38 protein-coding genes (2 of these 38 running past the window's edge) are annotated in these 57,671 nt (G+C 68.5%); 13 read left to right on the top strand and 25 right to left on the bottom strand.

Going from position 1 to position 57,671, the window contains the following annotated elements; genetic code table 11:
* The 3 genes in view from ACZ6ZD_RS27020 to ACZ6ZD_RS27010 are tightly spaced (at most 59 nt apart) and all read right to left on the bottom strand, a layout consistent with a single transcriptional unit that may run on beyond the window.
* Nucleotides 1–349 carry the start of a hypothetical protein gene (locus tag ACZ6ZD_RS27020; RefSeq protein ID WP_465676710.1) on the bottom strand. It extends 782 nt beyond the left edge of the window, so 349 of the gene's 1,131 nt are visible here — the first part of the coding sequence; it begins with the start codon at nt 347–349; its stop codon lies off the left edge, out of view.
* Nucleotides 327–2,522: a DUF4135 domain-containing protein gene (locus ACZ6ZD_RS27015; RefSeq protein WP_465676709.1), complete on the bottom strand. Its 2,196-nt coding sequence runs from the start codon at nt 2,520–2,522 to the stop codon at nt 327–329. The genes ACZ6ZD_RS27020 and ACZ6ZD_RS27015 overlap by 23 nt, the downstream gene beginning before the upstream one ends.
* 59 nt (nt 2,523–2,581) lie before the next feature.
* A complete protein-coding gene (locus ACZ6ZD_RS27010; RefSeq protein ID WP_465676708.1) occupies nt 2,582–2,707 on the bottom strand; it encodes a hypothetical protein in 126 nt (41 codons plus the stop codon).
* A 343-nt stretch (nt 2,708–3,050) separates the two neighbouring features.
* Between ACZ6ZD_RS27010 and ACZ6ZD_RS27005 the strand changes: the two genes are divergently transcribed.
* Entirely contained in the window at nt 3,051–3,842 is a 792-nt protein-coding gene (locus ACZ6ZD_RS27005) for a helix-turn-helix domain-containing protein (RefSeq protein WP_465676707.1), read from the top strand.
* Between the two features lie 65 nt (nt 3,843–3,907).
* Here ACZ6ZD_RS27005 and ACZ6ZD_RS27000 read toward each other — a convergent pair whose 3' ends face one another.
* From ACZ6ZD_RS27000 to ACZ6ZD_RS26980, 5 genes are read right to left on the bottom strand one after another with little or no spacing between them, the layout of a single operon-like run.
* Nucleotides 3,908–4,120: a hypothetical protein gene (locus ACZ6ZD_RS27000; protein ID WP_465676706.1), complete on the bottom strand. Its 213-nt coding sequence runs from the start codon at nt 4,118–4,120 to the stop codon at nt 3,908–3,910.
* A 35-nt stretch (nt 4,121–4,155) separates the two neighbouring features.
* Nucleotides 4,156–6,033 carry an ABC transporter ATP-binding protein gene (locus ACZ6ZD_RS26995; protein WP_465676705.1) on the bottom strand — a complete coding sequence of 626 codons (1,878 nt, stop codon included), beginning with the start codon at nt 6,031–6,033 and terminating at the stop codon, nt 4,156–4,158.
* Between the two features lie 49 nt (nt 6,034–6,082).
* On the bottom strand, nt 6,083–6,523 hold the full coding sequence (locus tag ACZ6ZD_RS26990) for a S24/S26 family peptidase (protein WP_465676704.1): 441 nt from the start codon (nt 6,521–6,523) through the stop codon (nt 6,083–6,085).
* A gap of 59 nt (nt 6,524–6,582) precedes the next feature.
* Nucleotides 6,583–7,149 carry a peroxiredoxin family protein gene (locus ACZ6ZD_RS26985; RefSeq protein ID WP_465676703.1) on the bottom strand — a complete coding sequence of 189 codons (567 nt, stop codon included), beginning with the start codon at nt 7,147–7,149 and terminating at the stop codon, nt 6,583–6,585.
* Nucleotides 7,150–7,153: 4 nt separating this feature from the next.
* On the bottom strand, nt 7,154–7,729 hold the full coding sequence (locus ACZ6ZD_RS26980) for a MauE/DoxX family redox-associated membrane protein (RefSeq protein WP_465676702.1): 576 nt from the start codon (nt 7,727–7,729) through the stop codon (nt 7,154–7,156).
* Between the two features lie 392 nt (nt 7,730–8,121).
* Between ACZ6ZD_RS26980 and ACZ6ZD_RS26975 the strand changes: the two genes are divergently transcribed.
* The gene (locus tag ACZ6ZD_RS26975; protein WP_465676701.1) at nt 8,122–8,667 is read left to right on the top strand and encodes a hypothetical protein; all 546 of its coding nucleotides are present in this window, start codon (nt 8,122–8,124) and stop codon (nt 8,665–8,667) included.
* A 31-nt stretch (nt 8,668–8,698) separates the two neighbouring features.
* On the opposite strand, the gene ACZ6ZD_RS26970 is transcribed toward ACZ6ZD_RS26975, so the two are convergent.
* Nucleotides 8,699–9,274: a hypothetical protein gene (locus tag ACZ6ZD_RS26970; protein ID WP_465676700.1), complete on the bottom strand. Its 576-nt coding sequence runs from the start codon at nt 9,272–9,274 to the stop codon at nt 8,699–8,701.
* 23 nt (nt 9,275–9,297) lie between these two features.
* Between ACZ6ZD_RS26970 and ACZ6ZD_RS26965 the strand changes: the two genes are divergently transcribed.
* On the top strand, nt 9,298–12,117 hold the full coding sequence (locus tag ACZ6ZD_RS26965) for an AfsR/SARP family transcriptional regulator (RefSeq protein ID WP_465676699.1): 2,820 nt from the start codon (nt 9,298–9,300) through the stop codon (nt 12,115–12,117).
* Nucleotides 12,118–12,689: 572 nt separating this feature from the next.
* On the opposite strand, the gene ACZ6ZD_RS26960 is transcribed toward ACZ6ZD_RS26965, so the two are convergent.
* Nucleotides 12,690–13,103, bottom strand: a complete 414-nt coding sequence (locus ACZ6ZD_RS26960; protein ID WP_465676698.1) for a hypothetical protein — start codon at nt 13,101–13,103, stop codon at nt 12,690–12,692.
* 351 nt (nt 13,104–13,454) lie between these two features.
* On the opposite strand from ACZ6ZD_RS26960, the gene ACZ6ZD_RS26955 reads away from it, so the two are divergent.
* A complete protein-coding gene (locus ACZ6ZD_RS26955; protein WP_465676697.1) occupies nt 13,455–13,583 on the top strand; it encodes a hypothetical protein in 129 nt (42 codons plus the stop codon).
* Between the two features lie 178 nt (nt 13,584–13,761).
* Here ACZ6ZD_RS26955 and ACZ6ZD_RS26950 read toward each other — a convergent pair whose 3' ends face one another.
* Both ACZ6ZD_RS26950 and ACZ6ZD_RS26945 read right to left on the bottom strand, forming a co-directional pair.
* Nucleotides 13,762–14,163, bottom strand: a complete 402-nt coding sequence (locus tag ACZ6ZD_RS26950) for a hypothetical protein (protein WP_465676696.1) — start codon at nt 14,161–14,163, stop codon at nt 13,762–13,764.
* Between the two features lie 23 nt (nt 14,164–14,186).
* Nucleotides 14,187–15,542: an APC family permease gene (locus ACZ6ZD_RS26945; RefSeq protein WP_465676695.1), complete on the bottom strand. Its 1,356-nt coding sequence runs from the start codon at nt 15,540–15,542 to the stop codon at nt 14,187–14,189.
* Nucleotides 15,543–15,684: 142 nt separating this feature from the next.
* Between ACZ6ZD_RS26945 and ACZ6ZD_RS26940 the strand changes: the two genes are divergently transcribed.
* The 4 genes from ACZ6ZD_RS26940 (at nt 15,685) to ACZ6ZD_RS26925 (ending at nt 29,317) form a co-directional block, all read left to right on the top strand.
* Nucleotides 15,685–15,906, top strand: coding sequence for a hypothetical protein (locus tag ACZ6ZD_RS26940; protein WP_465676694.1), 222 nt, complete (start codon nt 15,685–15,687; stop codon nt 15,904–15,906).
* Nucleotides 15,907–16,438: 532 nt separating this feature from the next.
* Nucleotides 16,439–20,239 carry a LamG-like jellyroll fold domain-containing protein gene (locus ACZ6ZD_RS26935; RefSeq protein ID WP_465676693.1) on the top strand — a complete coding sequence of 1,267 codons (3,801 nt, stop codon included), beginning with the start codon at nt 16,439–16,441 and terminating at the stop codon, nt 20,237–20,239.
* Nucleotides 20,240–20,265: 26 nt separating this feature from the next.
* Complete coding sequence (locus ACZ6ZD_RS26930) at nt 20,266–26,403, top strand: RHS repeat domain-containing protein (RefSeq protein ID WP_465676692.1); 6,138 nt, start codon at nt 20,266–20,268, stop codon at nt 26,401–26,403.
* A 118-nt stretch (nt 26,404–26,521) separates the two neighbouring features.
* Entirely contained in the window at nt 26,522–29,317 is a 2,796-nt protein-coding gene (locus ACZ6ZD_RS26925; protein ID WP_465676691.1) for an AfsR/SARP family transcriptional regulator, read from the top strand.
* Here ACZ6ZD_RS26925 and ACZ6ZD_RS26920 read toward each other — a convergent pair.
* The 5 genes from ACZ6ZD_RS26920 to ACZ6ZD_RS26900 all read right to left on the bottom strand — a co-directional run bounded on the left by ACZ6ZD_RS26920 (nt 29,300) and on the right by ACZ6ZD_RS26900 (nt 44,015).
* Nucleotides 29,300–33,211, bottom strand: coding sequence for an RICIN domain-containing protein (locus tag ACZ6ZD_RS26920; protein ID WP_465676690.1), 3,912 nt, complete (start codon nt 33,209–33,211; stop codon nt 29,300–29,302). The two genes, ACZ6ZD_RS26925 and ACZ6ZD_RS26920, sit on opposite strands and share 18 nt — an antisense overlap.
* The gene (locus tag ACZ6ZD_RS26915; RefSeq protein ID WP_465676689.1) at nt 33,204–39,443 is read right to left on the bottom strand and encodes an RHS repeat domain-containing protein; all 6,240 of its coding nucleotides are present in this window, start codon (nt 39,441–39,443) and stop codon (nt 33,204–33,206) included. The genes ACZ6ZD_RS26920 and ACZ6ZD_RS26915 overlap by 8 nt, the downstream gene beginning before the upstream one ends.
* 101 nt (nt 39,444–39,544) lie before the next feature.
* Complete coding sequence (locus tag ACZ6ZD_RS26910) at nt 39,545–40,537, bottom strand: ArsR/SmtB family transcription factor (protein ID WP_465676688.1); 993 nt, start codon at nt 40,535–40,537, stop codon at nt 39,545–39,547.
* A gap of 50 nt (nt 40,538–40,587) precedes the next feature.
* Nucleotides 40,588–41,424: a glycoside hydrolase family 16 protein gene (locus tag ACZ6ZD_RS26905; protein ID WP_465676687.1), complete on the bottom strand. Its 837-nt coding sequence runs from the start codon at nt 41,422–41,424 to the stop codon at nt 40,588–40,590.
* A gap of 119 nt (nt 41,425–41,543) precedes the next feature.
* The gene (locus ACZ6ZD_RS26900) at nt 41,544–44,015 is read right to left on the bottom strand and encodes a glycoside hydrolase family 20 zincin-like fold domain-containing protein (RefSeq protein WP_465676686.1); all 2,472 of its coding nucleotides are present in this window, start codon (nt 44,013–44,015) and stop codon (nt 41,544–41,546) included.
* A gap of 152 nt (nt 44,016–44,167) precedes the next feature.
* On the opposite strand from ACZ6ZD_RS26900, the gene ACZ6ZD_RS26895 reads away from it, so the two are divergent.
* The gene (locus tag ACZ6ZD_RS26895; protein WP_465676685.1) at nt 44,168–46,492 is read left to right on the top strand and encodes a sialidase family protein; all 2,325 of its coding nucleotides are present in this window, start codon (nt 44,168–44,170) and stop codon (nt 46,490–46,492) included.
* A 95-nt stretch (nt 46,493–46,587) separates the two neighbouring features.
* Here the strand turns inward: ACZ6ZD_RS26895 and ACZ6ZD_RS26890 are convergent, their stop codons facing one another.
* The 3 genes from ACZ6ZD_RS26890 to ACZ6ZD_RS26880 form a co-directional block, all read right to left on the bottom strand.
* Nucleotides 46,588–47,040, bottom strand: a complete 453-nt coding sequence (locus tag ACZ6ZD_RS26890) for a hypothetical protein (protein WP_465676684.1) — start codon at nt 47,038–47,040, stop codon at nt 46,588–46,590.
* An 88-nt stretch (nt 47,041–47,128) separates the two neighbouring features.
* Complete coding sequence (locus ACZ6ZD_RS26885; protein ID WP_465676683.1) at nt 47,129–47,824, bottom strand: anti-sigma factor; 696 nt, start codon at nt 47,822–47,824, stop codon at nt 47,129–47,131.
* A gap of 154 nt (nt 47,825–47,978) precedes the next feature.
* Complete coding sequence (locus ACZ6ZD_RS26880) at nt 47,979–48,641, bottom strand: fasciclin domain-containing protein (protein WP_465676682.1); 663 nt, start codon at nt 48,639–48,641, stop codon at nt 47,979–47,981.
* A 174-nt stretch (nt 48,642–48,815) separates the two neighbouring features.
* Between ACZ6ZD_RS26880 and ACZ6ZD_RS26875 the strand changes: the two genes are divergently transcribed.
* Together ACZ6ZD_RS26875 and trxA are read left to right on the top strand one after the other, a co-directional pair.
* Nucleotides 48,816–50,576, top strand: coding sequence for a cytochrome c biogenesis protein CcdA (locus ACZ6ZD_RS26875; protein WP_465676681.1), 1,761 nt, complete (start codon nt 48,816–48,818; stop codon nt 50,574–50,576).
* Nucleotides 50,577–50,588: 12 nt separating this feature from the next.
* The gene (gene trxA, locus ACZ6ZD_RS26870; RefSeq protein ID WP_465676680.1) at nt 50,589–50,915 is read left to right on the top strand and encodes a thioredoxin; all 327 of its coding nucleotides are present in this window, start codon (nt 50,589–50,591) and stop codon (nt 50,913–50,915) included.
* 10 nt (nt 50,916–50,925) lie between these two features.
* On the opposite strand, the gene ACZ6ZD_RS26865 is transcribed toward trxA, so the two are convergent.
* The 3 genes from ACZ6ZD_RS26865 to ACZ6ZD_RS26855 form a co-directional block, all read right to left on the bottom strand.
* Nucleotides 50,926–52,275, bottom strand: a complete 1,350-nt coding sequence (locus tag ACZ6ZD_RS26865) for a hypothetical protein (protein ID WP_465676679.1) — start codon at nt 52,273–52,275, stop codon at nt 50,926–50,928.
* 2 nt (nt 52,276–52,277) lie between these two features.
* Entirely contained in the window at nt 52,278–53,207 is a 930-nt protein-coding gene (locus ACZ6ZD_RS26860; RefSeq protein WP_465676678.1) for a hypothetical protein, read from the bottom strand.
* Between the two features lie 101 nt (nt 53,208–53,308).
* On the bottom strand, nt 53,309–53,779 hold the full coding sequence (locus tag ACZ6ZD_RS26855; protein ID WP_465676677.1) for an SRPBCC family protein: 471 nt from the start codon (nt 53,777–53,779) through the stop codon (nt 53,309–53,311).
* 55 nt (nt 53,780–53,834) lie between these two features.
* On the opposite strand from ACZ6ZD_RS26855, the gene ACZ6ZD_RS26850 reads away from it, so the two are divergent.
* Together ACZ6ZD_RS26850 and ACZ6ZD_RS26845 are read left to right on the top strand one after the other, a co-directional pair.
* Nucleotides 53,835–54,380 carry an SRPBCC family protein gene (locus ACZ6ZD_RS26850; RefSeq protein ID WP_465676676.1) on the top strand — a complete coding sequence of 182 codons (546 nt, stop codon included), beginning with the start codon at nt 53,835–53,837 and terminating at the stop codon, nt 54,378–54,380.
* Between the two features lie 41 nt (nt 54,381–54,421).
* Nucleotides 54,422–56,437, top strand: a complete 2,016-nt coding sequence (locus tag ACZ6ZD_RS26845; protein ID WP_465676675.1) for a hypothetical protein — start codon at nt 54,422–54,424, stop codon at nt 56,435–56,437.
* On the opposite strand, the gene ACZ6ZD_RS26840 is transcribed toward ACZ6ZD_RS26845, so the two are convergent.
* The gene (locus tag ACZ6ZD_RS26840; protein WP_465676674.1) at nt 56,438–57,454 is read right to left on the bottom strand and encodes a hypothetical protein; all 1,017 of its coding nucleotides are present in this window, start codon (nt 57,452–57,454) and stop codon (nt 56,438–56,440) included.
* Between the two features lie 57 nt (nt 57,455–57,511).
* Nucleotides 57,512–57,671, bottom strand: the end of a protein-coding gene (locus ACZ6ZD_RS26835) for a VOC family protein (protein WP_465676673.1). 299 nt of this gene lie beyond the right edge of the window; the window shows 160 of its 459 coding nt (coding positions 300–459); the start codon falls outside the window, past its right edge; the stop codon is at nt 57,512–57,514.

Below are 57,671 nucleotides of genomic sequence, written 5' to 3'. Positions count from 1 at the left end.
AAAGGCCGGCGAGCAGATCGCGGACCGAGGCCCACAGTGGATAGTCGGTGAAGAGAGGCTCGGTCACGGTGAGCGTCAGTTCGGCAACAGTGTTCGACACCCGCACCGCGTACTCCGCTGGGTCGCGATCCTCGGGGCCGGGCAGCAGCTTCGAAGGCGGCGGACAGTGACATCGGTCCGCTATGAGACTGACGGCAGGTAGCGCCTGGTACCGCGCGCCGCGCGCGTAGGGAAGGCACGCCGCAACGGTCACCTCCCAGGCGCGGTCGGCGTCGATCGACAGCGCTCCGCCCTGAAGGACCGCGGGACAGCCGCTGCGGTAGCGATCAGCGAACTGGGTCAGCTCCAAGGTTCTGTCCTTTCGCTACGGTGGCTCCGAATCTGTCTCGAAGCTCCTGGGCGTACGCGGCGAGCGGAGGCAGGCCCATCGCTGCCCGGTCGCCGTCCACTGTGGCGAGATCAGCGATCGGGCAGGGCACCAAGGCACCACCCACCGCCTGGAACTTGGTCCCGTACCGTTGCGGCAGGCCGCGCACCAGCAAGAGGGAGTCGGTGAGATACGCGACGTCCGGCCAAGGCACGTCCCCTTGCCGGGCGGCATCCGTCATCGCCGCCAGGCAGCGGTCCCGCAGCGGTTGGGGGCCGTCGGCATGCTGAACCAGCCTGGCCGCTCCCCCGGCGGCATCGTGGCCGACCAGCCGCGGTCCCGGCCAGCCGTACACGTCGAGAACTGTCTCCAGCCAGGACATCGCCTGGGCCACCAGGCCCCGCAGCCGGGCCTCGGCGGTTTCGTCCACAAACCCGCCGGCCGCCCACGGAGTGCGGATTGCTGCGTCGACGTCGTCGATCCGGCGCAACCGGGCGGCGACGTCCTCGACAGCCTCCGGCACAATCAGTGGGACCGCCCGCAGCCGCACTGTCGTGTCGTCCCAGTGGTAGATCACCCGGCGCTCGGCGTCCGGCCAGTCCACGGCGAACTCGCTGCCGCCGATTCGTAGGCCCGCTCCGGAGCCGGGAAGATCGAAGTACGTCACCAGATCACGGATCGCGATGCCGAGCTCCGACAAGGTCCAGCGATCTCGGTGCGCCACCGCCGGATCGGGACCGTCGAACGGGACGGGTAGTCCGGTGTCGCCGAGTTCCGGCGTCCGGAGGGTCGCGTCGCCCGGAACGGCCACGAAATAGGGGATGTCGCCTCGTGCGAGAGCGGCTCGTTCGGGTCGGCTGAAGTCGTTGCCAGGGGCAGCTCCGGTGAGCAGCTGCGATCGCCAAGCGACAAAGTACTCAGCGGTGTCCCGGGCCAGGACACGGGCGGGCAGCTTCTCCAGCGCGTCCGTCACGGCGCCGGTGAGCTCGTGGGCGTACCGGCAGATCGCTGCCCAGGCGTGGAAAGCGCCACGCAGAAGCTCCGGCAAGTCGACGTCGTACCGATCGCTGCGCGGTACGTCGACGTAGTACGGCGAGTCGACGACGACCAGCCGCTCCCCGTCGTCCAGGAAGCAGGCGACCGGGCCGCCTGCAGCGCCTCGTGATGACAGTCCGACGTGGTCGGCCTGTCCGCTCCTGTCGGGGATCAGACCCGTGCACCACAAACGCGGCATCGGCCGGGCGAACACCTCGAGGTCGACAGGGTAGAGACGTGCCGAGTCATCGGCAGCGCGGCGTCCAGTCACCAGGTTGTCGGCGGTCAGGTCGCCGATGCCGAAGGCGAACGCTGCCGCGACGAGCGCGCCGGTCTGCCGCCAGTACCGGCCCGGATCGGCCGGCACCTCGGCACCGTCGATCCATTCCTGCCATCCGTACCCGGCACCGGACCAGCACCAGAAGGTGGGAAGGTCGGTCGCCGCCAGGCGGTTCAGTAGTGCGAACACAGATTCCGGGTCTCGACCGGACGACGCGAAGTACGCCTCGCCGGTGAGCGGTCGCGGCTTGTAGGCGAGTACGCCGCCCCCCGCGAAGCCGACCCGCAGTACTCGCCGGCCGTGGTGGTGGGTCTCACCGTCCTGGGCGACCAGCTCTGTCACAGAGCCCGTGCAGCCCGGCAGTTCGCCGTACCGATCGACGTCCTCGACGAGCCGGTCGACGAACTCGCTGAGTGCGTCGAGCCATTGGGTCGTACGCATCCGGCAGTAGCCGGACAATTCCGGTAGCGCGCTCGCGGCGCACGCTGTGAACAGCTCACGCAGCACCGGACCGAACAACTCGCCGTTCTCGACGGCGAGTACACCAGGGCTGAAGAAGGCGGGCTGTCGCCTCGTCGCCGCCGCACACCAGGCGTCGATTCGTTCGAGCCCGTCGATGACCGGTCCGAATCGAGGATCGGAGAACGCATCGCGCACGATCGCCGCGCCCGACGTTCCTGCGAGGTAGCCGGTCTGAAGCCAGTGCCCTTCGCCTGCGCTCGCCAGCGGAGGGAGCAGCGCTCCCCCGGTGCCCGCGGTGACCGCGTCGGCAACGCGCGCAACAATCGGGGCCCGTTCCGGCCGCCCTCGCCGCGTGCGTTGCCACAGAGTCTCGGTCACGCCGCTCCTCCGGGATCGGCGCGGACACCCGAAGCACACCGGGTGTCCGCAGTTCGTGGTCAGCTGCAGTAGATCCACTTGCTGGCGCAGGTGCCCTTGACCGGCTCCTGCCCCGCCGGAACGGTGCGCTCCAGCTCACCGAGCATGGCGTCGAGAGCGGCGGTGGATGTCGAATCGGTGGTCATGGATCCTCCAGGTTTGGTGTCAGGGGCAACGTTTGCCGGAGTTACGCCACGAACAGTAGGAAGCTGTTCTGTCCCAGCACTGTCGGCGATCTGCCGCGCGCACCACGGACATTCGGCCGGACGATCTGATGTGGACTGTCGTCACGCGAAGGGACGACAATCAAGCATGTTCCGGATCCACTTCACCGCTGAGGATCTCGGGAGGGTCACGTTCCCACCCGAGCTTTCGCCCTTGTGGCAAGCGGCTCTCGCCGCCCGGGCCCTGGTCGGGCGGCAACTCTCACCCGAGCTGAGCGGATGGCGGCGGGCCGCGCGGCCACGCCTCCGTCCGCCGGCGCTGCCGTTGCTCACGCTGATCACACCGGACGGCAGGTTCCCCGACTTCTTGACGCCCTTCACGGAGCCGGGCCTCGAGCAATCGATCGAGCAGTTGATCGACACGCCGGACGACGTACTGCGTGCCGAACTCGAGCCGTCGTTGCCGACAACTCCGCATCCGTTCTTGCAGGGCCTGGCGGCCGGCAAGGCCACGGCCCGCCGCGCACTCGGCAGCGCGATCCGTGCCTTTCACCAAGATGTTCTGAGACCGACCGCCGCCGAACTGACCGGCCGCCACAGCGCCGACCTGGCCCTCAGAGCGCAGACCCTGATGAAGTCGGGGACGAGCGAGCTCTTGACCAGCCTGCACCCCACCATCAGCTGGGAGGGCCGGACGCTGACGATCCGCGGGACCAACGACTACGAGCTGCAGCTGGCGGGTCGCGGCCTCGCGCTTCAACCGTCGCCTTTCACCACCAATTGCATGATCCACAACGTGCCCGGCCATCGGCCGATCCTGATCTATCCCGGTGCCCGGTTGTCGAGCGCCGCCGGCAGTCCGAACACCATCGCCGACGCGCTGATCGATCTCGTCGGCCGGACCCGGGCGACCGTGATCCGTGGTCTGACGGTCCCTGCCAGCACGACCCAACTGGCCCGCCGGCTCGAGATCTCGCCGGCGTCGGCATCGGAGCACTGCACCATCCTGCGCGGCGCCGGGCTGATCTCCACCTACCGCCACGGTGGCACCGCCCTCCACACACTGACCCCGTTGGCACACCAGCTACTGAGCCGGCTCACGGGCCGGGAGCGTTGACGGCCAGCACGAACCGCCACGGCACCAGGGGCAGAGCCCTGGGCACGTGGCGGTCCGTCGTCACCTCAGCACTTGCCGCGAATCTCCAGGTGGCAACGGCCGTTGTGGTCCCGGCAGTAGCGCTGCCAGAACATCGCACTGGTGCCGACCAGGCAGCAGGCCCAGTTTCCGCAACTCGGCGTGGCAGGGCAGTTCGGGCACCCGGCGGCGGCCGCCTCGGCTTTCGGTACGAACAGACTGAGTGTCCGGTCCGCGACTCGTTCAAGAAGCTTGATCACAGTTCTCTCCTTCTTCGGTGTCCGGGAACAGTTCGTCACCTGTGCGGTGACAGATCATCGAGCGGCGACGGACCGGTGCCGTCGTATCCGCTGGCTTGTAAGGCGAACAGGCGGGCGTACGCCCGGCCGGATCGCACCAGTTGGTCATGAGTGCCCGCTTCCGCGATCCGGCCGCCGGACAGGACGACGATGCGATCCGCGTCCCGAAGGGTGCCGAGCCGGTGCGAGACGAGCAGGCTGGTCCGGCCGCGGCGAAGGGCCCGCAACCGTTGGTGCAGGCGGTGCTCGGCCTCGGCGTCGAGTCCGGCGCTCGGCTCGTCCAGGACGAGGAGATCGCGGTCCCGCCGCATCAGCGTCCGCGCGACCGCGAGCCGTTGCCACTGTCCGCCGGACAGCGAGGTATTTCCGTCCGGCGAACCGTCGTCCGCCTCCAGGCTGAACACCCGGCTGAGTAGCGTCTCGTAGCCGCGACCGAGGGCTTGGATGGCGGCGTCGGCGCCGGCGTCCCGGGCCGCCGTCTCGATCCTGGAGCGATCGTGGAGCGCATCGAGATCCCCGAGGCCGATGTTCTCGGCGGCTGTCAGGTCGTAGCACATGTAGTCCTGGAAGAGCACGCTCAGCCGGCGCCGCAACTCGGTGACGGGGACCTCGCGGATGTCCACGCCGTCCCAGTGGATCGACCCACGGGTCGGGTCGTAGAAGCGGCAGAGGAGCTTGATGAGAGTGCTCTTTCCCGCCCCGTTGAGACCGACAAGGCCGACGGTCTGGCCGGCCGAAACGGTCAGATCGATGTCCCGCAGCACCCAGGGCAGCGCGTCGTCGTACCGGAACCAGACCCCACGCAGCTCGATCCCCTGGCGAAGCGCCGGCAGCGGTCGTGGATCGGCCGCGCGTTCGAGGTCGTCGGGCAGGCCGACGACCAGACGGTGGTATCCGAACATGAGCAACGCACGGTGAGCGCCCGCAAGACCCGCGACCAGCCCGGCCAGGGCACCTTGCGTACCGGCGACGGAAGCGATGAAGGCCGCCAGGTCACCGAGGCTGAACCGGCCGGCACCGGCCGCGCCGATCATCCAGGCGAGGCCCGCCGCCGAGATGACCGCTCCGAGCAGCGCCAGCCCGCCCTGGACGGTCGCGGCTCGCCGATCCAACCGGCGCTCGCCGTCGTTGATCCGGTCGATGGTGCCGGCCAAGCGCCGGCCCAGGAAGCCCCCGAGGCCGAACAGCCGGACCTCGGTCGCTGCCGGCAGATCCGTCATGAGCGAGCTGTAGAACACCTGCCGCCGGTTCTCCGGGGTGAGGCTGAACAGCGTTGTGGTGGTGCTGGCCGTGAGGCGGATCTCGGCGATGATCGCCGGTACGGCGGCCAGCACGAGGACTCCGGCCATCGCGGGGCTGATCGCCGCGAGAGTCAGCAGCAAGGTCACCGCTGTGATGACGCTCCGGGTGATCTCGAACAGGCCGATGGTGGCGGGAGCGATCGAGTTCCCGGTGGTCCGGCCGGCCATCTTCAACTGATCGAGGAATCGTGGCGCCTCGAAACGAGCCAGGCCGGAGAACCCGTTCACCGCGGTGAAGAGCTCGGTTTCCAGCGCGCGGCTGATGCGGCGCGTCAGCTCACCCCTCAGGTAGCCCGAGCCGTGAGGCTCAACGGCGATCAGCAGACCGACCACGACCAGCCCGGCGGTCGAAGGCAACAGAGCGTCGGCAGACCCGCCGGCCGCGATCGTGTCGACGACCGACTTGGTGAGCACGGCAACGGCCGCAGGCAGGGCGCCAGCAACCACGGTGAGGATCAGGAGACCGCCGCAATGCACTCGGCCGGCTCGTAGGCACAGCTTCAGCGCGGCGAGGAGGTCGGCCGGCCGAATCGGCGGTTGTTCGCCCTGGGATGCCGGCCCGGGAGCATTCATGCTGACCTCCGGAGTTCGGCCGTTCGACGGTGGAATCGAGGAGCAGACGTCACGTTCGTGGTCGGTCGCGGCGGTGCCGACGTCCTGCCACGGGTCGCAGGACGACGCCCAGTACGGAGTCCGACCGGTAGTACCCGCGCTGCCGGGAATCGTGGCTGGCGAGCGGATTGTCCCCGAGCAGGACCAGACAGCCGTGCGGTACGACGGAGCCGGGCAGCAGCGCTGCCACGCCGTCCGGTACCGGCTCGCCCGGTACCGCACGAACGCGCTTGATGATCCATGGCGGATCGTGGAGTCCTTCGGCGGTACTCGGGTTGGCTACCACGACGACTTGGCCCGACCGAACGTCCGTCGGCCTCGTCCGTCGGACCAGCACCACGGCGCCGTCGTGATGAACCGGTTGCATGCTCTGTCCGACCACCGTGATCGCGACGAACCTGCGCCGGACGAGGAGAAGCGCCACAGTGAGGAGCGCCGGAAACAGCAGCACGAAGGAGACAGTTCGATGTGGCCGGACGCCGCGAGCCGGCGGGATGCCGCACGGTCGCATCACCCCATCGCGGCCGGCCGTCGAAGCCACCGCTGTTGCGAGAGCTGAAGGTCGGCGGCACTGTTGCCCTGGCGGACGATTCGGCCCTCCTCGACCACCGCGAAGGCTGGGAATCCCCGAACGCCGAAGACGCTGCCGGTGAGCGGCCCGTCGTCGGTTTCGCGAACGACCTGGGCCACGGCGGTCAACGCGCCGACGTACCCCGTCTCGGTGTCGTCGCCGACCACTACCGCGAGGACAGCTGCCCTGGGGTCGCCGAGACTTCGTAACTCGTCGACGAACAGCGGCAGTTGAGTCGTGCAGGCGGCGCAGCCGGGTGCGAAGAAGCCCACGACATACCGCGAACCGAGCGCGGTGCTTGTGACGTTCGAACCGTCCACCGTCTCGGCAGCGAAGTCGGCGAGACCTTCACCGCCTCCCGGCGTGAACAAGTCGGCGGTCGCGCCGCCCAGCCGGCTCAGCTGCTCGGTGTGTTCGCGCAGTCTGCGAATCACTCCGAAGGTGAACAGCAAATTGACCACAGCGACAAGCCCGACGAGGACCACCATGGCCGTCATCATGATCATGATCTCAGCTCCTCAGCGCTGGTGACGACGGTCCGAACAACTCGGTCACGTCATCGATACGGATCAGCAGAACCGCTGACAGGCAGCCGGTTGACGCGGCCAGCAGCAAGCCGCCCGGCGGCGCCGGTACGGCGGGATGTCGTAGGACGATCAGAGTCCACAGTGCACCGGCCAGCACCAGGATCAGGTTCCGCACCAGGTGCCGGCGCCGCAGCGGTTGCGCCTGCGTGCTGAAACAGGCACAGCTGACCGGACGTCCGCGCCGAAGGTTCACCGCCACTCCCGCGGTGAAGGCGATGAGCACCAGCGTGGCCGCGCCGGCGGCGATCAGCCTGGTCGTAGGGGAAAGTCCACCGGCCACTGATCGAACAGCGACCCACCACAGCAAGAAGGCGAGAACAACCTCGACGCCGCTGAGCAGTGCTGCCGCCGCGACGGTCCATCGCCGCGGCACAACGCCCCAGCCACGCAGAACCGCGGCGAATGCCCGCTGCGCGCGCCGATTGCGCACCTTGGCACCGGCCGAGACAGTCAGTACGACCGCAAGCAGTGCGTTGATTCCGAACTCGACGGATCTCATGACGCCTCCGACGCCTGACCTACCTGTCTCAGCACAAGGCGCACTCGCCTTCTGAGTGAGGCAGCAGTCTCGCCAACGAATCTGCCGCGGCGCTGTCCTCGCACTGCCGCTCCCGCCTCATCCCCCTCGCCAGTTGTCGTTGTACAGCCTCAGTTCTCGACTCATCGACTCACGACTCATACGCACAGCCTGGTAACGCTCAGCTGTTCACGGCGAGCTCTTTCGGCTGTGCCCGAAGAACTCGACAAGAAGTTGAACTGAGTTCGTCGGTGAGGAGTTTGCCGGTCGTTGCCTGGCATCGCGACAGAAATGCGGCAGATTGGCGGCAGAGCGAGGAGCGATGATGCGTAAGGACTCGTTGTCCGAACCGAGATTGACAGAACAGGACGCCAATGACTGCCGACGCGCTTGACGATGCTCCCGTACGGCGCTGGCCGGCGTACGCGATCGCCCTCGGTGTCGGCCTGTTCTGCCTTGTGGTGCTGGGGATCGCAGTCGGTGAGCAGGTGATCACCGACAAGCCGCTGACCAGCGACGGGCTCGTCGCCATCGGCGCGACGATCCTGAGGATCGTCACCATCGCCATCGCCCTGGCGGCAGTGCACAGCTGGGGGCGGATCGTTCCCGCTCGCCTGCTGTCGATGGCGCTGTGGGCCGTCGCCTTGGGACAACTGGCCTATCCGATCGCGGAGACCGTCGTCAAAGCAGCGATTCTGCTCGGCTTGATGGACCCCCTCGACAAGGGCATCAGCAACATGTCGTCCGTCGGCTGGTTCAACTTCGGTGCGGCCTGGCTCGTCTGGGGTGTCCCTGGTTGCCTGTTCACGATTCTCGCCGTCGACCACCGCCGGCGGCTCCAGCTCTCCTGGCTCTGGGCGCCCGCCGGTGCGGCCGGCGGCGTCGCAGGCTTGGCCGCGCTCGGCTTCCTGATCAGCTGATCAGGAGTCGGCCCGATGGGGACCTCCGCCGTCACAGCCGCTCGAAGCGGGCGATCGAGCGGTAGTCGCCGAAGGCCGGGACCGGCTCCCAGTTGGCGGTCATCGGGACGTCGGTGTGGTCGGTGGTTTCCAGGACGCCTTCCGCTTTGTTCTTCACCACTCGGCGTACTGAGCCGTCTTCGCGGTAGGTCACGGTCTCGTGGCACGACGAAGCCGACAGGCGCAATCCCGGCTGATCGCTCGGATAGGTCCACAGGTGAACGCGGGTGAGAAAAAGCTTGTCCGGCGACTGCTTCATGAAGGTGTACTCGGCCACCTTTCGGCCGGGATCATCGAGGAAGCTCACGACGACCACACCGGTCTTCCTCACCGCGGTGACCAGAACCGGCGAGGTGATTCCGGGTCGGGGCGGCATGATCGCGGTGTACTCCTCCCCCGCGGCGTCCCTGGCCCGCGCCTCGTCCTCGGTCAATAACACCCCGGGTACGCCGTCCGCGGAATTCCATTTGAAACAGTATTCGATCATTGACCAATCTTTCTGGGCAGTACCGCCAGGAGCTCCGCCGATAACATTGCTGACGGCAAGTTTATTGCCGGTCAAGGCCATCGAGACGTCGCTATCATGCTGGAATGAGTGGTCTTCGGATACGTCTGCTGGGGGTCTTCGAGATCTCCGTCGACGATCGCGTGGTCGTGGTGCGCGGCGTCACCTTGCGGTCGTGTCTGGCCTTGATGGCGGTGAACCCCGGGCGCGCGGTGCCCGCGGAGACCCTGATCGACACACTCTGGGCGGAGCGGGAGCCGAAGAACGTCAGGGCCGCGCTGCACTCGATGATCGCCAAACTCCGTCAGCTGCTCGGCCCGACCGCGATCGTCCGCGATCACAACGGCTATCGCCTCGACGTCGCTCCTCCGCAGGTCGACGCTGTGCACCTGCTGACGCTGCTGGACGAAGCGGAACGAACCGGCGACCGGGAGCTGCTGGACCAGGCCCTGGCGCTGTGGGGCGAGCCGTTCGTCGGGGGCATCGTCTCGTCGATCCGGCAAACCCATGGCGCGCTGCTGATCGAGCGCTACCTGCGCGCTCTGGAACACCGGATCGACCTCGACCTCGCGGCCGGAAGCACCCGAGGAATCTGCGAGGAGCTCCAAACCCTCACCCGCGTCCACCCGCTGCGGGAGTCGTTGTGGCTGCGCCTCCTGAAGGCGCTGGTTGCCGAGGGGCGACGACCGGAGGCGCTCGACCAGTACGAGCGGATGCGGGTCCAGCTGGCCGACGGCCTCGGCATCGATCCTTCCACCGAGCTGCGAGCCATGCACCTGCAGCTGCTGGAGGACGAGCCTGTCGACTCCGGGCACCCGGTGCGGGTCGCCGATGACCCGTACGCCGGACTCCGGGCGACCACTCGCGATGAGCCGGCGGTGCTGGACCAGCTGTCGGTGCCTCGGCAGCTCCCGTTGGATCTTCGGCGATTCGTCGGCCGTGAAACACAGCTGGAGGCCTTGACCCGGCTGCTCCCCGCCCAGTCCGATTCGGCGCGCCTGGTCGTTCTGCACGGTGAGGCAGGCGTTGGAAAGACCAGCCTGGCCGTTCACTGGGCTCATCAGGCCAAGGAACAGTTTCCCGACGGTCAGATCTTCCTCAGTCTTCGCGGGTACGGGGCGTCCGAACCGCTGGACCCCGGGACCGCGCTCGACACGATCCTGCGCGGTCTCGGGGTGCCCGGTCCGCGGATCCCCCAAGATCTGGAGTCGCGGAGCGCGCTCCTGCGTACCGAGCTCTCCTCCCGCAGGCTGTTGCTGATCCTCGACGACGCGCGCAGCGCGGATCAGCTCAGGCCGCTGCTTCCTGGGTCCTCGGCCTCTGTGCTCGTGACGAGCCGAAGCCGGCTGAGCAGTCTCACTGTCCGGGATGGTGCGGAACAGATCACAGTGCCCGCCCTCGACGGCCCGGAGGGCAAACATCTGCTTCGCCGACTGATCCAGACCCATCCGATGGACGAGCAGACGCTCGACGAACTGGTCCGGCTCTGCAGCGGGCTGCCGCTCGCCCTGGCGATCACGGGCGAACAACTGAATCGGCACCCTGACGAGGCAGATCCGGTCGTGGAACGTCTGCGCAATCAGGTCGAACGAATCGACGCCCTGAGCAGCGGCGACAGCCCGACCACCGACGTCCGGGCAGTGCTGTCGTGGTCGTACCAGACGCTCGACACGGACGCCGCCTCGATGCTTCGCACCCTGGGCGCGACCACGGTGGAGCCCCTGCGGCTGCCGGCGATCGCCGCGTTGACCGGCTTACCGGTCGGCGATGCGCGTCGAACGCTGGGCGTGCTCACCGATCTCCATCTCGTGCACCAGGTCAACTCCCAGCAGGTCAGACTCCACGACGTCATGAGGGCCTACGCGCGGGAACGATCAGAAGCAGAGGACGGGCCAGAGATCCGGCGAGCTGCCGCGAACCGCCTGGTCCACTGGTATCTGGCGACCGCCGAAGTGGCCCGCGGTGTCGAGCTGGGCCCCCGGCTGCTCCCGGCGATGCCGTCGCCGGCATCGATTCCGGAGCCCCTCTCGCTGGTCACCACCGAGGAGGCCCGCGCGTGGTTCGAAGGCGAGCGGCGTACTTTGATCGCCCTGGTCGTCGAGTCCGCCGATCGCGGTGAGCACGAACTCGCGGTGCGGCTCGCGATCACGCTGTGGAACGACCTGGAACGCAGTTACGCGCTGACCGACAGTCGTCTGGTCCAGGCGACCGCTGTCAGTTCGGCCAAGCAGTCCGGTGATTCCCTGCTGCTGGCCGTCGCGCTCAATCAGCACGGTGCGACGCTCGGCATGGCCGGCGAGCTCGATGCCGCTGCCACCACGCTTCAGGAAGCACTCACGCTGTTCTCCGACCACGGTCACCCGTACGGCGAACGCATGACGCGCGGCAACCTCAGCATCGCGCTGCGGCTCCTCGGACGCCCCGACGAGGCCGTCGAGCAGCTGCAACTGGCTCTCGCCGGATCGGTGGACGTGATGCAGGAGGGAACCCTGCGGAACAACCTGGCGATGACGTACCTGTTCACTCATCAGTACGCCGAAGCAGTCGCCTCGGCGACCGAAGCGATCCGGCTGCACCAGCTGGCCGACGACGAGCGAGGGACGGCGTACGCGACGGACACACTGGGGCGCGCGTTCAAGGCCCTCGGCGAGCTGCACCCGGCGGCGGCCTCATTCGCCGAAGCAGCGCGCTTGAACGAGCAGCTGGACAACCACGGCGGCCTGTCCGGCACGCTCGTCCTATTGGGCGAAACCCAGCTCGAGGCGGGTCTGATCGCCGAAGGTCGCGCAACGCTCCTTCGAGCGCTCCGCGCTCTCCAGACCTCGGAACCGTCCGAAGAGTGGCGCCAGGACCGTGAACAGCGCATCCACGAACTGCTGGCCGGTCTCGAAGCGACCGAACACTGAAAGACCGACAGGTCGGGGCCCTGGTGAGGCCTCGACCTGCCGGTCCGGACCGTTCCGAAGCCGCGTCCGGCAGGGAGAGGCGCGCCGGAAGACATCTACGAAGCGGTCAGCTCAACAGATGCTGGTTCCTCGACCGGTCCGGTCCGTGAAACCAGTCGCGGGGCCCCGCCCTTCGATCAGACCGGGGACCCGCTGGGGGGGACTGCAGTCACAACATACTGCTGCGTTCTGTCGCGGAACTGTTGTCGTGAGTGCCATCCCGACAGGTTCTCCGGACGGCACGAAAGAACAACCGCAGGCCGGGTACAGAGCGCCGGTGAATCATGGGAACCGCGGCTGCCGCAATCCTCTTCGGCTGGGTCAGAGCCGGGCCGGCGATTGCCGCCGTGCGACCTCGGTCGGCCCGGTCAACCTGGCGGATGGTGCGGGCCGACCGAGGTCCTCGCTGCCTGTTCGGCGCTGCTTCACGGTGCGCGACACCTCGGCGCGCAGAGCGGCGTTCGCCGTCTCCGCGGCACCCTGGACCGCCGTCCCGCTCGTGGGCACGGCGAGTAGTTCGGACGGTGCCGGTTCTAGTGCTCGATCTTGTCGATGCTGGCGATGTAGCCGCCGGGCGTCCACAAGTGCGCCTTTCCGTCCGACGGGAACCAAGCCGACCGAACCTGCCGGCAGGAACCAGGCCCGCATGTTGTCGCCAGCAGCCTGAATTCTGCCGTCGGGGCGTTGTACGGGCAGTAGCCCCACGCGGTCTTGCCGTCGCCTTTGATCCCTGCGTAGCAGCCGTAGGGGTCAGGTGATGCAGCAGCACGCGCCGAGGACATCAGATCAGCGGATGCCGCAGCGGTCGCAGCACTCGATGCGCCGGCCGGCTGAGCGGACAGAGCCGCCGCAGCCAGTAGAACTGCACCGCCGGTACTCAGCAGCGCGCGTCGGCGTCGGCGACGCATCCCCTTGAGTTGCGTCAGGAATCGCGGTTCGTGAATCATGTCGGCTCCTCTCGGGTCCTCGCTTGGCAGTCGAGGACTCCGTCGAGCAGCGTCCCACCCGCCGCTGTCCTGGGCCTGCGACATCTCTGTCGCGCCTTGCGAGCATCACGTGACAGGACGTCAGCACAGGACGGGCTTTGGCCGTGTAGCGGTTCGCTACCCCTCGAGGAAAGTACGACGACAGCCCCACCACAGGTGAACCTGTTCCCCTGGCACGGGACCGGCCGGACCTGGCAGGCGTTCGTCGCTGAGAAGACCGCACAGTGAAGGCCGGTCGGAAAGGCGCCGTGGATGGTCCGGCCGCACAGCAGTGTCAAACAACCCGACAGGGCAGCGGGAAAGGATCAGAAGATGACCGACGTGAGTGAGTACGTCGTCAACCGCGCGGACGGGCGCGACGACGGCGAGGACTGGACCGAGGACTACGAGGCCGTGCACATCCACGCCAACGCGACGTTCGAGACGGAGTGGCTGGAGTAGTTCGCTGTACACCGCCCTACTACCGGCTGACCATCGACCGGCGCGATGACCTGGAAGCGACCGTCCTGCTGGAGGTGCTGGTTCCTTCGGATCTTCCTGTGTCCTCGACCACGATGACGGGCTTCCGGAGCTTGTCGCGATCGTCGACCACTTGACGGGACGTCGTGGTGTCCGAGGTTCAGCCGCCGGAGCTTCCTTTGCCGGCTTTGCCGAAGCCGCCGCGCGCGATCGTGCCGATATTGCCGCCCTTGGTGGACAGGCCGCCGCGCTGGATGGTTGCCGTGCCGCCGGAGGCGTTGCGCAGGTTGGAAGTGGTGTAGCTGCCGTCCCCGGTGTTGTAGCGGCCGCCGACCGGCGGGACCAGGAGACCGCCGCGGGTGGCCATGTAGAACCAGAAGAAGCCGGCCCCGGAGCCGCGATACTCGCGCTCGTCCTTGCACTCGTCGTCGTCCGTCCGCTGCTGCGTCTGCGGGTCGACGCAGATCGCCGCGTAGTCGGCCGTGTCGCCGTCGTTGCTGCAGCCGGTCAGCGAAGCGGCGACCAGTGCGGTCAGCCCGAGCGTGACACCGGCACTACGCATCCGCCTGATCGGTCCTGATGGCGTCATACCCTGCCTTCCCCCTCGGCAGGCGGCTTCATCGAGTACATGATCAGCGCGCCCACCACCATGGTTGCACCCACCACAACCAGGGGCCCGGTACCCACGTCGGAGACAGCCAGTACCAGCACCGCGGCGAACGACGCCGCCGCGAGCACCGGGACGACTACTCGTTGCAGCACGCGGCCCTTGAGGTGGCCGGTGAAATACACCGGTACGGCGATCGCGGTGGCGAGGTAGTAGAGCGACACCAGCACGGAGACGGCCCCGACGGCGTCGGCCAGTACTGCGTCCGAGACAAGAACCAGGGTGACGTAGATGACCACGCTGGCCGCGGCGAAGACGATGGTGGACACACTGGGCGTCTGGAAGCGAGTGGAGATCCGCGCGAATTGTCCCGGGAACGCGTCGCGCCGGGCCATCGACAGCATCGTCCGGGCGGTCGGCAGGATGGTCGTCTGGGTCGAGGCGAGCGCGGAGACGAGGACCGCGCCGATGAGCAGCTTGCCACCTGCGGTACCCAGCAGGTCGTTGCTGAGGACCGAGAAGAAGTCGTCGTCCGCGATGCCGGCCAGTGCGCCGACACCGGCGTAGGCGAGCGCGGACCAGGCGACCACGGCGTACAGGACGATCAGGAAGCCGTTGGCGACCAGGGCTGCGATGGCCGGAGTGCGGCGCGGGTCGCGGGTCTCCTCGTTGACGCTGAACGACGAGTCCCAGCCCCAGTAGAGGAACACCGCGACCAGTACGCCGACGGCCCACTTGCCGTCGCCGGTGTTCGTCGCGAGGCTGAGGGTATTCGCCTCGCGGAAGGCGTTGACGGCGAACCAGAGCAACGCAACGACCTCGACGGTCAGCAGGACTGCTTGCGTCCAGGCAGCGATCCGGATACCGCGGTAGGCGAGCACCGCCATCACGGTGATGAACACGGCCCCCAGGGCGGCCTGTGCCGGGCGGGAATCGACCACACCGTCCAGGTCGAGCAGCACGAACGTGTAGACCGAGGCGACCTGGGCCAAGTTGCTCATGACGAGTACGCAGGCCATCACCGTGGTCCAGCCGACCATGCGGCCGACTCCGATTCCGAACGCCTTCTCGGTCCAGGGGAACGTCGTTCCGCAGTCCGGCTCGGTCCGGTTCAGCTCGCGGAAGCAGAGCGCGACCAGGACGACCGGCACCGCCGAGAGTGCCAGCACGACCGGAGCGGCAGTACCGACGTACGCGGCGAGCAGTCCGACCGCAACGGCCAGCGAGTACGCCGGTGCGGACGAGGAGATCCCGATCGCGGCGGACGTTCCCAACCCGAGCGCGTCCCGCCGCAGACTGCGCCCCCGGGACCGTGAATCAGCAGTTGTCGTCATCGTGCCCTCAGGGTGCCATCCCAATTGCCATGACGAAGTCTGCCCCGCCGGGCCCGGTCGGCGCTGCACGGATGGCCAGTGATCGACGAGCCGGCGACCTTGCGGACTGTTAGGTTTCGGTCACCGAATGAAAGGATTCAAAATGCGTGGACGGGTAGCAGTTGTAGCGGCGGCCGGGATGGTTTTCGCGTCGCTTGGTGCGGGCACGGCGAGTGCCACTGTGACGGAGAAGTACTACGGCGGGTACCGGGATCAGGGGACCTGTGAGTACTGGCGTGGCGCTGTCGATCCGGGTCTCGCGCACAGCGACCCGTGTATGTACAACCCAGAGGCGGAGCGCTGGGGGTTCTGGCACAACGTGTAGTCCCCTGGTTCTGAGGTAGTTGCCGTGTGGGGGGTTGTCAGGTTGTTGTGAGCGTTTTGAAAGGGGGTGGCTTTAGCTTCGGGGCGGTGGTGGTGGGCGCCATCGATTCTGAGGTGAGTTCCTGGGGAGGGGCGTCATGCTGCGAGGTCTTCATGTACTGGTTGCGCTTTCGGCTGCGTTGGGCTTGACGGGTGGATTGGCGGCTGTGGAGCCGGGTGGTGGGGGCGCGGGTGCGGCTCAGGTGAGTGGCGGGACGGGGTATGGGCCGCAGGATGAGCAGTTCGCGGCGGTTGCTCGGGCTCGGCAGAGTGGGCAGCGGGTTGAGGTGGTTGGCCAGCGGGGCGAGTCGCGGCAGGTGTTTGCGCAGCCGAACGGGATGTTCGCGATGGAGCTCAGTGCGGAGCCTGAGCGCGTCAAGCGGGGTGGACGTTGGGTTGCGATCGACACCAGCTTGCGGAGACAGGCTGACGGTTCGGTCGCGCCCGGTGCGAGCGCAACACCGGTTGTCTTTTCGGGTGGTGGAGGCGGGGCGATGGTCCGCCTCGGCGACGGGGATCGGCGGCTCGAGCTGACGTGGCCTGGGCGGTTGCCGGTGCCGAGCCTGGACAAGAACGTCGCCACGTACCGCGAGGTTCTGCCGGGCGTTGATCTTGAGCTGACTGCCGTGGCCCAGGGCTTTCTGCAGGTTCTCGTGGTGAAGACACCGGCTGCGGCGCGGAGCGAGCGGTTGGCGCGGCTCGGCTTCGGACTACGGACGGCGGGTCTGGCCGTCTCCAGCGACAAGTTCGGGTTGTCGGTCAAGGACGCCGCCGGCAAGACCGTGTTCGCGGCGTCGAAGCCGAACATGTGGGATTCGCCCGATCCGGCGAGCATGCAGAGCGAGCAGGCTTCGGCGTCCGGCGCCCGCCGGGCGGTCGGCCGGGTCGAACTCGGCGACTCCCAGCTGACTGTCGTACCGGACCGGAGCCTCCTCACCGATCCGGAGGCGAGGTTTCCGATCCGGATCGACCCCAACTTCTTCCCGCCGGGCGCCGGCTGGACCAAGGTGTTCTCCGGACATCCGGGGATGTCGTACTGGAACGGCTCGAACGACGATCCGCTCGGCAAGGTCGGTTACTGCGGCTGGGACGGCTGCGCCGGGATCGGAACGGCCCGGTCGTTCTGGCAGTTCGACATCACCGCGCTCCGCGGAGCTCAGATCCACGGCGCCGAGCTGAACCTGCACCTGGCCTACTCCCCCAGCTGTACGCCGAGGCCGTTCGAGGTCTGGCAGACGAACTCGATCGGGCCGGGTACTACGTGGAACAGTCAGCCGGCCGGCTGGGTGGGGCCGCTGGCGGTCCCCAACGTCGCGCACGGGTACAGCGCGTCGTGCCCGCCGAACAATGTCGGTATCCCGGCCCGGCAGTCGATCGTCGACAAGCTGGCGGCAGGTTCGGCGCACGCGACCTTTATGGCGAAGGCGGTCAACGAGAGTGACCGTAACCAGTGGAAGAGGTTCGACGCGGCGGGCCTGGTCGTGCAGTACAACTGGCCGGCGACGAAGCCGACCGGCCTCCGGGCCAAGGCCGCGCAGGGTCCTGGCCTGGGGTGCGCCGACGACCCGGGTAAGGCCTTCACGTACTCCGCCACACCGACTCTGCAGGCTCAGGTCTCCGACCCCGACCGCCAGAACGTCAGCCTCGAGTTCGAGTGGCACAACTGGGGCACCGGCGCCGTCGGCCGGGTGACCACCAAACCACATGCCCACGGCACTGTGGCATCGGCGACGATCCCGGCCGGTCAGTTCCAGGACGGCAGCCGGATCGGCTGGCGAGTGCGCGCAACGGATGGCATCTCGTACCAGGGGCAGCTCGTGTGGAGCGCCTGGGCGCAGTGGTGCGGACTGACGGTCGACAGCCGGCCCCCGGGGCGGCCGGGACTGACGTCGACCGACTACCCAGAAGGCCAGATCGCCGGCTACGTGGGAAAGACCGGCGCGTTCCAGGTCACGTCGTCCGACCCGGACATCATCGGCTTCCAGTGGAGCCTGAACTTCCAGGATCTGCCGATCGTCGATCTGACGTCGCCGTCGTTCGTCCGCGCCACGAACGGGACCGCGATCGTCCGCGCGACCCCGCCGCGCGACGGGCCCAACGAGCTCTATGTGCGTGCGGTCGATCGTGCGCTCAACGTCTCCGCCCCGTACCAGTTGCCGAATCCCGACGGCGGCTGGTTCCCCGGAGGCTTCCGGTTCCGGGTCGGCTCGGCGACTCCACCGCCGGTTGGGCACTGGCCGCTGGAAGGCGGGCGCTTCACCCCATCGGCGCCCGACGTCACGGGTGGCGGCCGCCACGGAGTGGTCAGCGGGATGGAGCCTGGCGGCGGCTCCCGGTGGATCGCGGGACGCGACGGTGACGGACTGCGGTTCGTGAGCACGGAATCGGTGACAACGACCGGCGGCCCGCCGGTCGACACCGCCGGCACGTTCTCGGTCACAGCCTGGGCGCGCATGGACCGGCTGGCCGGATACCCCTCGGTGGTCTCGATGGACAGCAAGAGCACCCCGGGCTTCCAGCTTCAGGCGACCCCGCAGGGCAATTGGGCGTTCGCGATGTTCGCCTCCGATGTCGCCGGCGGCGGTGCCCGGCACGACCGCGTGGTGTCGCCTTCGAGCGTTCAGCTCGGCGTCTGGACGCATCTCGCCGGTGTCTACGACGCCGGCGCACAGCAGCTCCGCCTGTACGTCAACGGCGCCCTGGCGGCATCGGGGACGCACCCCGGCGGGTTCACGGCGACCGGGCCGCTGACGATCGGTCGTTCGATGTGGAACGGGCAGCAGGTCGATTTCTGGCCGGGCTCCGTGGACGACGTACGGGTCTTCGACCGCATGCTCGCCGACCGTGAGATCGGCACGCTCGCCAACACACCGTCGTCCGAGGAGGTGTTCCTGCCGTTCGACGAGGGCTCCGGGACGGCGGTCAACGATGTCTCCGGCAACTACCGGAACGGCAAACTCGTGACCGGTGCTACCTGGGGTCTCGGTACCGTCGGCGACGGCGCGGTGGTGCTCGACGGCATCGCCGGCGAAGTCCCGACCGCCGCGCAGGCCGTGCGCACAGACCGGAGCTTCACGGTGACGGCACGCGCGATGCTGGACGCGACCAGCACGAAGGCGCAGACCATCGTCAGTCAGGACGGTCCGCTGTCGTCCGGCTTCTCCTTGCAGTACATACCAACCGCAGGGCAGGCGGCCGGACGATGGGCGGTGTTCCTCTCCCCTGCGGACTCGGCCGCACCGGCCTGGATCACCGTGCAGTCCGCCGCCGCGGCGCGAGCCGGTGAGTGGACGCACCTGAGTGCGGTCTACGACGCGGCCAAGGGTGAGTTGCGGCTTTACGTGGACGGCGTCGAGCACGTCGTCGCGGGACGCCCGAGTGCGCACGTCGGCGGCAATCTGGTAGTCGGGCGGGCCAAGCAGAACAAGGCCGCCGTGTCCCGGTTCGACGGCGCGGTCGACGACCTGCATGTGTACGCCGGGGTGCTGACCAGGGAGCAGATCCAGGCAGACGCGTTGAGCCCGGTCACCGCACGTCTCAATGTCTACGCCGGTCAGTTCAGCCGTTACGTCAGCCGGGACGGCGCCGGGCACTTCTTCACCACCGGCCCCGTCCCCCCGGACATGCGGTTCGAAGGGGTGCTCGGGATGCCCGCGGAAGAGGGCGAACCCGACACCCGGATGATCTACTCCTGCCGGTACGACAAGGGGCAGTTCTCCTCCGCGGATCCCGCCTGTGAGGGACGTACGAATCTCGGCGAGATCGGCCTGCTCTACAAGAACCCGCCCGCTGATCTCCCGACGATCCCGATCTACCGATGCGTGGTACCGGCGACGGGCGATCACTTCAACACGACGGACGAAGGCTGCGAAGGCGAGCAGCACGTCTTCGAGGGACTGCTCGGACATGCCGCGGCCTACCGGCAGCTGATCCGCTACGAACAGGGCCACGGCTCCAACGAACGGACGACGACCACGGCCGCCGCCGGCCCCGGCTACCGGCCGGAAGGCGCGCAAGGGATCGTGACGATGATGCCTCTTGCCGACGGCGTCGCGCTGTACTCGTGTGCCGACGGCGCCGACGAGTTCGTCACCGACGACGCCACCTGCGAGGGGAAGACGAAGCGCCACTGGATCGGTGACGCCTGGCCGGAACCGCCCGCCTTCGCGCGGGAGTCCAGCCGCCTGTTCGCCTGCGCGGTCACGGCCACCGGCGACCGATTCACCTCGCTCGACGCGCAATGTGAGGGCGAGACCGTTCAGCGGCCGCTCGGCTACGTCATCACCCGTCGCTAGTTTCCACCACGCAAGGAGATCCTGTGATGGCGATGCATCGCTCTGCTGTCCGTCGAGCCCTGACCCGCTGGCTCGCCGTCGGCCTCAGCGTCGTGCTGGTGGCAACCTTGGTCCCACAGGTGTCAGCCGCGCCGGCCGCCGCCAAACCGGTGGTGCCGAACACCCCCGCGTTCGACAAGCCGGTCCCAGTCACCCCAGTGCCGGTCAAGGCGCAGCCGTCCAGCGCCGCACCCGAGTCAGGTGCGGCGCCGGAGGTCCTCTGGCCCGCTCCGGGTGTTGCCGAGGTCGATCTCGGTAACACCCGGACGATCTCGACGACCGCTCAGGCCGGTGGGCTACCGGTCCGGCTGGCGCGGACGACGACGGCTCGTGGCAAGGTGCCCCCGGCGTCGGTCCGAGTCGAGTTGCTCGACCAGAAGGCAGCACGCGCGGCCGGAGTCAACGGCCTGCTGCTTCGGGTACGCCGTACCGACAACGTCGCCGCTTCCTCGCCGGTCGAGCTCACTGTCGACTACTCGTCCATCCGTCATGCGTTCGGCGCGAACTGGAGCGACCGGCTGCAGATCGCTCGGCTGCCCTTCACCAGCCTTCGCAGCGTGAACGATCGGACGGCGAGCACGTTGACGGCGCAGGTGACGGCCTCGGCGCAGGACACGACGTACGCCGTCACCGCGGGAGTCTCCGGCGGGAAGGGCGACCACGGCGCCACTCCCCTCGCGCTGACCGGAACCTGGCAAGCCTCAGGCCAGACCGGCGAGTTCAACTGGAGCTACCCACTCCGTGTCCCCGAGACTCCCGGCGCGCTGTCGCCGCAGCTGAGCGTTTCGTACTCGTCCGGTGCGGTCGACGGACGGACCGCGTCCACCAACAACCAGCCCTCCTGGCTGGGCGAAGGCTTCGATCTTTGGTCCGGTTCGATCGAGCGCTCGTACAAGAGCTGCTCCGACGACAAGGGCAACAACGGCACCCAGCCCACCGGGGACCAGTGCTGGTTCTCCGACAACGCGACGATGTCCTTGGCCGGTCATTCCGGACAGCTCGTGCGCGTCGGCAGCACCAGCACCTACCGCTTGGCGAAGGACGACGGCACGAAGGTCGAGCGTCTCCACGGCACGGCCGACAACGGCGACGAGGACAAGGAGTACTGGAAGGCCACTTCGCCGGACGGTACGCAGTACTTCTTCGGTCTGCACCAGTTGCCCGACGGGCAGACGCCGACCAACTCGGCCTGGGCCGCTCCCGTCTTCGGCAACCACGCCGGAGAACCGTGCTACGAACCGGCGTTCGCGGCCTCGATGTGCCGGCAGGCGTACCGCTGGAACCTGGACTACGTCGTCGACAAACACGGCAACACCGTCAGCTACTACTACCAGAAGGACAAGAACAAGTACGGGCTCAACAACGGCAAGACGGCGACCGAGTACGACCGGGGCGGGGTGCTTCTGCGTGCCGAGTTCGGCACCAGGGCAGGGACCCGCTATCCCAGCGGCGGGCCCGCGAAGGTCGTCTTCGACACCGCCGAACGCTGCTTGACCACCACGTGTGCGCAGCACAAGCCGACGGACTACCCCGACGTCCCGTTCGATCTGGAATGCAAGACGGCGACCTGTAGCACCGTGGTGTCGCCGACGTTCTGGACGACGAAGCGACTGGTCAAGATCACCACGTACGCCGGAGCCCAGGCCGTGGACGAATGGACGTTCAGCCACAGCTTCCCCGCGCCCGGCGACGGCTCGCGGGCGGCATTGTGGCTCACCCAGATCGGTCATGCCGGCCTGGTCGGCCAGCGGCAGTCCGTGCCGGCCGTGACGTTCTACGGCCAGGCGATGGAGAACCGCGTCAACTCGAACTCCGACACGGCGCCGCCGATGCCGAAGTACCGCATCACCGGCATCAAGAACGAGTTCGGCGGCTACGTCACCGTCAACTACCACCCCACGAACTGCGTACCGACGGCGCTGCCCAAGCCGGAGCAGAACTCGTTGCGCTGCTTCCCTGTCCACTGGGCGCCTGAGGGCGGTTTGCCCTTCGACGACTGGATGCACAAGTACGTCGTGGCCAGCGTCGTACAGCAGGATCTCGTCGGCGGCTCGCCGAGCGAGGTCACGTCGTACGACTACCTCGGCAATGCCGCCTGGCGCTACGCCGACAACGAACTGGTCGAACCGAAGAGACGCACGTGGTCCGAATGGCGAGGCTACGCGCGGGTCGTGGTCCGGCACGGCAATCCGGCCGAACCCGGCACGCCGGAGTCCAAAGCCGAGTACCTCTACCACCGAGGCATGAACGGTGATCGGCTGAACCCCACCGGCGGAACCCGCCCGCCGGTCTCGCTCGTCGACAGCAACGGCGGCGCGGTGCTCGACGACGACCAGCTCAACGGCCTGGTCCGCGAGAAGATCACCTACAACGGAGTCGGAGGCGCGGTCGTCGGCAGCGCGATCACCGACTACTGGCAACGTGGGCCGACGACGACGCAAGGTGCGCTCAAGGCCTACATGGTCGAGACCGGCGGTGTACTCGACCGGACCGCCCTGCCGAACGGCGGCTGGCGCAAGAGCCAGGTGACCCGCTCGTACGACGAGTACGGTCAGGTCACTCAGATCGACGACAAGGGCGACCTCGCCACAAGCACGGACGACGAGTGCACCCGCACCTGGTACGCACACAATCCGACAGCGTCGCTGCTCACCTTGCCGAAACGTACGCAGACCGTCGCCACCTCGTGTTCGGCAACTGCGGTGTTCCCCAAGGACGCGGTCTCCGACGTCCGAACGTACTACGACGGCAGCACCGCACTGGACGCACTCCCGTCCAAGGGCAACGTGACGAGAGTCGAGCAGCTCGCCGACCACAACCAGAGCCAACCGGTCTACGCCCAGTCGACCAGGACGTCGTACGACGACTACGGCCGGCCGCGCGACACCTACGACGCGCTCGATCGCAAGACCACGACGACCTACACCGAGGCCGCGGGCCTGACCACGAAGATCGCCGTCAAGAACCCCCTCGGCCAGGAGACGACGACCGAGCTCGCGCCGGCCTGGTCCGAGCCGATCAAGTCCACCGATCCGGCGGGCGGCGTCACCGAGTTCGCGTACGACGGGCTCGGACGTATCACCGGCACCTGGCTGCCCGGGCGCTCCAAGGATCGCAATGACGGCGCGAATCTGCGGTACGCCTATCTGATGCGCAACACCGGGCCGAGCGCCGTCTCGACCGAAACGTTGCGAGCCAACGGCAACTACGTCACCAGCCACGCCTTGTACGACGGCTTCCTCCGGCCCAGACAGACCCAGTCTCCCGGCTGGGGCACGGACGGCCGCCTCGCCGGGCGAGCGATCACCGACACCGTCTACGACTCACGCGGCATGGTTGCCAAGGACAACGGCCAGTACTACGCCGAGGGAGTTCCGGGCACGTCCCTGGTCGCGGCCGGTGACAACAACATCCCGAGCCAGACGATCACGACGTACGACGGCGCCGGGCGAGAGATCAAGACCGCCTTCCGGTCGAACAACGTCCCGCAGTGGGAGTCAACCAGCGAACACCGAGGTGACCACACGAAGGTCACCCCGCCGCCCGGCGGCACGGCGACCACGACGTACTCCGACGCCGACGGCCGCGTCCGCGCGCTCCATCAGCACCGGGGTCCGACACCGGACGGTCCCGCCGACATCACGACGTACACCTACGCAAAGAGCGGGCAGCTCGCGACCGTCACAGACCCGGCCGGCAACCAGTGGCGCTACACCTACGACCTGCGCGGACGCCGGGTGGCCGTGCAGGACCCGGACCGCGGGGCCTCGACCTCGACCTACGACGCCGCCGGGCAACTGCTGACGACAACTGACGCACGCGGACAGACTCTCGCCTTCGAGTACGACGCGATCGGCCGCAAGACCAAGGAGCTGCTCGGGTCGGCGACCGGACCGGTCCGTGCGGAGTGGAAGTACGACAGCCTGCGCCCGGGACTTCCCGTCTCGAGCACGCGGTACGAGAACGGTCATCCCTACAAGACCGAAGTCACCGAGTACGAGGCCGCGACGAACCGGCCGCTGGGAGAAAAGGTCACCATTCCCTCGGTGGAGGGCGCGCTCCAGGGCGAGTACGTCACCAGCATGACGTACCGGCCGGACGGCAGCCCAGCCTCGTTACGCCTGCCCGGCACGGGCAATCTCGCGGCCGAGACGCTCACCTACACCTATGACGATCTCGGCCTGGTCCGGACGCTCGGCGGTAAGTCGGCCTACGTCACCGATACGTGGTACACGCGATTCGGCGAGCCGTCGTTCCTGTCGATGGGCGAGGCCGGTTCGAAGGTGTGGAGCTCGCGCACGTACGACCCCGCGACCCGGCGGCTGCAACGTGCGCAGACCGAACGCGAACGAAGCCCGGGTGATCAGGTCAGCGACTTCCACTACACCTACGACACCGCCGGCAACGTCACGTCGATCGCCGACCGGCCCGAAGGCGGCGTCTCCGACATCCAGTGCTTCGACCACGACTACCTGTCCCGCATGGTCGAGGCCTGGACGTCGACCGCGGCCTGCGCGGCGGCACCGACGCCGGCGACGATCGGCGGCGCTTCGGCGTACTGGACGTCGTACGGCTACGACACCACCGGGAACCGCACCGGCGAAACGCTGCACGGGCTCGGCGGCGCGGCCGACACCACTCGCGTCTACACCTACCCGGACGCGGGGCAACCACAGCCGCACGCGCTGACCTCGGTCACGACGTCCGGCCCGGGTGGGTCGAAGACTGACTCCTTCCGCTACGACGCGACCGGGAATCAGCAAGAGCGCAAGCAGGCCGGGGCGACGCAATCGCTGGGCTGGGATCCGGCCGGCCGGCTCAGCTCGTCGACCGCGCCGGGCGGCGCGACCACCACGATCGCGTACGACGCGGACGGCGAGCGGCTGCTCCGCCGCGATCCGGACTCGACCACCTTGACCCTGGGCGCTCAGGAGTTCGAGCTCAACCGCGCGACCGGCACGGTGACCGGTACCCGGTTCTACGCGCACGGCGAGACAGTCGTCGCAGTACGGTCCGGCGCCGAGCTGTTCTGGCAGGTCGAGGACCATCACAGCACCGCGACGTCGATGATCCGGGCGGACACGCTCGCGGTGACCAGCCGGCGGTTCACGCCGTTCGGCGACGTACGGGGCGCCGCACCGGCCGCCTGGCCCGACGAGCGCGGCTTCGTCGGCGGAACCATCGACTCGTCGATCGGGCTGACCCGGCTGGGAGCACGCTCGTACGACGCCGCGCTCGGCCGGTTCATCTCGGTCGATCCGATCATCGACCACCACGACCCACAGCAGATGAACGGGTACGCGTACAGCAACAACAACCCGGCGACGCTGAGCGATCCCGACGGGCTGTTCCCGGACTGCGGCTGCCCGTCGGACGCCTACGGCTACGACAACGTGCTGCACAACGCCGACGGGTCGCTGCTGAGCGAGTCCAACGCGAACAAGTTCCTGTCGCCCTCGCAGAAGGCGAAGTGGAAGTCGAAGGTCAAGCGCAAGACCGAGGCCAAGAAACGCAAGCAGGAGTGGGAGCGCAAGATCCGGGCGGCGGGGTACACGCCCGAGGAGTACGAAGAGGCGAAGAAGCTCGAGCAGAAGTCCGTCTTCGACGTCGTGATCGAGGCCGGCGGCGCGATCCTGTCGGAGTTCCTGGGCATCGAGGACATCAAGGGCTGTTTCGGCCGCGGCAACCTCGGGTCGTGTATCTCGATGGTGATCAACGTGATCCCCTGGTCCAAACTCTTCCGCGTCGGCGAGCTGATCGGCGCGGTCAAGAAGGCCTGGGGCGCGGTGACGCATCATCTCAAGCGAAAGTCCGCAACCGCCGGCGCGCTGAAAGCCGGCCGGAAGGCGGACGACGACCTGCCACCCGGCGGGCAACAGGCCGAGAGCGTCGAGGAACAGACCCAGGACGTCGCCAACAACATCAGAGACGAACGCACGCGAGCGGAGAACAACGCGAAAGCTGTCAAGGAGACCATCGCAACGACGACCCAGGATGTTTCGAGCTCGCCGGTGACCCCAACTGGAATCTCGGGCCCGGCGGATCCCGGTGGAGTAGCCGTCACTGTTGTGGCCGTCGTCGGTCTCGGGATCAAGCTCGGTTGGCAGCGGTGGAGATCACGCTGAGGTTTCCCCCGTCCGGGATCCGCTGACGGCGACTGCCGAGGCCTTGGGGCCGGATCGAAAGCGCGTTGTTGGACCACTGACCCGTTACCGTCGAAACAGGCGGCGACGGGGGGTGCACGTGCTGGAGATCCGGCTGCTCGGTCCGATCGAGATCAGCCGGGGTGGAGAACTGGTGCGGCTGCCCGGGCGTCGGCTGGGCGCGCTGGTGACCATCCTGGCGCTGTCGGCCGATCGGCCGGTCCCGGTGGATGTGATCGCGGACCGGTTGTGGGGTGACGAGCCGCCCCGCCGGGCCAAGGAGTCGTTGCACACCTATGTCGCCCGGCTGCGGCAGCATCTTGGCGACGCTGTGCTGGAGACCCACGCCGCCGGGTACCGGCTGCGGATCGAGCCTGACCGAGTGGACGCCGTCCGGCTGGTGAATCTGGTCCGGCGGGCGCAGTCCGAGACCGATGAGGCGGCGCAGCGGACACTCCTCGAGACTGCCGCCGGGCTTTGGCGGGACGCGCCGTTCGCCGGCACCGCCGCGTCCGACTGGCTCACCTCCGGAGAGGCTGCGCGGCTCACCGAGACCTACCTGTCCGCCATTGAACAACGCATCGATCTCGACCTGGCCAACGAACGCTACGGCGGGCTGCCCACCGAACTGCAGGATCTGGTCAGCCGGCATCCCCTGCGGGAACCACTCTGGACGAGGCTGATCGCGGTTCTCCGGCTGACCGGCCGGACCGCGGAGGCGCTCGAGCGCTACGACACGGTCCGGACCCTGATCGCCGACGAGCTGGGGATTGACCCGGCGCCGGCACTCCAGCAGGAGTTCGCGCGACTGATCGCCACCAGAACCGCCCAGCCGGTCGTCACCGCGCCGCCGACCGCGGTGGAGATCGGTCCGCCGCGGCAGCTCCCACCGGACTTGCGTCGCTTCACCGGCCGGGCCGACGAACTGCGCCGGCTGGACGAGCTGCTCGACGACTCCGCCACCGATGCTCCGACGATCGTCACCATCACCGGTCCCGGTGGGATCGGCAAGACCTCACTCGCAGTCCGCTGGGCGCACCGCGTCCGGGACCGTTTCCCCGATGGTCAGTTGTTCGTCGATCTGCGCGGGTTCGCCGCCGAGACTCCACTGCCGGCCGGAGCAGCGCTGCTCGCCTTTCTTCGATCCCTGCAGGTCGCGCCGGACCAGATCCCGGCCGACACGGCCGAGCGGACGTCGCTGTTCAGGACGCTGGCCGCCGAACGGCGAATGCTCCTGCTCATCGACAACGCCCGCAACGCCGAACAGGTCCGGGCCTTGTTGCCGTCCTCAGGCAGCATGGTGGTCGTCACCAGCCGGAACCAGCTGCGATCGCTCGGGTCGACGGCCGGCGCATCCGGTCTCACGGTCGAACCGATGCCGACGACGCATGCCGTCGAGCTGCTGACTGCGGCGGTCGGAGCGGACCGCGTCGCCGCGGAGTCCACCGCTGTCGCCGAGCTGGCCGACATCTGCGGCGGTCTGCCGCTCGCGCTCGCCGTGGCCGCCGAGTCGGCCCGCAGGATGCCGCAGCGCCCGCTCACCGAACTGGTCAGCGCCCTTCGCGACGACAAGCAAGCGCTGGATGTCTTCGCGGATCCGGACGACGACCAGGGCGACCTACGGCGAGTGCTGTCCTGGTCCTATCAGGCTCTGGAGCCAGAGACCGCCCGGCTCTTCAGACTGCTCGGCCTGCTGCCGGGAATCCCCATCACCGTGCAGACGGCTAGTGCCTTGCTCGACAGCGACGTACTCGAGGCACGCCGCCGGTTGGACCAGCTGAGCGCCGGGAACCTCGTGAGCCAGACTCGGCGGGGCCTGTTCCAGTGGCACGACCTGGTACGCGTCTACGCGGCTGAGCTGACGCTGCAGCTCGACACACAAACGGAACGCCGAGCCGCCGTCGGACGAGCGGTCGAGTGGTACCTCCACAGCGTGCAGAACGCCGCGCTCGCGGCGGATACCACCGAGAGCCGCAGCTACCTCGTGTCGTCGGCTCATCAGCCGCTGACGTTCGCCGACTCAGCTGCTGCGATGGCCTGGCTCTGGACCGAGTACCCCAGCTTCACGGCATGGATCCAGCTGGCGATCGACCATGGGTTCGACGACTACGCGTGGCGCATCCCGTGGCGGCTGAACAAGTTCCTGAACCGCTCCTTCCTGGTAGCCGAGGCGGTGGAGGTCAGTGAGCTCGCCGTCGATGCTGCCGAACGCCTGGGCGAGGCGCGGCCGCGCTATCTCGCCTGGAACTGCCGCGGCGTCGCCGAGATCCGCGCGGGCCGGACCGAGGCCTCGGCGGACAGCACCCGGCGCGCGATCCAGATCGCGCAGGACTGCGGTGATGTCGCGGCCGAGGTGGGATTCCGGGCGAACCTGGCGCACGTTCTGTGGAGCGGCGGAGATCTCGACGGCGCCCTCGACGAGTTGACGCTCGCCGAAGCAGCAGCTGCACGCTTCGTCCAGCCCTCCGACGAACCGATCCCACTCCCCCGCGTCCACCTGCCGATGGCGACCGGCGCGCTGAACATCCTGCTCGGCCGGCTGACCGCCGCCGCGCCTCAGGTGGAGCTGGCCATCCGCCTGGCTCGCGCGGAGGGCAACTGGTACCTCGAAGCGCTCAACCTGGTGAACCTCGCGGAGCTCCACGAGCGACTCGACGACGATGTGAAGGCCCGTTTCTACGCCGCTGAGGCGCTCGAGCGGCTGCAGGGCCTCCGCACCCCTCGATCCAGTTTCGACGCCCTCGCCGTCCAAGCCCGGGTCGCAGCCCGAGCGAACCAGCGCGAGGAAGCCGTCGCGCTGGCCCGTCAAGCTCTCGATCACCTCCCCGAGGCCCATCCACGCGGAGACGAGCTCCGTGACCTGATCAGGTCCCTCACCTCAGTTCATGGGGGTTAGGAGCCAGCGTTGGCAGGGGCCGTTCCAGTAGGGCCAGGTGATGACGTCGGCGCCGGGTTTGTCGCTGCAGCCGGCTACGTCCATGGAGCGGCCTGAGGTGTTTTGGAGGATGCTCCAGGTGTTGTCGGCGGCTGGTTCGATGCGCCAGGCCTGGCAGTCGGCGGTGTCGTTCGGGGTGGCTGGGACGATTGGGGAGCCGGCGTTGCCGGGGCAGCCTTGGACGTCGATGTCGGTGCGGGAGTTCGGGTCGTAGAGGTGGTAGACGTCGTCGCCCTTTGGTACTAGTTGCCAGCGTTGGCAGGGGCTTGCCGGTACCCAGTCCCAGGTCCGGATGTCGGTGCTGGACGGGTTCGTGCCGCAGTCGACGATGTCCAGCACCTTGCCGCCGCGGGCCGAGGCGACGCGGTATCGGCCGCTCAGGGTCTGGCCGGTGAAGACCGGGCGCAGGATCCATTGCTGGCTGGCTTCGGCCGAGCAGGACTGCTGGACGACGGCCGCGCCGTCGCTTAGCGATGACTGGCGTACGCCGGCGCACTTCGCGCTGTGTGCGAAGCGCAGCCGCACGACCGTGTCGTAGCTGCTGCCCTCCAGGTATTCCACGGTCAGCTGCTGGTTGCCCGTGTTGGCACAGGCTGTCTGTTGCAGGGCGACGTCGTCGTCCTGCAACATCCGGTCGACGTCCAGGCACCGCGGCCTACCGTCGATCGCGGCGCCGTTCGCGTGCACCGTGTGTACCTCGAACTGGTCGATGCCGGCGACCTGCACGAGCCGGAACCGCTGCTGGAGCGTGCCGACGCATTGGTACTGCTGGAAGGCCACACCGTCGGTCTGACTCCCGTGCGGCAGGTCGAGGCACTTACTGCTGTGCCGCGCGACCAGCTCGTACGCCCGGTTGTCGATGTCGAACTTGGGCCCAGTGGTCGCGCCGACCGCCGGCTCGCGCCAGCGCGAGACCGGCGCGGCGAACGAGGACCCGTTCGACACCAGCGTGAGTACGTCCCGGCCGCCGCCATCCAAGGCGTACACGAGCGCGACGTCGCCCTTACCGTCACCGGTGTAGTCGCCGGCGTTCAACGCCGCCTTGGCCGGATCGAGTGCCCCGCGATACCACTGCGACTCGGCCAGAGTGGTCCGGTTCGACACGAACACGCGGAGGGCCAGATCGGACGGCCCGTGCTCGTACATCGCCACCACGTCGTCCAGCCCGTCGCCGTTGACGTCGGCAACGATCGGCTTGCTCTTCTCCCAGCAGTAAGCCGATCCGTCGTACACCGTGGTCGGGGTCGCGCTGAACGACGTCCCCGTGGATCTGCGGACGGTGACCTGCGTCCGGCAGTTGCCGAGGTTCACCATGTCGACCAGGTCGTCGAGACCGTCGCCGTCCAGGTCCGCGAGCAGGGGCGCACTGCGTGACCAGTCGCCGCTCGTGGTGACCCACTGCACCGGCGTTCCCAGATTGCCGCCGGGATACAGCAGCACTCGCCAGGTGCCGTTGCCGTTGTCGAGCTGGACGGCGATGTCGTCGCGCTGATCGCCGTTGACGTCACCGGATACGATCCGGGCGCCGCTCAACGGCCACCCGGCCGAGCCGGAGTACCAGACCGGGGTCGAGTTCGCGCTGTAGGCGTTCCCGTCCGACTTCAGCAGGTACGCCGCGATCCGGCGCCCGGCCTCCTCGCGGAACAACACCGTGTCGGACCGCTGGTCACCGTCGAAATCGCCCTGCACCGGCTTGGTCCGGTAGAGCGCGAACCCGCCGTTCTCCCCCGAGTCCCAGGCCAGAGTCCCGGTCTGCAACCCGCCGGGCTTGGACAGCACGTTCCAGACCGCGGTGCGTCCCCAGCCGTGGTCGAGCACCGCACTGAGGTCCGCCCGGCCGTCGCCATTGATATCGCCACGCACCCGCGGGATCACCGCACCGTTGTCCGCGGCAACGAGATCGTACGCGCGGGTGACCGGACCGGCGTTCCCGGCGCGGTCGACCGCACGGACGTACAGCCGCTGCTGCGGTACACCGGTGACCGGGTCCGGCCAGACCGTGATCGGCAGGCTGGCCACCCCGTCCGCGCCGGCCTTGACCCGAGACAGCACCCGGTCCTGCTGGGAGCCGTACAGATACTCGGCGACATCACTCTCACCGGCTCCGGGCCGGACGGTCACGATCCCGGTCGTCCGGGCCGGAACGCCCGGCTCACCGTCGGCCGGGAAGTCGGTCGAGACCACCTGCGGGACCGCCGGTGACTCGGCGTCCAGTACGAAGTAGCAACGCGGGCTCTCGGCGCCGAACTCGATCCCGTCGTCCGGGACCCCATCGTTGCTGCTGGCAACGTAGTAATACGGGACGCCGGTCGCCAGCGCCCCCGCCGGCAACTGCGGCCAGGCGAACGCAGCGCCGGACGTCGTCGCGGCCGAGCTCGACTCGTGGACGACGGAGTCATCGCTCACCCGGCGGATCGACAGCTTGGTGGTGAGGTTGTCGTTGTCGGGGTCGCTGGCGACCGCGGAGAACGACGGCGGGACCAGCCCGCTGACCACGGTCGGCGCGTCCGGCGTACCGCACGGCCGTGGCCGGGAGAAGTTCACCTTGCTCGGTGGCCTGGGAGCGTTGTTGTACCGGACCACCAGGGCCGCGGTGCCGGGGTGGAACTTCTTCCACTGGTACTTGTTGCCCTCGTCCGGCGCCCGGAGGCCGAAGGTCGCCTTCGTCGTCCGCGCCGTCGCGATCCCCTGGATCATCGTCCGGACCTTGTCGCTGGTGAAACGCATACCCATGTCCGGCTGATGACCTGTCCACGCGTTCCCGCTGGCCCGGGCCAGCTCCTCGGCCCAGTGACCGCCGGAGTTGTTCCACGTCAATGGTTGCCCGGCGTCGATTGCGCCGGTTCGCCAGAGCGCCGCGGGAGTCGGGCTGCCCGACGGCGAGTGGTCGAGCACGATGTCGAAGGCCGCCGAGACCACCTTCGACCCGGCCAGCGCGCTGGTGTCGAACTGGAAGAACGACCGGTACCGCACGGCCAGGTCCCAGGACAGTCCGACCTTCGCGCCTTCGGCCCGGTCGTAGTTCCAGTACGACTGGTTCGGCGCCATCTGGTTGACGTGGGTCCACAGCTGGTGTCCCGCCGTCCACGACGGGTCGATGTAGACCGGGAAGGCAGTCGCCGGAGCGGTGAGTAGAGCCCGATCCGGCACGACGGTCAGCCCAGCCGCCGACCGCTTGGTCGGCATCGTCGCGTGTCGCGCCGCGCTGTCCCACATCACCGCAGTATCGGCGCTGAACACCCGGCGTCCTCTGTTGTCGACGGCAACTGTCGATCCAGCCGGACCGTCCTCGATCCGCAGGCCGACGGTGGTCAGACCGAAGTCGAGCTTCGTCAGCCGCGCCGCCGCCGCGCGGTTCTTCACCACCAGGAACTGCGCGAATCCGTCCGGCTCCGCCCGGACTCCGAGGTCCACACCCGGGAAGACCTCCTGGTACGTCGCAGTCCCCTCATGCAGCACCGGCTTCGGGAGTGTGGCCGGCCAGGTGAGACCCAGCCGCGCCTCCCCATCGGTGAGGGTGACGAGCGCCCGGTCGCCGCCACCGGACAGCGTCAGCCCGGTCACGGTCGCGCCCGGTCGGATCGTGCCGTCGTCATGGCGGCGCAAGGTCGTGTCGATCGGCACCCAGCCCGTCCCCCGGCGGGCGCGGATCGGACTGGGGTGCGCCACCAGCGTGTGCAGACCGGAGGGCTCGGCGTACACCTCGGTGCTCTCGGTGCGGAGGTGCGTCAACTCGACAGGACCCGCCGCGCCGGCCGGGGCCGCAGGCCGCTCGACCGCCTCGGCGGTTCCCAGCGCGGGGACCGCCAGTAGCAGTGCGAGGACGCCGGCCACCAGACCGCGCCGCCTAGCCACCGGCACTCCCGAACCACTTGATCAGCTTCACGACCTCGACCAGGAAGCCGCCGGTCAGGATCACCTTCCAGCCTCCGCTCGTTCCGGACATGGAGCCGAAGTCCCCGCCCTTGAAGGGCTCCTTCCACTTCGACGTGCCGTCGGGGTACTTGGTCGGATGCGGATTGACCTCTTCCACGGTCTCGTTGCGCCAGTCCTCGCGCCGCGGGTTGCCCACCTGGTCCCGGACCTGCTCCCGCAGCTCCTCCAGGCGACGCTCCTGCTCGGCGCGCTGCTGCTCACGTTGCTGCGCCCGGTCCTGCTTGATCCGCTCGCCGGGATTGCCGCGGTTCGGCTTGTCCGGTTTGCCGCCCGGGCGGTTGGCTCCCCCGGGTTTGTTCCCGCCGGCCGAGGGTTTCTGCCGCGCCTGCGGCCGCGGCTTGTTCGGCTTGGGTTTGATCGACTGCGGCGGTTTGCGGACCGGCTTGCGGACCTTGTCGGCGACCTTCTTGTACCGCCAGATGATCCTGACGACCATCTTGGCCACGAACTTCACCACCCGTTTCATGACGACCTTGAGGACGGTGCGGAACACCGTCACCCACACCACGATCGCCCGCGCGGCCTCCTTCAGCACCCAGCCGAGCCAGCTCCAGACCCGATCAGCCACCCAGGTGATGACCGGGACCAGCTGCTCGATCACCATCGCCACCAGGATCGCCACGATGACGACCACCACAGCGATCAGCAGGACGCCGACCGCGACCGGGACCAGCACGACGGCGGCCCGGCCGTCGGCGTCCTCGAAGGTCACCGGGCTGTTGTTCGCGTACGCGTACGCGTTCAGCGACTGTGGTTCCTCCGGATCGACCTCCGGGTCCACCGAGATGAACCGGCCGAGCGACGGGTCGTACTCGCGGGCGCCCAGGTGGACCAATCCGGTGTCCGGGTCGGCGGTGCCGCGGTGGAATCCCTTCTGCCCGGGCCAGTCCACCGGTGCCGTGCCGCGAACGTCACCGTACGGCGTGGTCCGGCGGCGCTGCACAGTCTGACTGGCCGCGTCCACCGCGATGTTCGGCGTCCCGTGCAGGTCGGCCAGCAACCAGCTCAGCTTGCCATCCGCCCGGACCGCGACCACGTCGTCGCCGAACGTGTAGTACCGGGTGCCGCTCAGCTTGCCGTCGTTGCCGAGCCGGAGCTCGGTCTCGCCGAGGTAGAGCGTCGTCCCGCTGGAGTCGCGGCGCAGGATCCGGTTGCCGTCGCCGTCGTACACGAACGACGACCCTGTGCTGGTGGCCGCCAGTTTGCCGTCGGCGGTCCAGCTGAGCGTCTCGGTGCTTCCGCCCCTGGTCCGCGACGTCAGGTTCCCGGTGGCGTCGTAGGTGTAGTTGTTCGTCGTCGTACCCGCCGGCCCCGCAGTCGTGACGCTCTGCAGCGCGTTCGCCGAGCTGCCGACGCCGTAGCTGTAGGTGCTGGTCGTGGTGGCACCGGTCGGCGTCACCTTCTTCTCGCTCTGCCGGTTGCCGGCCTTGTCGAACGTCCAGCTGTGCCAGTACGGCGCTGGCCCACCCAGACCGGCCGCAGTCGGAGCAGCTGCGCAGTCACCTGATCCGGGCGTCCACGCGCGGGTGAGCCGACGCAGGTGGTCGTATCCGAAGCACTGGGTGTCGGTCGACTCGCCGCTGGCGGTCGACGGGGTGTCAGCGATCTTGGTGACGTTGCCCGCCGGGTCGTAGTTGTACTGCGTGTCCGAGATCCGTCGCGGTGACAGCTCCCGGTCGGTGACCACGCGGCTCAGCCTGCGGGTGCCGTACTCGTACTCGAACCGCTGCTGCACCCAGCGCCCGTTCGTCTCGCCCAGAGTGAGCGTGTCCGTCTCCTCGAACGGGGTGTAGCTGTTGTTGCGGACGTACGTCCCCAGCTCGCTACTCAAAGCCGTCGGCAGACTCTGGTCGTTGTAGGTCGTCGAGAGCGTCTCCGCGGCCAGACCGCCGACCGCGGGGAGCTTGCGGGTCGCGATCTTGCCGTCGTCGGTGTAGGTCTGCGAGACCGTGTACGTCCCGGCCAGTGCCCCTTCGGACGCCGGGAGGATCACGGACTGGCCGGTCGCACGGCCGGCATCGTCGTAGCCGCTGAACCGGGTCGTGTACGGGTTCCCGTCGACGTACCGCGTCATTGAGGTCGGGCGACCCTTCGCCAGTGTGTCGTAGGTCCACTCGATCTGCACCGGCCCGGTCGGCGATCCGCTGCGCTGCGAGGTCTTGCGACCGACGTCGTCGTACGTGAACGCGGTCGTCACGCCGCGGGCGTCGGTGCTCGAGACGATCTGGTCGGCCGCGTTGAACTGGTACCGCGTGGTGCCGCGATCCGGATCGGTCTCGGTGATCCGCCGGCCCTGGAGGTCGTACCGGTAACTCCAGACGTTGCCCCCGGCATCGGTCAGGGACGCCAGCTGGCCGAGCGCGGTGTAGGTGTACTTGGTGCTGTCGTAGGCCCCCGTCCAGCTGTCGCCCTGGTACTGGCGCACCTCGGTGAGCCGGCCACGGGCATCGGTGAGCCTCGTCGTCGGCGCCTGGCCCTGCGGCGGGTCGATACTCTGCCGGGTCGCCGTCATCTGATGGTCGGTCCGGTACTTCTCCTGGCCCTCCGACCGGAAGATCTGCGCGGACGGACGATCGGCGCCGTCCCAGACCGTGACTTCTTGTTTGGGGACGACGGCATCGTCGACGTACAGGATCTCGGTGCTCGGCGCGGCCTGGTTGAAGTACGCGCCCGACACGATGCTCTGCTTGCCCCGGCTGTCGTACCGGTAGTCGGTGACGAGGCGGCCCCCGGCCGGCGTCCCCTCCTGCGTCTGCCGGAGCCGCTGCAGGCCGTCGTACAGCTCGTAGGTCACGTCGTAGCGGCCCGCGCCGAGCCGGGCTCTGGTGACGACTGCAGACGACGCATCGCCGCGAAGCAGGTACTCGTACTCGATGTCAGCCGGGTCGGAACCGCGCGAATGGCCCGGATGCCAGACTTTCGCGGTCCGCCCGAGCGGATCGAGGGTGACCTCGGCGCGCTTGCCGTCCGGTGCGGTGGCCGCGATCTGCTCACCCCAGGCCGGCTCGAACTCCTCCGACGACTGCATGCCGTTCGGCGCGGTCTCGGTGACCTTGCTGGTCGGACCGTACTCGGGGAAGAACGCCATCCGCGCCGTCTTGTTCTCCGCGTTCGAGACGCTGGTCCGGCGTCCGTAGGCGTCGTACGTCGCCGTGAAGACCGTCTCGTACGTCGGGTTGCCGCTGCTGTCGAAGCCGGCCAGCCGCTCCCCCTTCGTGGGCAGGCCACGGGTCGGCGTCGCGGTCGGCGAGGTGTTGTTGTCGTAGTACATCCGTTCGTCGCTGAGCACCTGGTCCTTGGTGTAGGACTGGCCGCATCCGACGGCGACAGTCTGCTCGCGGCTGAGAAGCTCCTGGATGCCGGTGACCGGATTGTCCAGGTACTCGTAGCGGGTGCAGCTGTCGTCGGCTGTCGTGGCTGCGTCGTTGGCGAAGTGCTTCGACAGCAGCCGGCCCCTGGCGTCGTACTCCTGCCGGTTCGCGACCTGCAGCACTCCGCCGTCGACGGCCTGGTATTGCGTGATGCCCTTCTGGCCGGTGAGGTACGCGTACCGGGTGCCCCAGGGACGGGACTCGACCGCAGTGGGCTGCTCGGAACGCCAGTAGTCGCTGACCGTCCGGTCTACGACGGCCGATCCGTTGTAGGTGATCTGCTCACGCACCTGGCCGGAGAACTCGTCGGTGTCATCGACGGCCAGGCCGGTGGAGTCGGTCAGCTTGACGTCCCGTGCGGAGCCGTCCGCCTTCCGGTCCTCGTCCATGCCGCGGTAGTACAGCGTCTCGGTGACCGACTGCGGCTGGCTCGCAGCGCCCTTGCGCAGCCGGACGCGCTCGAACCCGCGCCACTGGTTCCAGGTGTGCTTGGTGGTGTCTGCCAGGCCGTCCTGCTCGTCGTAGTGCCAGGCCGGCGTACCGAGGTACTCAACCTTGCTGGTTACCGGGACCGGCGCGGCGGGCACGCTGGACGTCGCACTGCGGTCCAGCTCGTTCGCCTCGGTCACGACGTACTTGTGGAACCAGTCCTGGCGCTCGCCCTGGTCGGGTGGAGTCCAGCGCTGCGGATGGCACAGCCGGTCGTTGTTGGCCGGATCCGGCAGACTCGAGGCGGTGCACTGCTTGCCCGAGTAGCTGACTGCCAGGTCGCCGCCGGTGCCGTAGTGGACGGCCTGGATGCGGAACCACACCATGCTCGGCAGGTTCGGGTCGGCCGGATCGACTCGGTTGTCCAGGCCGACGCCGTCGAAGTTCGTCTCCGGCATCTGCGTCTCGCCGCCCACCTTGCCGGTCGCCGTCACGCCCTCGAGCCACAGCGCGCGCCCGCTGCCGGCGCCGTTGGTGTACTCGTGCCGAAGGGTCCAGGTCTGTACGTCGGCGAAGCCGCTGTCCCGCCAGACCTGAGTGGTGACCCTGGCGAGCCGCTTCTGCGACCAGAAGGTCGGCGTGAAGTGGTTGTTGCAGTTCGTCGTACTCGTGCAGCGCAGATCGAACGGAGTGTCCGGGTACGTCGCCGGCTGGGCCGGACCACAGTTGGCGCCCTCGCAGCGCTCGGCCAACGTGAACAACACCTTGCCGATCGGGTTCTGCGTGTAGACCTGACCGTCCCGCTGGCCGTACTCGATCCGGGTCAGGTTGCTGGCGCGGACGTAGGGGCTGACCGCGGTCGCGACCACGGCGCGGGCGTAGTTGTTGGTCTCGTTGTCGTAGTACAGGCTCATCGTGTTGCCGTGCCGGTCGACCACGTAGTCCAGGTTCCAGCGGAAGGCCTGCTGGCACCACGAGTCGGCGAAAGCGGCCCGGTTGCACTGCTCCCCCGCGTGGTTGCCGAACACCGGCATCGTCATCGCGGAGCGCGTCTCCGGCCGGCCGGCCGCCCAGCCGGGCAGCCGGTTCAGCCCGAAGTAGAACTTGGTCCCCTCCTTGGTGGTGACCCGCCAGTACTCGCCCTTCTCGGCTGCGGCGATCCCGTCGTCGCCGTTCGCGGCTCCCCACAGCTTCTCGACCACCGTGCCGTCGTCACCGCGCAACCGCCAGGTCTCCGAGGTGGAGGTCTTCGACACCAGGAACAGATCGCCGGTCTTACCGGTCATCGCCAGGCTCGCGTTCTCGCTGGCGAAGCAGAAGTCACCGGTGATCTTGGTTCCGTTGTTGCCCTTGTCCTTGGAGCAGCTCTTGAACCGGCGCTCGATGGCACCGCCGCCGGCCACGTCGAACCCCTGGCCGACCGCCGACACCTGGTTGTTCGACGACGAGGTCAGACCGTCGAGAGTGGACGACGAATACTGGAGAGCCACCGACGGCTCCGGCCCGCCGATAGCGGGCGGCGCCTCCATCGGCAGCGACCACTCGAACGCCCCCGACGGTCCTCCGACCGTCCACTTGGCCGCACCACCGGACAGGTCACCTTTCCCGTAGTCGCCGCCACCACCAGACTCGGCCGCGACCATCCGCAGCGACGAGTCGGCCGGGACCTCGGCCTGCACGGTGCCGTCGCCCCGATTGCTGCTCGCGAACGACTTGCCGGAGCGCACGTCGTACAAGCGCAACCGGCTCGCCCAGCCGCCGCCGTAGGTGTCGGCGAAGGCGGAGTAGTCCAGAGTCAGTCCGACGGTGCCCGCAGCTTTCACTCCATCGGTACGCCGGACCTCGATCGCCAGCGCGTCTGCCTGACGACCACTGATCGACACCCGGACCTTGGCCGGGCCGCTGGTCTTGCCTGTTGCCATCCAGTTCCGGGTGGCATCCGTCCCGGGAGCGATCCAGACCGGCAGGTTGCCGGCACGTTGCCTGGTGACCTTCGGGCGCCCCGACAACAGTGCGTTCCAGCGGCCGAGGCTCGTGCCGTCTCCCACCCGCGGTACGGCGACCTCCGCCGTGCCGGCCGCCGGCCACGTCAACTGCGGCGTCCGCTTCCGGCTCGCATCAGCCAGCGCCGGGTCAGCCGGGCGTGCGGCCGGCTGCGCGGTGACGCCGGGAACGGACCTGTCGCGGCGCAGGGCGATCTCGGGGTCGGAATCCGGTGCCGCGGCCGCAGCCGTCAGTCCGGCGTCCTGGCTGCCGGCGAGCAGCGCGAAACTGACCAGCGCGATCAGGCTGTTCCGGGAAAACCGGCGAAGGGTACGACGTGCGAAGGGTCGGTGGGACGGATCCGACATGATGGTTCTCCTCGCTCACGGCTTCGCCCACAGGGTGAGGTAGCCGCCACGCCGCGCGCGACGGTTTAGGCTCCGGACGAAAGGGGCCGGTACGCCGGCGCTCAGCCGCCCGGAGCACCGAACTGCTGACGAGCCGACAACAGGCACAGGCCGCGCTCGGTGATCTCGTGCCGGACCGAGGAGCCCGTCCGCCGCGTGGTGATCAAACCGGCCGACCGCAGGATGCCTGCCTGGTGGCTCGCCGAAGCGAGCGAGACCTGACAGGCCGCGGCCATCTGCGTGGTCGTGCAACCGGAGAAGGTCACCGCGAGCGCTGTGGCCCGGGTGGCGCCCAGCAGCATGCTCAGCGCGTCCCCTCCCGGACCGGGACGCGGGTCGAGGATGCCCGGCGCGTGGTCGATCGGGTAGACGAGGATCGGCGGCAACCGGGGATCGCGCAGCTTCGTGGGGACCTGCCAGCAGAACGCGGACGGCTGCAGGTGGATCCCGCGCCCGTCCAGCCGCAGGAGACGGTCACGCATTCCGAGGACCTGCAACTCCGGTGGCTCCCACCGGACGCTCGGGTGCAAGGACGACAAGAGGTCGTCGACCCCGTGGCTGATCAGCGTCCGGCCACGCCGGGCCTGATCCGCCGCGATCTGCATCCCGATCGAGCTCCAGTACGGCGCGATCGCGGTTTCGTGGTAGGCGCGGATCGCGTCGGCCAGCCGGCGCAGCGCCGGAGGCTCGCCGTCGGCCAGGGACCGGATCCAGCTCGACGGCGGCCTCCTGCCGCCGATCATGGACAACTGCTGCCGAAGCGATTGCCGCGGCGTGGACAGGACGACCTGCAGCGCGTCCTCGAAACCGGCCGGCGGCTCGGCCGGGGTGAGGAAATCAGGTGAGTAGCCGCTGGCCGGCGCGAGCTCGACCAACAGCCGCAGCTGATCCGGCGCGACCTTGGCCCGGACGTCCCGGCGCCAGTCGCCGAACACCAGCCGGCCGTCACGGTGCTGAACCATGTGCAGGCTGAGTAACAGCTCCCACATCGGCGCCGGTCCGGTGGCCAGGGTGATGCGGCGCAGGTCCTGGTCGGTGAAATGGATCCGAAGCACGGCGTTCCTCCCGCGGGGCGGCTGGGATTCGGCGACCGGTCATGTCAGGGTCAGAGGTTGTAGATTCGGACCCAATCGATATCGTAGGTCGCCGGCTGCAGGTTGGCACCGTAGAAGTTGTCCAGCTGGATGGTCAGATGGCCGGACGGCATGCACTGGATGCACTTGCGGACGCTGTTGGCGCCGCCGGAGTAGCTGAACCACTGCTTGCCGTCGATGAATCCGCGGACGTGGTTCGGCGTCCACTCCAGCGCCACGTTGTGCCACTCGGTCAGGGCCGCGCCGCAGTCCGTCTCCTTGGCGAAGATCTGCTGCGTGGCGATCCCGGCGTTGTGCGGGTAGTGCATGAAGGACTCGGCGCAGGCCTGGCCGGGTGCGCCGTTTTCGAGGAAGTCGTACTCGCCGTCCTGGGGCCAGCGGTCCGACGTCGGCCAGATGATCAGCAACGGGTGGTACTGCCGGCCGTTGTTGGTTCCCTGCGGCGTCGAGCGGATGCGTGCCTCCCACCGGCCGTACTGCTTGTCGACCTTGGAGGCGAGCCACGCCGAGTCACCGTTCGCGAGCCCGGTCTGGCGGAGGAAGCCGTTCGCGACAGCAGACTTGGAGGCGCAGCGCCTGCCGTTCCCGGCGTGGCCCGGCCAGCACTCACCGGCCTGGTGCCACTTCGAGCTGTCCGGCGCGCCGGTGTAGTCGAACTCGTCCGATCCGGCCAGCGGGGTACCCCAGCCGAACGTCGCTGCCGCCGTCACGCCGTCGGCGCTGACAGCGTCCGGCCCCGGCTCTGCCGCCGTGACCGAACTGGCCGAGACAGAGCCCGCGACCAGCAGCGCGGCCGCGGTCAATCCACCCGTCAGCGCCACGATCTTCTTCCGTGTGTTGCGTAACATCGATCCTCCTGAACAGCTTCGGCGGTGTACCGAACGCAGCTGACGTTCAGTACAGTCCCGGGCACCCTGTGTGCCCGGACGTTGGCATGAACAGGCCAGGCCTGCGGAGCCCGGCGGCCTCAGGCCGGGATGTCGCCCGGCCAGTCGTCGGCGACGAGGCGGCGGCTGACCGAGTCCCAGAAGCGGTGGCCGAGCCGACCGTCATCCGCCCGGAAGTACACGTGCTGCTGGTTGCCGACTGCGTACCCGGTCGGATTGGCGCTGACCACTCCGGGCGTCGTCCACGTGTCTCGGGCGGGCGGTTGCGCCATTCCCGGCGTACTGAACCAGTGCCTGAGGGACGCGTCCGGGCCGCGGCCGAAGACGTGCTGCTCGGCGCCGAACACATAGGCGACCGGATCGCCGGTCAGCTCGCCACCCCAGTCCTGCTGCAGCAGCCGGTTGTCGGAGCGGTCATGGAAGTAGTGCGTCAGCTTCCCGGCGCTGCTGCGGAAGTAGACATGGATCTGGTCGCCGATGGCATATCCGGACAGCCCGCTCGCTACGACGCCACTAGGCCCCCAGGTCTCGCGTTGGGGTGAGCTGGTCTGCCGCGGGGTGTACCACCAGTGCCGGACGGCGCCGTCCGGTCCCGCGCCGAACACGTGCAGCTCGTCCAGAAAGGTGATGGCGATGGGTGCGCCGATGAGTTCGCCGCCCCAGCTCTCGGACACCACGGCGCCGGACGAACGATCCCGGAACCGGTGCTCCAGTGCGCCGGCCGAACTACGGTAGAAGACGTGCTGCTGGTCGAAATAGGCACAGCCGGCCGGGTCCGAGTGCACCGTCCCGGCGCCGGCTCCCAAGTTGCTCAGGCGCGGGAGCTCGTCGAGCTGACCAGGTACGCCGGTCCAGTGCGCCAGCGAGTTGTCGGAGAGCCGCGCGAAGACGTGGTGCTCTTCGCCGTGCCGAAAGCCGATCGGCTGCCCGGAGACGACGGGGCCGGGCCAGTGCTCGGCGACCAAGGCCTCGCGGTACCGCCAATGCAGTACACCGCCAACCGGTCCCGCGGCTGCGAGAACGTGTTGCTCGCCCGGCTTCACGAAGGCGCGGCCAGGCAGGCCGGCAGCGTCGGACAACCAGTAGCCGGTGCCCGGAGCGTGGCCGGTCCTCCCCACGAGGGGCGCGAAATCGACGTACCGCGCGGCCTGCTTCGGGGAGCCCCAGGTGACCTGGGCCAGTGATCGCAGCGGGGCGAACAAGGTCGTCCCGATCTCGGCCTCGCCGATCGTCGTACCGGCCGGAATCCAGACGTGAGCCTTCGCACCGAGCAGACCAGGATGGTCGTCGGCCACCGCACTGCCGTGGAACGCACCGACCCTGAACTGCTCGTAGACCACCGCCGGGTCCAGGACGCTCGGACCGCCGACGTCGTAGTACAGCTGCTTGAGGTGGCAGTTCTGCACCTGGTACCCGGCGGCCAGCAGGTCTGCCGCGGAGCGGCCGGAGTCCAGCCAGTGCTCGATCTGGACGTTCGCGGAGATCGGGACGACGGCGTTCGGGTACATCCCGTCGTTCCAGATCCGCAGTGTGCGGCCCTGCGCGCGAACCGTGTCGTTGACCAGGTTGATGAATCCGTACACGGTGTCGCGAGCCGTCGCGGCGGGCCCGTAGCGCTGCCGGGCGTACGTCGTGAGCTGCGGATAGTCCTCGTAGCGTCCGCCGATCATGTACTCGTCCGCACCGGTGTGCCAGTACGGCGACTCGATCGCCGGCACCAGCTGTGAGAGCTTGCCCTGGGCCCAGTCGTAACCCGCCTGGATCGACAGGTCCAGGCTCTGCGGCCGGTCGGGGATGCCGCGCGCCGGGTTGCCCTTGAGGTAGGGCCGGCCCGGGACTCCGTCCAGGTGGCCGGGCATGTTGAACTGCGGCACCACGGTCACGTGGTAACGGCGGGCGAACTCGGCCACGGCCGCCATTTCACCGGCCGGGGCCTTCGGGTAGCCGACGTACAGCCAGAGCAGGTTGAGCTTGAGGTAGGCCAGCTCGCGGATCTGATCCTGCCACCAGCGGCTGCTGAACTGCTTGTTCTCGTTGGCGATCAGCAGGCCCCGCTCGGCGTACCGCGGCCAGTCGCGAATGATGCCCGCGGCAACCGTCGACGAGGCTCGGAGGAGCTGCAGCACGGTCCGCGTGCCGTAGAACGCTCCCTTGGCGGTCCGGGCCTCGATCCGGATCGCGTTACCGATCGTCATCCGGTATCCCTCGTCTCCGAGACCGGCGTCATCCGTCGTCAGGGAAACGAAGATGTCGCCGGACGCCGGCGCCGCCAGCTGCACCGGGCTCAGCCTGCGGCCGCAGACCTCCATCAGGTCGTCGCTGAAGGTGGCGGCCGTCGTACTCAAGCCGCTCGCGGTGGCGATGTCGACGACCAGCCTCGTCGTCGATCCGAACCGGAAGCTGCCCGTGCCCGGCGTCCAGCTCTGTACGGCCGGAATCGTCGGCAACGACGCCGCCGACGGCAACCGCGCCTCCGTCAGCCGGCCGATCATCGGACCGACGGCGACCGCGCCGATCGAGCCCAGCACGGTACGGCGGTTCAGCTCGGTCATCGTGATCACCCCTTGGTGGTCGGCTTGTGGCGACATCTCACCGTCAATCGACCGTGGACCGCAGCCCCTTCGAATCCAGACGAAACCCTGGCCCGCCCGCGTCGGGTTCGATCACACTCGCAGCGAACGCCCGAGCCGGAGGTAGCCGCCCGATGAGTACTGCGCGTCCGCGATCGTCACTTTGTCTGCTGGTCCTCGTCGCCTTGGTGTGCACGCTGCTCCAGCAGTGGACCCCGGCCGTGGCTGGGGTGACCGCCACATCGGTACGGACTTTCGAGACCGAAACCGTCGGCCAGGTCGCGACCGGGTGCGTGACGCCGTCCGGCAAGGCGGCAGCAACTGTCACCGGGGCACGCGGGCACACCGGGACACGGTCGCTGTGGATCAACGACAGATCCGCCGCTGTGCAGACCGTCATCCAGTGTCCGTTCGCGCCTCAGCGCGGGCTGGACTTGCGCGTGGCCGTCCAGCCCGTGAGCCTCGCGAACGGATTCACCATCTCGCTCCTCAGCCAGGCTCGGCCGGCCTTCCATCTCGGCGTCTTCGCGGACGGCGCCGTCCACTGGTACGACGGGGCGCGGTGGACCGTACTGGCGCCGGCTGGGACAGTTGCGCTGGGCAACTGGAACCTGCTTCGTCTGCAGGTTCCCACCGACCAGCAGTCGGTCTCCGTCTCGGTCGGCGATCAGGTGGTCGGCACCGGCCGGTCTGCCGGCGCGGGCGACCTCAGCGGGTATCAGTTCGCCAGCTACGGTACGGCGACCCAAGGCGACGAGGTCTACTTCGACGACGTGGCGGTCGACGAGTCCCGGGGATTCGAGACCGAGCCGGTCGGCAGCGTGCCGACGGGTTGCACGACGCCGCCGGGCAAGTCGGCCGCGACAGTGAGCGAGGCGAAAGCTCACGAAGGCCGGCGATCACTGCTCGTCGACGACCGGTCGACGTCCACGCAGACCATCGTCGCCTGCCCGGTCGTCCCGCAGCGCGGCATCGATCTCGAGTTCGCCGTCCATCCCATGCGGCTGACCAACGGTTTCTCGTTCGCCTTGCTGGGCGCACTCGACGGCGTCGCCGGGGAGCCTCGGGTGGTCTACCAGGTCGCGGTGTTCGCCGACGGGTCGGTCCGGTGGTTCGACTGGCTCGGCTGGACGACCCTGACTCCGCCGGGCACGGTCCCGATCGGCAGCTGGAGCACGCTCCGGCTTCAGGTCGCGCCGGATCAGGAACGAGCGCAGGTGCTGGTCAACGGGTCCGCTGTCGGCGTACTGGGGCCGGTCGGGGTGCGTGCGGTCGGCTCGATCACCGGCTACCAGTTCGCGAGTTTCGGTACGGCGACGGCAGGCGACCAGCTCTACGTCGACGACCTGACGCCGGGCGCCGCCGTCCAACTCCCTCCGGTCGGCGGGTCAGACCTGCAGGTCGGACCGGATGTGACCGTCGAGCAGACCGCAGGATCGTTCCTCCAGATGCCGCACTCGGCGGTCTCGATCCCCGGGGCCGTACCCGAGATCCTGACGACGTACGCCGCGCACGGCGACGCCAGCGGAGCCGTCGGAACCCGCCTGTCGGCCAGCACCGACGTAGGGCGGACGTGGCAGCGCCAGGATGCGCGCAACCCCTTCACCAACGAGCAGTCCTTCAACTTCACCCGGCTCCGCAACGGCGACCTGATGGCGATGCTCTACCACACCTTCATGACGCCGTCCTCGCAGAACCGGAAAGCCGACGTGGTGACGGCGATCTCGCGCGATCAGGGCCGCAGCTGGACGCACCGCACCGGAACCATGACCAGCCCACAACCGATGCGTCCGATCGACCCGCACTCCAGCCGGCCCGGCCGAACGATGGGCGGCTTCGTCCTGGTGCACAACGCCGTCGAGGATCCCGACGGCACGCTTTACCAATCCGCCTACGGCTACCTCGAGGGCGACGCCAAGTACCGGCAGATCCTGCTGGCCTCCACCGATCGCGGCGTCAACTGGACCATCCGGGCGACGATTGCCGTCAACCCTGCCCTGTCCAGCGATCCACGCTACGAAGGCTTTGACGAGGCAGCGATCGAACGCGTCGCCGACGGCTCCCTGCTCGCGGTGATGCGCACCGGCAGCTTCCAGCCGATGTACGTGTCCCGCTCCATCGACAACGGATTCAACTGGACCACCCCCACTCCCCTCCGCGCCGGCCCCGACGCCCGCACCGTCACCGGCATCTACCCGACCCTCCTCACCCTGCCGACCGGCAAACTCGTCCTGTCCATCGGCCGCCCCGGCCAATCCCTCCTCATCTCCCACGACGGCACCGGCGCCACCTGGACGGACCCGATCACGATCGACTACCGCAACTCGGGCAACGGAACGATCGTGGCAACCGGCCCCAACCAGCTCGTCGCCTTCGGAGACCGCGGCGCCGACTGGGCGCCGGTCCGCCCCGCAGTCCCCCGCATCTGGTCCCGAACCATCAACCTCACCGGCGACTGACGCGCCGGCGTGTGTTCGAGCATCTCGACGACCGCCTTGACGACGACGTCCGGGCGATCAATCGCTCGTCGAGCAGGCCCCGGGGGTAGCGGCTGTTAGATGCTTGCGGGCTCGGGTTTGAGGGTGGCGAGGCGGCGTAGTTCGGAGGAGAGGAGCTCGGCTGTGGTGGTGGCGGGGAGGCGGAGGAGATCGGCGACTTGGCGGTAGGTGAGGTTGCCGCATTGGGTTAGGGCAAGGGCTACCTGGCGTTGGTGGGGGACGCCGGTGTGGTCGGTGCGCGAGCAGCGGCGGTGGACTCGGCGGGCTAGTTCGCGCCGTAGGTCTGGGGCCGGCATTGGTACTGCCATTGCGGTCGCTGGGAAGGCGGCGGCGATCACTTCGACGACGGCGGCCTGGGCTGCGTCTTGGTTACGCAGCATGGCTGTTGCGAGGGCGACCAAGGGGCCGCCGTGGTCGGTGCAGACCTTGAGTGCGGCCGGAGCGGAATCGCTCGGGTCGCGGCCGTGCGCGACGGCAGTCTGGATTCCCCGCACCCGCATTTTGAGCATGAGTCGCGTCTCCTTCGCACCGCCCGGCCACCGAGAGTACATCGCTGACTACCTGGGGTCTCAGGTGGGGAGGGTGTTGCGAGGTCGTTCAGGTGAGGGGGACGGACGCGGTCACCGGGAGAGTGGGCTCGCGCGAGCCGCCTCTTGGCTCGACCGTCAGGCTGAAAGTCGAGGCCGCCGCGACTCCGCCGGTGATGATTCTGACCATTTCGCCACTCGCGACGCCGATCGATCGGGCGGCGCCGGCGGCGTCGAGTAGCCACAGCTGGTAGCTCTGGCCCGCGGGCAACGCGTGCATGTCGCGCAGGATGACGACCGCGGCATCTCGGCGCGCTGACCTGACAACTGTGGCTTGGCCGCCACCTGCGACGGACCCGTGCAGCGTGCTGGCGTCGGGCTCGGCCAGCACCGCGGTCACCTGGTCGGTGGTCGTCCGGGCGACGACCACGGCGTGATGGCTGGTGAGAGCGGCCGCGGCGCTACCGGCGATGACCAGCGTCGCCGCGGCCAAGGCGAACATCGAACGCAAGCGCCGGCGCGATCCGCGGGACGCCGGCTGCTGACGCGTCCGCGAGACCTTCGCCAGGACGACGGACTTGAGCCGGCGGGGTGGATGGGTGGCGACCTGGACGGCGAGTTTGACCGCGGCCTCGCGTAGTTCGTCGACCTCGGTGGAGCACGACGAACAGAACTGGAGGTGTCGAGCGAATGCTGCCCGATCGGGCTCGGGGAGCGCGTCGAGGACATACGGCCCGGTCAGCGCGTGGACGTCGAGGGTGGTCATGTGCTCATCACCTCCGGTCGAGTCTCTGAATCCGAGCGACAGTTGACGCCGGGTGACGCCTCCATGGAAGAGGCGCCACCCGGGCCGGAGCGGCGTCATCAGGTCGTGTCAGCCCGATGACGCCACTCCCCTGGACACCCGCCGAAGGGGATCGTCAGGCCTTCGGGGGCATCAGGACGGTGTCGATCAGGTAGACCGTGGCGTTGGCGGTCTTGACGCCGCCGCAGACGACGTTGGCGTCGTTGACCTTGAGGGCGTCGCCGGAGCCGGTGACGGTGACGTCCTGCTTCTCGACGGTGGTCTGCTTACCGACGACGGCGGTCGGGTCGAGCTGGCCCGGGACGACGTGGTAGGTCAGGATCTTGGTCAGCAGAGCGTCGTCCTTCTTCAGGACCTCGATGGTCTTGGCGTCGATCTTCGCGAACGCGGTGTCGACCGGGGCGAAGACGGTGAACTCGCCGCCGTTCAGGGTCGAGACGAGGTTGACCTTCGGGTTCAGCTGGCCGGACACGGCCGCGACCAGGGTCTTGAGCAGCGGGTTGCCCGAGGCAGCGGTGGCCAGCGGCGCGGCGGCCATGCCGTCGATCGAGCCGGCGCCGTCCGGGTTGGCCTTCGCGTAGTCGGCGCAGCCCGGGCCGACGAGGCCGGCGGCGTTGTCCATGGACGGCGCGCTCGACGGGGCGCTGGTCGGGGCGGACGTCGGCTGCGAAGCGGGGGCGTCGCCGGAGTTGCTGTCGCCACCGCCACAGGCCGCGGTCGCCAGGATCAGGGCCATCGAAGCTGCGGCGAGGCCGACGCGAGCGAAGTTCTTGGGCATGACGATCTCTTTCCTGGGGAGAAGTCCGTGAGCGAGGGTCGCTCACACCAAGCACTTCGCCGCTGCCGGAGCCCCGGATGGGTCCGGATCAGAAAAACTTTTCGACCCATCCGCACCGCCGTCCAGGACCGAAGAACCGTTGTCCTGCTCATGTTCCAGTCCTGGAGACTCCTGATGCTCACACTGGCCTTCATCGGATTGGTCGGCGGTCTGATCACCGGGGTCTCACCCTGTGTCCTGCCGATGCTGCCGATCATCTTCTTCGCCGGCACCGCCGGGAAGAAGGACCCCGTCCCCGCCAAGCAGCCCCGCGCGGACGGCGACGTCCTGGTCGAAGAGGTCGAGATCGCCAAGCCCCGCAGGGACTTCCGGCCACTCAAGATCATCGCCGGGATCGTCGTCAGCTTCAGCGTCTTCACGCTGGCCGGATCGGTGATCCTGTCCGCGCTCGGCCTGCCGGACAGCTTCCTGCGCTGGGGCGGCCTGACGATCCTGACCCTGGTCGGCCTCGGCCTGATATTCCCCGCGCTCGGCCACTGGATCGAGAAGCCGTTCTACCGGCTGCCCAAGATCAACCGGAACAACAACGGCGCTTTCGTCCTCGGGCTGGGCCTCGGCACCCTGTACGTCCCGTGCGCCGGCCCGGTGCTGGCCGCGATCACGGTCGCGGGCGCCACGGGGAACGTCGGCTGGCGGACGATCGTCCTGACGGTGTCGTTCGCGATCGGCGCCGCCCTGCCGCTGCTGATCTTCGCCTCGGCCGGCTCCCGGATCTCCCAGCGGGTCAAGGCCTACCGCGATCACCAGCGCGGCTTCCGGATCGGCGGCGGGATCGTGATGATCCTGCTCGCGATCGCGCTGGCCTTCAACATCACCGACGTGATCCAGCGCTCGCTGCCGTCGTACACCAGCGGCCTGGAGAAGAAGGTCGCCGAGAACAAGACCGTCCAGGGCGTCCTCGCCCCGGCGCTCGGCAAGGGCGGGCAGGAGCTGGCCAAATGTACGCCGGGCGCCGCCGAACTGGCCACGTGCGGCGCGGCGCCGGAGTTCACCGGCACGCAGAAGTGGTTCAACACCCCCGGCGGTAAGCCGACGACGATCGCCGAGCTGAAGGGCAAGGTCGTCCTGGTCGACTTCTGGGCCTACTCCTGTATCAACTGCCAGCGCGCCACCCCGCACCTGCTCGCCTGGGACAAGGCCTACAAGTCCCTCGGGCTGGAGATCGTCGGCATCCACTCCCCGGAGTTCGCCTTCGAGAAGAGCGCCGGCAACGTCGAGGCCGCCATCCGCAAGGAAGGCATCACCTACCCGGTCGGCCAGGACAACAACCTCGCCACCTGGACCGAGTACCGCAACCAGTACTGGCCGGCGAAGTACCTGATCGATGCCGAGGGCACCGTCCGGGCGATCAAGTTCGGCGAGGGCAGCTACGGACAGGTCGAGAACCAGATCCGCCAGCTGCTCAAGGACGCCGACCCGAACGTCCAGCTCCCCTCCCCCGTCGACGGCACCGTCCAGGCCGACTCCGTCGGCGCCAAGGGCACCACCCCGGAGACCTACCTGGGCTACTCCCGCTCGACCAACCTGCAAGGCACCGGCAAGCTCACCCCGAACAAGACCGTTGCCTTCGGCCTCAACCCCGCACAGCCCGACGACACCTTCAGCCTCGGCGGCTCCTGGCAGGTCGGCACCCAGAGCGTCACCTCGACCAAAGCCTCACAGTCCCGCCTGAACTTCAACGCCGCCAAGGTCTTCCACGTCCTGTCCGGCGAAGGAACCGTCACCGTCTCCATCCCCGGCCTGCCCGACAAGACCGTCAAGGTCTCCGGCACCCCCAACGCCTACCAACTGGTCGACCTCCCCAGCCAGCAACGCCACACCATGACCGTGACCTACAGCCCCGGCCTCTCGGCCTTCACCTACAGCTTCGGCTGAGGAGGCAACCCCATGAGCAACCACCTGACCCCCGTGACGGACGCCGACTTCGACGACGTCGTCCTCCGCAGCGACCGCCCCGTCGTCGTCGACTTCTGGGCCGAATGGTGCGGCCCCTGCAAACAGGTCACCCCCATCCTCGAAGCCCTCGCAACCGAATACGCCGGCCAACTCACCTTCGTCAAACTCAACATCGACGAAAACCCCGAAACCCCGGCCAGATACGGCGTCATCAGCATCCCGACCATCAACATCTACCGCGACGGCGAACTCGCCAAATCCATCGTCGGCGCCAAACCCAGAGCCGCCCTCCTCAAAGACCTCCAACCCTTCACCTGACAACCCCGCCTCACGCCGGCGGCGTCCGCCAGCGGACGATGACTTGGCCGGTGCAGAGGCCGTCGGCCGGCGGGGTGTACCAGGAGACGTAGGGCTCGGTGACGTAGGTCTGGGCGCAGCCGGGGCTGTCGCCGAGGCGCCAGAGGCGGCTGCTGTTCAGATCGAGGACGTACTGGCCGGTGTCGCCTTGTCCGGTACCGGCGTAGCCGACCAGGGCGGCGTCCAGGTCGAGGGTTGCGGACGCCGAGTGCAGGACGATGCGGGTCGCGGTGTTGGTTCGCTGGTCCAGGACGAACAGGGAGCAGGCGTTGTTGCGGGCGTCGACGCAGCCTTCGTCGGGCTCGGTCGGCGGATTCGCCTGCCGGTCGGAGTTACCGATGACCCAGGCCAGGTGGGTCGCGGTGGCGGCGAAGGCCAACACCTGCTGGTCTTTGACGAGTGGGGTGGAGACCACCTTGCGGCGTTGGCCGTTGGGTGTCACGGAGTGGATCTCGAGCAGCTTCTGCGGTGTCTCGGGTGAGACGTCGTCCGCGCGGACGTAGTACACGGTGTTGCCGACGACCTGCGGCAGGGTCGCGTTGGTCGCGACGGTCCGGACCGGACGACGCGCGCCGAGGTCGCGACCGAGGACGACGGCCCGGTAGTCACCACGTTCCGGCGCCGCTGCCTCCCAGTAGACGGTGCCGTCGGCGGCGATGACCGGTTTGGTGTTACCTGGGGCCGGGCGCAGGTTCGGTACGCCGGGATAGAGCTTCGCCGAGTCGGCGAGCAGCGTCGTCCTTCCCTGAGCGGCGACGAAGGCACGGATCTGCCAGTCCTGTTCGAGCAGCGTCGTACTCGTCGTTTCGGCCCACACCGCGTCCTTGCCGCGGAGCGATCCGTTGATCGGCTGCCGAACCGGCTTGCGGCCGCGGGCGTCGTCCAGCAGCTGCAGGCCGCGCTCCTTCGTCCAGATGCTCATCTTCGCCGGCGCGAGGTCGATGGCTGCGCCTTCTTCTTCGACCGTCGTGTCGGCTTGCGAGACGAGCAGCCCGCCGTCGGCGGTCAGGTCATGGGTGACGGCGCCCTTCGGCAACGGGTCAGCCTCGGTGTTGACGACCAGCTCGCTGCCCCAGGACTTCAGGTCCACCGCGGTCGCGTCGCGGCGCGCGTCGAGCTGTCGAGTGATCGTGAAACTGAAGCCGGGTGGACGGATGGACGTCGTCGGCGGTCGCGGCGTCGTCGTACTGATCGGAGGTGCGCTCGTCACCGACGGGCCGGTCGTGGCGCCGGGACCGGCCTGCGGTGACGAGGCGCACCCGGCCACCAGGAGAGCTGCCAGGGCTCCGAGAAGACAGATACTGCGCTGGTGGCTTCTCATGGTTAGTAGACGACCCCGTTCCCCAGCGGCTTGATGAAGTTGTTGGCGAACCCGGTACTGGAGTAGATGAACTTCGCGCTCACACCGCTCCACACCGTCGTCGCCGGATCAGCGAAGTAGCTCCGCGCTCCGGACTGGTCGTAGCCGTAGCCGACCAGCCAGTGCCCGATCACTTTGCTGCGGCTGCCGTGGTTGTTGTACCGGGCACCGTTCGCCGCCTCGACCGCGCCGATCGCGTTCGGCATCTTGTGGTACGTCGAGTACTTCATCAGCTGCGACAGCGTCGGCATCGACGACTTGTTCTGCTGTACGTAGAACCCGGCCGACCTGTTCTCCCGCCACTTGTTCATCCCCGGCGCCATCACGTTCAGCGCGAACCGCGTCGCGCCTTGCTGCTCGGTGCGCAGGTAGTTCGTCGTGGCCAGCGCCGGCTGCGACAGCGCCCGCCCCCGGTCCGGGGCGTAGCGGCTGGTGGTGATCCCCTTGTACTTCATGACCATGTAGGCCACCGCGGGGCCGCAGAAGTAGCTCTTCGTCTGCCCGTACTGCGTCAGCGCCATCGAACTCGCCGGCGGATCCGCCGTCGGCGACGCCGAGTCGACGAACTCGGCCGGCGTCATCTGCGGATCGTTGCTCTCCGGATCGCGACCGGTCAGCGCGTCCATCCCGTACAGGGCCGCGTACCGCTCGACGTCGGCCTTCAGCTCCGGCCGCTCGGCGTTCCCGGTCCCGCTCAGCAGGTCGTTCCAGCGGACCACGATCTTCGACTTCAGCGAAGCCTGCTCGTCCGGCACGAACGTGCCGTCGTCAACATCGCCGCCAGTTGTCGGCTCGGCCGGGTCGTCGGCGAACGCCGAACTCACCGGCGCCAGACCTGTGAACACCGCAGCCAGCACGCTGACCGCCGCCACCGGACGTGCGAATCTCCTCATCGGCTTTCCCCCAGTCTCCTCACCCGGCCCGGAGCCGGGCCGGTGAGCGCAAGCCTGTGGTTCTCACTTACCGCAGTCAACCGATGACGGAAAGATTGCCACTATGTGCAGTCGGTGGATTGGAAATGGGCGGCTACGTTGCGGACGGACTTGGCGACGTTGCCGCGGTGGCCGGCCGGTAGGCCGATCAGTTTGAGGGCTGCTGGGATCTTGGCTGTGGTGAGGTCGAAGGTTTCGCGGAGGCGGGTGCGGCCGGGGGCGAGTTGTTCGAGTTCCCAGCGCCAGCGGTGGCCGAAGAAGTGGCACCAGGCGATGCGGCGGTCCTGCTCGAACTCGACGACTCGGGACGTGACCCGGTACGGGACCTTGATCCGCATGTCCATGCCGAACCTGTCTCCTGGGCCGAGGACGGCTGGGCCGGCCATCGCGCCGCGAACGGTTCGGTCGCCGCTGATCAGGACGTGGTTCGCGGGACGACGGAGGAAGTCGAACACCGCGGCCGCATCGGCTGACACGACGGTTTCCGCGGACACCTGGCCGGCTTGCAACTCGACACTGACGTCGTCGTCCATCAAGTTCTCCTCAGGGTCTGGCGAACACTCCTGAGCACAGTATCGCCGTCACCTCGTGACGAGCCGGCCCAGGCTCGATGCCGGGGACAGTGAGAGGACGGTGGGGGTCAGTACGGTGCTGGGGTCGGTTGTGGTGGAGGGAGTTGGCGTGGTTCGGGTTCAGGTGGTGGAGTTTGTTGCTGTCTCGCCTGAGGTGGTGCTGGGGTTGATGATGGATATCGAGAGGTACGCGACGGTTGATGACAAGATTCGGCCGGTGCTTTGGGCGCGTCGGGACGGGGCGCGGGTGGAGTTCGCGTGCCGGCCCAAGTTGGCGGGGGTACGGCAGCCCAAGGTTGTGCAGTATCTGGAGCTGACGCCGGGGCGGATCGATATCGGGCTGCTGCCGCGGCCGGCGAATCGGTTGGCGCATGCGATGGCGGAGTTCGAGGCGAGTCTCGAGTGCCGGCCGGCGGAGGGCGGGACGACGGTGACTCGCACTTTGCGCTTCAGCTTCAAACCCGCGGTCCGGTGGTTGATGGAACCGCTGTTCGCGCGGCGGTTGCAGCGAGAGGTCGAAGACGAGCTGCGGAAGGCGAAGGCTTACCTCGAGACTGCCTGAGCGGGTTCGGCGATGACCCCTGGACGGCGGATAGTGGCGGGGTGATCGGTGCTCGGGCTTTGGCGGCCGTTGCGGTTGGGATGGCGGTGGTTGGTCCGGCCCAGCAGGTTGCCGAGCCGGCGGAGGCTGTCAGGGCTCCCGTAGTGGTGGTCGGCATTGCTGGTCTGACTTGGGACAACCTGACTCCGGACGGCGCACCGACGATGTGGCGGCTTCTTGAAGAGGACGCCGATGCCGCGGCGATGACCGTGCGCACGGTGCATTCGCCGCCTTGTCCGCTGGACGGGTGGTTGTCGATCTCGGCCGGGCGGGCCGCGACCGATCCGCAGCCGCATCGCGATCGTGGGTGTACGGCGATCCCCGCGACGCGCAGCGGTTCGGTCGAGCGCTGGGGCGAGCTCTTGGCGGCTCAGGAGATGTCGGTCTTCGACCCAGATCTCGGGCTGCTCGGCGCGACCTTTGCCAACGGCAACGTCTGTGCGAGCGCGGTCGGTCCTGGCGCCGCAGTGGCGCTGGCCGATCGGCAGGGCCGGGTGGCGAAGTACTACCCGGATCCGGCCAGTGCGCGCTGGGACTGTCCGGTGACCGTTGTCGACGCGGGCGTCCTGGATCGGCGTGCTGACCCCGGTACGGCGTTGCGCCGGGCTGACGGCGTCGTCCGGGAGGTTCTCGATCGTGCTCCGCGGGACGCGACCGTCGTCGTCCTCGGAGTCTCCCAGCCGCTGCATTCCACCGTGGCGATGGGTGCCGTGCTCGCGACCGGCCCGCAGGCGGACCAGCGGTTTCTGACGGCGCAGTCGACCAGATGGCAGGGCATCGTCCGGCTGCTCGACATCCCTTCGACGCTGGTCGCGGCAGCCGGTCTGGACGAGCCCAATCAGTTCACCGGCGCACCGCTGGTCACCTCGGGCGAGCGCCCGTCGGCGACCGCGACCGCCACCAAACTCGCCGACATCACCCACCGCGATCGCGACCTGCGCCGAAGCTCCGGTCTGTTCATCAACGGCTTGGCCGCGGCGGCTGTACTGGCGGCGGCTGTACTGGCCCTTCGGTGGCGGACCAGGCGCGGCACGCGTGCAGCCGAGTTCGGGCTGCTGGTGCTGGCGGCGCTGCCGCTCTGTTCGTACCTGGTCCGGCTGATCCAGTGGTGGCGCTGGCCGGTGCCACTCGCCGCTCTCTGGGGCGGCATGATGGTCGGCGCCATCGTCGCGGCCGCTGCGCTCCTGCGGACGCCGCGCGTCCCGGCTTGGGCCACTGTCACCGTGCTTTCCGGAGTCACCACCGCAGTGCTCGCCGTGGACGCGATGACCGGCACCATCCTGCACCACGGCAGTCCGCTCGGTCCGTCACCGCTGTCGGGTGGCCGGTACTACGGCTTCGGCAACACCACCTTCGTGGTGTTCTCCGTCCACGCCGTCATCTTCGCCGCCGGACTCGCGACTTGGCTGCGTAAGCGCGATCGCCCACGCACCGCGGTGATCTCCGTCGCGGCGGTCGGGCTGCTGACCGTCCTCGTCGACGCCTGGCCGTCGTGGGGCGCGGACGTCGGCGGCGGGCTGGCCATCGTCCCGGCGTTCGCGCTCCTCGCGCTGGACGTCAGCGGACGCCGTATCGGCCCAGCTCGCTTGATACTGACCGGGGCTGCGGCCGTAGCCGCGGTCGCCGTGATCAGCGTGCTCGACTGGCTCCGGCCCGCCGCCTCCCGGTCCCACGCCGGCCGGTTCGTCGAAGACGTCCTGCACGGCGACGGCGCGGCCGTGATCACCCGGAAGGCCGACTACGCGATCGGCTCGCTGTCCGCCGGTCCGCACATGTGGCTGACCGGCGCGTTGCTGCTGTACCTGGTCGCTGTCGTCGTGGCCCGCCGCCGCCTGTCACCAGCCTGGTTCGAGAGCGCCATCACCCGCAGACCGGCGTTGTGGGGCTGTTTCGTGGCGATCGTCGCCATCGCCGTGATCGGCTCCCTCAGCAACGACTACGGCCTGCGCGTCGCGCTGCTGGCCGTCGCGGTCGCCACTCCCCCGCTGGCGCTCTCGGTCGCCGCCGTCCGCAAGTGATCAGTGCTGATAGACCACACCGTGGGTCGGCGCGATCGCGTACACCCAGTTCGAATGCAGGATCGTGGGAGCGCCACCGACATGCCGGACCTGGACGGACAGCCGGACCTGCGGACAGCCGCCGAGGTTCGACTTCGCGACCACCCACGTGTTGGTTACCGTCTTGTGGTGCCGGGCGACCGAGATGAAGGTCGACGTCACCGGGCTCTTCCGGAGCGTGCCGCACGAGCTGCCGTCCAGCTTCTGCGGCTGCGCCTCGATCCAGGTCTCCATCGTGCTCCCGTTGTACGCCGACGCCCCACCGCAATTCGGAAACTTGGGGATATCCGCGCGGTGGCAGGTGGTCAGGTTGACGTCCTGGACGACGGTCACCCAGGAACCCCCTGCGGCCAGCACGTGGGTGTACCCGCCCGTCCGCACGGTCTCGCTCCGCAGCACCGTCTGCTCGGCGACCGGACGGCTCGGCAACGCCCACCGCGCGGCAGTGATGACCGCTCCTTCGCCCACCGGCGAGCTGATCAGCTCGGCGCCGGGCAGGATCCGCCACTGCAGGACCCCGAAGCGGTCGATCACGTCGTTGCGTACGTAGCTGGACACCTGCAGCTCGCAGGTGAAGGTTCCGTTGGCTGGGGCAATGAAGAGCCAGCGGACCAGCCCGGCGGTTCGGGTCTCCCCCGGCGTCGCCATGTTCTCGGCCCAGTAGACGCCGCGCTGCCGTCCGTCGGTCATGCTCGGTCCATCGCAGCTCAGGCGGAACGTCGTCCCCGGAGCATCGTTGCTGCCCGGGCCGGAGGTCAGCATCTCGGCGACCAGGTTCCGGCTGGAGAAGTAGCGCTTCTGCCCGGTCGTCGCCGCGAAGGTGACCTGCGTCCCGGGGATCGAGCGGATCACCTTGCTGCCGTTGTAACCGACCTGGTAGCCGAACTCCGGCGCTCCCGCCGGGGCGGCCGTGGCCGGACTCGAACTCGCCAACAGCGCCACTCCGGCAACGATCGCCGGCAGACCCACTCGATTCATCTACGCCCTCCCTAGGCCAGACTCCCTGAACGAGGTCAACCCTCGCAGGCCGGCCTGCTACCGCGCTGCCGCCGAACTGTCCCCGGCGCCGGCCGGGACCGCACCGGTGACGAACTGATCGGCGTACGACGGCGCCGGCTCGATCTCGGTGATCACGTCGATCAGGACGCCGTTCGGGTCGGCGATGATGAAGTGCCGCTGGCCGAACTCCTCGCTG

This window comes from Kribbella sp. NPDC104218 (assembly GCF_055584105.1).
The sequence above is the reverse complement of the archived record's forward strand: the minus strand, read 5'-3'. Positions and strand labels throughout refer to the sequence as shown.

What these genes read in the sequence shown, in the direction of transcription:
- ACZ6ZD_RS27010 (WP_465676708.1), bottom strand. Translation starts at nt 2,707, where the DNA reads ATGACCACCGATTCGACATCCACCGCCGCTCTCGACGCCATGCTCGGT.
- ACZ6ZD_RS26995 (WP_465676705.1), bottom strand. Translation starts at nt 6,033, where the DNA reads ATGAATGCTCCCGGGCCGGCATCCCAGGGCGAACAACCGCCGATTCGG.
- ACZ6ZD_RS26985 (WP_465676703.1), bottom strand. Translation starts at nt 7,149, where the DNA reads ATGATCATGATGACGGCCATGGTGGTCCTCGTCGGGCTTGTCGCTGTG.
- ACZ6ZD_RS26980 (WP_465676702.1), bottom strand. Translation starts at nt 7,729, where the DNA reads ATGAGATCCGTCGAGTTCGGAATCAACGCACTGCTTGCGGTCGTACTG.
- ACZ6ZD_RS26975 (WP_465676701.1), top strand. Translation starts at nt 8,122, where the DNA reads ATGACTGCCGACGCGCTTGACGATGCTCCCGTACGGCGCTGGCCGGCG.
- ACZ6ZD_RS26970 (WP_465676700.1), bottom strand. Translation starts at nt 9,274, where the DNA reads ATGGCCTTGACCGGCAATAAACTTGCCGTCAGCAATGTTATCGGCGGA.
- ACZ6ZD_RS26965 (WP_465676699.1), top strand. Translation starts at nt 9,298, where the DNA reads ATGAGTGGTCTTCGGATACGTCTGCTGGGGGTCTTCGAGATCTCCGTC.
- ACZ6ZD_RS26960 (WP_465676698.1), bottom strand. Translation starts at nt 13,103, where the DNA reads ATGATTCACGAACCGCGATTCCTGACGCAACTCAAGGGGATGCGTCGC.
- ACZ6ZD_RS26955 (WP_465676697.1), top strand. Translation starts at nt 13,455, where the DNA reads ATGACCGACGTGAGTGAGTACGTCGTCAACCGCGCGGACGGGCGCGAC.
- ACZ6ZD_RS26950 (WP_465676696.1), bottom strand. Translation starts at nt 14,163, where the DNA reads ATGCGTAGTGCCGGTGTCACGCTCGGGCTGACCGCACTGGTCGCCGCT.
- ACZ6ZD_RS26945 (WP_465676695.1), bottom strand. Translation starts at nt 15,542, where the DNA reads ATGACGACAACTGCTGATTCACGGTCCCGGGGGCGCAGTCTGCGGCGG.
- ACZ6ZD_RS26940 (WP_465676694.1), top strand. Translation starts at nt 15,685, where the DNA reads ATGCGTGGACGGGTAGCAGTTGTAGCGGCGGCCGGGATGGTTTTCGCG.
- ACZ6ZD_RS26935 (WP_465676693.1), top strand. Translation starts at nt 16,439, where the DNA reads ATGGTCCGCCTCGGCGACGGGGATCGGCGGCTCGAGCTGACGTGGCCT.
- ACZ6ZD_RS26930 (WP_465676692.1), top strand. Translation starts at nt 20,266, where the DNA reads ATGGCGATGCATCGCTCTGCTGTCCGTCGAGCCCTGACCCGCTGGCTC.
- ACZ6ZD_RS26915 (WP_465676689.1), bottom strand. Translation starts at nt 39,443, where the DNA reads ATGTCGGATCCGTCCCACCGACCCTTCGCACGTCGTACCCTTCGCCGG.
- ACZ6ZD_RS26905 (WP_465676687.1), bottom strand. Translation starts at nt 41,424, where the DNA reads ATGTTACGCAACACACGGAAGAAGATCGTGGCGCTGACGGGTGGATTG.
- ACZ6ZD_RS26900 (WP_465676686.1), bottom strand. Translation starts at nt 44,015, where the DNA reads ATGACCGAGCTGAACCGCCGTACCGTGCTGGGCTCGATCGGCGCGGTC.
- ACZ6ZD_RS26895 (WP_465676685.1), top strand. Translation starts at nt 44,168, where the DNA reads ATGAGTACTGCGCGTCCGCGATCGTCACTTTGTCTGCTGGTCCTCGTC.
- ACZ6ZD_RS26890 (WP_465676684.1), bottom strand. Translation starts at nt 47,040, where the DNA reads ATGCTCAAAATGCGGGTGCGGGGAATCCAGACTGCCGTCGCGCACGGC.
- ACZ6ZD_RS26885 (WP_465676683.1), bottom strand. Translation starts at nt 47,824, where the DNA reads ATGACCACCCTCGACGTCCACGCGCTGACCGGGCCGTATGTCCTCGAC.
- ACZ6ZD_RS26880 (WP_465676682.1), bottom strand. Translation starts at nt 48,641, where the DNA reads ATGCCCAAGAACTTCGCTCGCGTCGGCCTCGCCGCAGCTTCGATGGCC.
- ACZ6ZD_RS26875 (WP_465676681.1), top strand. Translation starts at nt 48,816, where the DNA reads ATGCTCACACTGGCCTTCATCGGATTGGTCGGCGGTCTGATCACCGGG.
- trxA (WP_465676680.1), top strand. Translation starts at nt 50,589, where the DNA reads ATGAGCAACCACCTGACCCCCGTGACGGACGCCGACTTCGACGACGTC.
- ACZ6ZD_RS26865 (WP_465676679.1), bottom strand. Translation starts at nt 52,275, where the DNA reads ATGAGAAGCCACCAGCGCAGTATCTGTCTTCTCGGAGCCCTGGCAGCT.
- ACZ6ZD_RS26860 (WP_465676678.1), bottom strand. Translation starts at nt 53,207, where the DNA reads ATGAGGAGATTCGCACGTCCGGTGGCGGCGGTCAGCGTGCTGGCTGCG.
- ACZ6ZD_RS26855 (WP_465676677.1), bottom strand. Translation starts at nt 53,779, where the DNA reads ATGGACGACGACGTCAGTGTCGAGTTGCAAGCCGGCCAGGTGTCCGCG.
- ACZ6ZD_RS26840 (WP_465676674.1), bottom strand. Translation starts at nt 57,454, where the DNA reads ATGAATCGAGTGGGTCTGCCGGCGATCGTTGCCGGAGTGGCGCTGTTG.